The following is a 57,671-nucleotide window of genomic DNA, read 5'->3' on the forward strand; positions in this document are numbered from 1 at the left end:
GACTGGCTGGCCAGCCGGGAAACCAATAAACAGAAACCCATGTCCGTTTATGAACTGCATGCGGGCTCCTGGAAGAAAAACGACCAGGGTGAGTATCTGGGCTATCGGGATCTGGCCGACACGCTGATTCCCTACATCAAAGAGCTTGGCTTTACCCATATTGAACTGCTGCCGGTCTCGGAGCATCCGCTGTTTGAATCCTGGGGCTACCAGCCTGTTGGACTGTTCGCGCCAACCAGCCGCTACGGTTCACCGGATGACTTTAAATATCTGGTCGACCAGTGTCATAAGAACAATATTGGGGTGATTGTGGACTGGGTTCCGGCTCACTTCCCGGCCGACGACCACGGTTTGTATCGTTTCGATGGCACAGCGATTTACGAATATGAAGATACCCGCCGCGGCTGGCATCCGGACTGGAAGTCTTGGGTGTATAACTATGGCTCACCATGGGTGCAGGATTTCCTGATCAGCAGTGCGCTGTTCTGGCTGGATGAATTCCATGTGGACGGTCTGCGGGTCGATGCCGTGGCCTCCATGTTGTATCTGGATTATTCCCGCAAATATGGCGAATGGGCTCCCAACGTTCATGGGGGCAATGAACACCTCGAAGCCGTTGAGCTGCTGAAGCGACTCAACACAGAAGTGCATCATCACTTCCCGGGCTGTATGACCATTGCCGAAGAGTCCACCAGCTGGCCAGGTGTTTCCCGTCCGGTTAACCATCAGGGCCTCGGCTTTGACTACAAGTGGAACATGGGCTGGATGCATGACTCTTTGGCTTATATGAAGCACGACCCAGTGCATCGCAAGTATCACCACAATGAAATCACTTTCAGCATGGTGTACGCCTACAACGAAGATTTCATTCTGCCTCTGTCCCACGATGAAGTAGTACATGGCAAGGGTACGCTACTCACCCGTATGCCGGGTGATGACTGGCAACGGTTTGCCAACCTGCGGGCTTATCTGGGTTTTATGTTCGGCCATCCAGGCAAGAAGCTGCTGTTTATGGGCGCCGAGCTTGGCACTCATAAGGAGTGGAACCTGGCGCAACCGCTGGATTGGGAACTGCTGAATAATCCATTGAACGCCGGTATCCAGACGCTGGTCAAAGATCTGAATGGTATTTATCAGAGCCACCCGGCTCTCTATGAGCTGGAATATGACCGTCAGGGCTTTAAATGGATGATCCTGGATGATCACGACCAGAGCGTGTTGGCATTCTGTCGTATGGATAAAGAAGGCCGTCCGGTTCTGGTGATCAGTAATATGACTCCCGCCGTACGCCATAATTACCATATCGGAGCGCCATGGGCCGGCCAGTGGCAGGAAATTCTCAATACGGATGCCGCAGCCTATAGTGGCAGCAACATCATCAATCCACAGCTGGAAACGCACCCTGAAGAACTGCACGGTGAACAGCAGAGTCTGGTGGTATCTCTGCCACCTCTGGCCACGATTATGCTAACGCCTTCTGTCTGACATTTGTGTTGTCTGTCCAATGCCCGCACCTGCGGGCATTTTTGTATCTGAATGCTGTAATGTTCCGGCAGGCCAATCATTTTGGTCATCCCGGTAAATGATCCGGACACAGGGTTGTGGTTATGCTGTAAACGTTACCCAACTACAGGACATCACCATGCTGACAGAAATGCTGAAGCCATTTGCAGAAGAAAAAATAGCCTTTGTAAAACGCACCGGTCTTCAGCTGGTTCATGCCGAGTCCGGTTATGTGAAGTGCCTGATGCCGGAGCAGGGGAATGAAAACCATATCGGTACCATGTATGCCGGTGCCATGTTCACCCTGGCGGAAATACCCGGTGGCATTATGTGTCTGTCCAGCTTTGAACAGGGGCGTTTCTTTCCTCTGCTGAAAAATATGTCAGTGAAGTTTGTAAAGCTGGCTAAAGGCGATATCACCTTTGAAACCCGTCTTTCTGCGGAAGAGATTGCCAAAGTCTCGGAAGAAGCCGCCAGAGAAGGTAAGGCTGACTTCTTCCTGAAAGGAGAGCTGCTGGATGGAGACGGTGAAGTCGTGGCGGTATCCGAAGGTCATTATCAGATACGCGCCATCGGCAAATAAGTGCAATCGCCTTGAATCAAGGCAACTCAGTACCACGAGCCGTGACATAGAGTTGATACCACTGTTCACGGCTCAGCTGAACCCGGGTTGCCTGAGCACAGGCCTGAATACGCTCCGGGCTGGTAGTACCGATCACCGGTTGAATCCCCGCTGGGTGACGCATCAACCAGGCCAGAACAATCGCCTCCGGAGCCACGGATAACTCTTCAGCCATGGACGACACCAATCGTGCTGTATGCTGAACCGCCTCTGGCTGACCATCAAGGCTACGGCCTGTGAATACGCCCTGACTCAAACATCCCCAGGCCTGCAGCTGCACATGGTTGCTACGGCAATACTCCAACAGCCCACTGGCAAAGTGGTTACCCTCCTGCTGTCCGGTATTTACCTGCACACCGTTATTCAACCAGTCCAATTTGGTCAGGCTCATTTCCATCTGGTTGACGACCAAAGGCTGATCAAGACTCGCCTGCAAAAGAGCAATCTGATGCTGATCCATATTGGAGACTCCGAAGTGCCTTACCATGCCACGGGAGCGCAACACCTCAAAGGCTGCAGCTACCTCATCCGGTTCCATCAGAGGATCCGGGCGATGCAGCAGCAAAATATCTAGGTAGTCGGTCTGTAAACGTTTCAGAGAGTTTTCCACACTGGTCAGAATCCACTCTCGGGAAAAGTCATAACGCTTTGGACCGTGCCCATCGGCAAACCGGATGCCGCATTTACTCTGCAGGATTAACTGTTCACGCAAGCCCGGACGCTCTTGCAAAACCTGCCCAAAAACTTGTTCTGCCTTGCCTAGTGTATAGATATCGGCATGATCAAATAATGTGATACTGTCGTTTAGAGCAGCATCCACAACCGCATGTGCCTGCAATACGTGATCTCGGGTGACGGGAGCATGATCCCAACCACCGCCCAGGCCCATACATCCATAAACAATGGGGCTGATCGCAGGAAAAGTTTGTGACAAGGGGCCGTTCATGGAGAGTTCCCGAATAAAAGCAACTGGATGTGGAGCATTTTAACGATCGCGGGCCATTTTGCTGGTGTAATCGTTTACACGGCCAGTCCCCCTTCTCAGCCGAAAACTTCCGAAGAATAATGCAATCACATTCCACGGTTCGTGATGGTATTGGCGTTTCTCTCCTGACCTACCGCCTGCAGTCATCACGAGTACTGTATTTTCTGAATAGAGATCAGAGATAGTGAGCGAATTAAAACCGACCAAGATCAGCGCGGACCAACTATCCAACAATATCCTCAAACATCTGACCCGCTCCCTGGGCATCACCGAGTCAGAAGCAACCGCCAAGGATTACTGGGAAGCCCTGAACCTGACAGTGCGGGATCTGGGTATGGACCGTATCCGTGCCACCCGTCAGCAAGAGAGAAAAGCCAAAGCCCGTCGTGTTTATTACCTTTCCTTGGAGTTCCTGATCGGCCGCACCCTGGGTAACAACCTGCAGAACATGGATATCTACAGCCAGGCTGAAGATGCTCTGCGCAAGTTTGGTGTCAATCTGGCAGACGTTCTGGAGCAGGAAGTTGACCCGGCTCTGGGCAATGGCGGTCTGGGACGCCTTGCCGCCTGCTTTATGGACTCCCTGGCCACTCTGGACAAACCGGCTATTGGTTACGGCATCAACTACCGTTTCGGTCTGTTCCGTCAGTCCTTCAAGCACGGCCAGCAGATTGAGAAGCCAGACCAGTGGCGTGAAGACAGCAACAGCTGGGGCAAGTGCCGCATCAAGCGCAAAATCCTGATCCGTCTGTACGGTGAAGTGAACAACGTTGATGGCAAAGCGGTCTGGGAAAACACTGAAAATCTGGCCGGTATCCCATGGGATATGCCGGTGACCGGCTATGAGTCCAATACCGTCAACACTCTGCGCCTGTGGGAAAGCCGTGCCGAGGAAGGCTTTGACCTGTCCAACTTTGATAAGGGCCAGTATCTCTCCGCCAGCAAGAGCGAAATCAAGGCTGAGAGCATCAGCCAGGTGCTCTACCCGAATGATGAGCACGAGAAGGGTAAAGAGCTGCGCCTGATTCAGCAGTACTTCTTTGTCGCCTGTTCACTGGCGGATATTATCGATCGCCATAATCGTGAGAATAAAGATGGCTGGGCCAGCTTCGCGGACAAGGTTGCCATTCAGCTGAACGACACCCATCCGGCTATCGCCATTCCAGAGCTGATGCGCATCCTGATGGATGAGCATGACTTCATCTTTGAAGATGCTCTGGCTCTGTGTCGTAAGGTCTTTGCCTATACCAACCACACCCTGCTGCCGGAAGCCCTTGAGCGCTGGCCACAGAGTCTGATTAACCGGGTTCTGCCACGTCACCTGCAGATCATCCATATGATCAACCACCACTTCCTGACCAAAGAGGTCGAGAACAAGTGGCCGGGGGACAACATGATGAAGCGTCGTCTTTCTATTGTTCAGGAGCCGGAAAGTCACGATCAGGAACCGATGATCCGTATGGCCTTCTTGTCAGTGATTGGCAGCCATAAGGTGAACGGTGTTGCCGCCCTGCACTCCCAGCTGGTGAAGAAGAACCTGTTCCCGGGCTTTAACACTCTGTGGCCGGACAAGATTGTCAATGTCACCAACGGGGTGACGCCTCGCCGCTGGCTGGCCTACTGCAACCCGAAACTGGCAGAGTTGATCGACAGCACCATCGGCACCGAATGGCGTAAGGAGCTGAGCCAACTCGACCAACTGCATGCCTATGCTGATGACCCGGCCTTCCAGAAAGCCTTTGCCGACATCAAGCATGAAAACAAGGAAGTGCTGGCGAAAATTATTGAAGAAGAGTGTGGCGTTAAGGTTTCAGCTGACGCACTCTTCGACATTCAGATCAAACGTCTGCATGAGTACAAACGTCAGCAGCTAAACCTGCTTCATATCATGGCATTGTACCGTCGCCTGCTGTCTAATCCTGAGCTGGACGTTCCGCAGAAGGTGTTTATTTTCGGCGCCAAGGCCGCACCGGGATACAAGCTGGCGAAAACAATTATTCATGCCATCAACATGCTGGGTGAGCGCATCAATAACGATCCCCGCATCAAGGACAAGCTGAAAGTTGTTTTCCTGCCGAACTACCGTGTCAGCCTGGCCGAGAAGATTATTCCGGCAGCGGATGTGTCCGAGCAGATTTCTACAGCGGGCTTTGAAGCCTCAGGCACCGGCAATATGAAGCTGGCCCTGAATGGCGCGCTGACCGTCGGCACTCTGGATGGTGCCAACGTGGAGATCGCCGAGGAGGTGGGTGAAGACAATATCTTTATCTTCGGTCTGACCGTGGATGAAGTGGCTGAGCTTCGTCATAAAGGGTATTACCCCCGTGACGTTTACAAAGCCAATGAAGAGCTGCGCAGCGTGATCGACTGGCTGGCCTCCGATGACCTCTGTCCGGAACAGCCTGGCTCCTTCCAGCCACTGGTTAAGGCATTGCTGGATCAGGGGGATTACTTCCTGACCCTGGCCGACTTTGCCGCCTATGCCGAGGCCCATAAGAAGATCGATGAGACCTGGAAGAATCCGGCACTCTGGTGGAAGAAGGCGATTATTAACTGCGCCTCTATGGGTAAGTTCTCCTCTGACCGTTCCATCAGCGATTACTGCCAGGACATCTGGAAAATGTAACTCTGTTTGATTGTCTGGAGCTGCACAAACATCACCGCCGGAGCTCCGCAGGTGATGTTTGTGCATCAGGACTTTGACCGGTGAAGTGCTCCTGATCCCGGTGATAATGAGTTTATGGAAAAGCAATCCTCTTCAGCCGCTGGTTATACTCGTGCCCGGGGGAGCATCAGCCCCCAGGGTGCCACTCTCGTAAACGACCAGCTGCGCCCCTGCTCCATTGCAGAGGCCACCGGCGTGAACTTCGCCGTCTATGCCCCCAAGGCCAAGCAGCTTATTCTGGCGCTGTTTGACCGCTCCGGGGATGAAACCCAACTCAATATGTTCAAGTCGCCACAGGGCATCTGGCACATCTACGTGTCAGGCCTGACTGCCGGACAGCTTTATGGCTTCCGGGCCGACGGGCGCTGGAAGGCACATACGACACCTCGCTTTAATGTTCACAAGCTGTTGATGGATCCCTACGCCCGAGAGATTCAGGGTGAAGTGCAATGGTGTGATCAGCTGTTTGACTACACCGTTGCTGAAGCCGAGGAAAACCAGACCTACTGGGTTCAGAACACCAGCGACAGTGCCCCGTTTATGCCCCGCAGTGTGGTGCGGGCCTCCGAGTTTGACTGGCAGGGAACAGAGAAGCCGGCCATCTCTGATCAGAACAGTGTTATCTATGAAACTCATCTGAAAGGTTTTACTCGCAATCATCCAGATATTCCTGAACAGCTACGCGGTACCTACCTTGGCATGTGTCATCCGGTGGCCATTGCTTATCTGAAAGAGTTGGGTATTACCGCAGTTGAGCTGATGCCGGTGACCTCTAAGGTCAGTGAACAGCGTCTGGCCGATCTGGGGCTGAGCAATTACTGGGGTTACAACCCGCTCTGCCTGATGGCACCGGAACCCAGTCTGGCGGTTTCCGATCCCGTCACCGAACTGAAGACACTGGTTAGAGAACTGCACCGGGCCGGTATTGAAGTGATTCTTGATGTTGTCTTTAACCACAGCTGTGAAGCCGGCCATGGTGGTCCTATTCTCAGCATGCGCGGGCTGGCAGAAAACGAGTACTACCATATCGATATTCACGATGGTCAGACCTATGCACTGAATTACAGCGGCTGCGGCAACACCATGAACTTCGACAGCCCGCAAACCTTGAAACTGACCATGGATGCCTTGCGCAGCTGGGCGGATGAGTATCAGGTGGATGGTTTCCGCTTTGATCTGGCACCGATTATGGCCCGCCAACATCGGATGTTTAATCGTCACAGCCCCTTCTTCTTTGCTATCACCCAGGACCCAGTACTTAGCCAATTGAAGATGATTGCCGAGCCCTGGGATATCGGCCCTGACGGCTACCAGCTTACTGGCTTCCCGGGAGACTGGCAGTCCTGGAATGACCGTTACCGGGATGGCTGCCGCAAGTTCTGGAATGGCTCCCCTTATCAGGAATCAGAAATGGCTGCCCGCTTCTGCGGCTCTGAAGACCTGTTCCATGAGCAGACTTATCTGGCCACGGTCAACTATATCTGCAGCCATGATGGCTTTACCCTGATGGATCTGGTGTCTTATAACGAACGCCACAATCTGGATAACCGCGAGCACAACCGGGATGGGGATTCCCATAACAACTCTTGGAACCATGGCGTTGAGGGAGAGACCAGCAATCGCAAGGTTCGGGATGCACGACTGCGTTCCCGTAAAAACCTGCTCGCGACACTGATGCTGGCCAAGGGCACACCAATGCTGATGGCCGGTGACGAGTTCAGCAACACTCAGCATGGCAATAACAATGCCTACTGCCAGGACTCTTCCTGCATTACCTGGCAGGACTGGCACTGGCAGACCGATGCAGCCAGTGACGGTGCCCGTATGCAGGCCTTTACCCGGGATATGATTGCCTTGCGTCGAAGCCGACCGCTGCTGACTGACCACAACCATCAGGCCTGCTATGAATTTTTCTCACCGGAAGGGCATTGGCTGCGTCCGGATGAGCTCTCCCATTACGGATACCCCGGCCTGCTGGTACGCATCCACAGTGATGAGGGGGACGACAGTGAAGAGCTATATGTTTTAATGAACCGCAGCTCTCAACCGATTAAAGTGCAACTTCCCAGGCACTCAAAGCCGCACCGGCGCTGGTTTGTCATGATGCGAACAGACAAGGAGCCATCCTTTGTGAATGAACCGCTTCTGCTGAATGGCTGGTACGAGGTTCCGGCCAACAGCCTGACCCTGATCCGGGAAGTTGATTGATATGAAAAGGGATTTTGAGCAAGAGATGAACAAGACCATTCCTAACGATTCAGGCAATCAGCAGAAGCTGTTTCTGGTCAGCGATATCGGCGGCACCAATGCCCGCTTCGGGCTTGTTGATGCCGAGAGTAACACCCTGCACCACATCGCTACCTACAGCGTGAAAAACTATCCGATCTTTGAAGACGCGGTGGATGCCTATCTTCAGGATCACGCTATCTCCAGTATTGCCGGTGCCTGTCTGGCGGTTGCCGGACCAGTGGCAAACAACGAAGTCAAGATGACCAACAGCAGCTGGCATATCAAAGCTTCCACCTTCTGTGAGCACTTCAACTGTGAGCATTTCTGGCTGATCAATGATTTTGTTGCCCAGTCCATGGCAGTGCCTTGCCTGGAAGAGCAGGAAATCATTGCCCTGGATGATCGTAAGAAAGACGACAATGCCCCGCTTCTTGTCCTCGGCCCAGGTACCGGTCTGGGTGCAGGCCTGCTGGTGAAAACCCCGGTTGGCTGGCAGCCTTGCCCTGGGGAAGGTGGCCATATGGACTTTGGCCCGGTTTCTGAAACGGATTTGATGGTCTGGAAATATATTAAACAGGAACATGGTCGCCTGCCATGCTGGGAAGATGTTCTCTCCGGCTATGGTCTGGAAAGCCTCTATGCAGCCCATGCGGCAGAAGCCGGCACACATGAAAAACTGGCAGCCAGTGAAGTGACGGCTAAGGCTTTGGCAGACCAGGACTCTCTGGCCTTTACCGTTGTTCAATACTTCCTGAGACAGCTAGCACGCTTTTCCAGCAATCTGGCGGCCATCACTGGTGCCAAAGGCGGGGTTTATATTGCTGGCGGTATCGTTCCGCGGGTTATTACTCTGCTGGACAGAGATGCGTTCCGCAGCATCTTTGAGCAACGCGAGAAGATTCCTGGCTATATGGAAAGCATTCCGGTATCACTTGTTGTGGCAGCTAACCCGGGCCTGACCGGTTCTGCGGCTTATCTTCACCAGCAACTCGCGCTGGCAGAAAGAGTCTGAAACGAAAATGCCCCAGGCTGTTGATAACAGTATCAACAGCCTGGGGCATTTTTATCTGGCGATTCTGGCTCAGGTCATCTTCGACAGTTCGCTAAAGTCCCGTGCGGTTTTCAAGTGCCCGGAGGCAATACAACCTTCCAGTTTACCGACCCGGCCTTCCAGCCGGTCCATGCTTCGGCTTAACTGTTTGACCGTGTGACGGGAAACCTCTTTCACTTCCGGTTCTTCAATCTCAGTCACCGTTGATTCTTCAACCTTTTTGGAGACATTGGTATCAGCATCGGTTTCAACCGTAACCTTTACCTTTTTCAGCTTCTTCTTTTTTTTCTTTTTAGAAGAGCCTTCCGTCATGCTGAGAATCACGCCAACGGCAATATAAACCACAATAAACCGAGACATGGAGAACATATAAGCGCCGGCTGCGGTAAAAATCCTCACCAGCAGAACATCAACATTCAACTTCCAGGCGATATAACTGCACACGCCCATGATGGCCGATTTTGGACGCTCCTTTTCATCCGGACGTAACGCTTCCTTTAATGCGCCCATTAAACCCGCTCCCTCCAACCTGGAACTTCAGCATCCAGAATACGTTCCAGTGTATGAACACGTTCCTGAACATGCTCAACCCGATGAACGGTTTCTTCAAACAGAACCCTGGATTCTTCATCAAGACGGCGTGAATCTCTTACTTTCATTACGTAATGAAAAATCAACCAGGGCAGAAAAAGAAACAGTGTAAGAATCGTGCTCAATGGAACTATGTCATGCAGTACCGATTCCATTTATTCCCCCCGAAACAGAAGCTGTTGCCTTTCTACTCTCTAGCTACAAACAGAACAACAGCTTTCATAATTATTATTCAATTCAGAATCCTAAACTGCACAGCTTTTTTTATCCAGCTCAGTCTAAATCCAGTTTCAGGCTTTTTCCTTCTCAGACTGTTCCTGAGCAATACCCGCTTTTAATGCTTCCAGTTCAGCATCAACAGAGGCGGTAATTTCCAGAGCGGCCAGTTCATCATTTAATGAAGCCAGACCCAGACCATCCGCTTCCAGCTTGCTGTCGAGAGCATCCAGATCCCGTTCCATCTGCTCAAACCGGGCTTCGTGACGAATCCGCTTGTCTTCACGGGTCTGCTCATGAACCTTGAGGCGGTTCTGGCTCACCTGCTTGCGCAACCGGATGGAATCCAGACGCTTGCGGGCTTCCTTCATGGTGCTCTGCAGGCGGGCGATGTCTTCATCATACTTGCCCAGCTGCGCTTCCATCTCTTCCTGGAACGCCTGCTTTTCTTCAAGGTGGGTCAGCAGCTTTTGCTTCTCGGCCAGAGCCTGACGGGCCAGATCTTCACGGTTATGCTTGAGCGCCAGAGTGGCTTTGTTGGTCCAGTCCTTGATCTGGTCTTCCAGATTCTCAATCCGGCGCTCGGACTCTTTCTTGTCTGCAATCAGCCGGGCTGCGTCGGAACGAACCTCTACCAGCGTTTCTTCCATTTCCTGCAGCATCAGCCTCGCCATCTTTTCCGGATCCTCTGCCTTATCCAGAATCGAGGTAATGTTGGCATTCAAAATATCACTCAGACGAGAAAAGATTCCCATAACACATCTCCCAGCTTTTTATTAACAGCGCTTAAATCAGTTTGTCTTCTTCGTTATTATCACCTGATTGCTCGACATACTCCCCTTCCTCCTTCTGGGGCAGCGCGTCGATAATCATGCGGAACTGCTTCGCCATTTCAGCTGGCAGCTGATCACGCACCTCTTGCTCAATGGCGGCCATTGCCTCAATTTCCATGGCGGTCAGATCCTCATCACAAGGAGATGCAGACGCGCTCATAATGCCGAAACCTAGAACTGCTGCAACTACCTTCAGAGAAATACCCATTTTCATAACCTTCCTTGTTTCACTAACCGTTGAATTTAAAGTTGGTAAATAATTTTTGTTGTTGATTAATACATATCAGCATTCGTGCCAACATTTCTGAATATAGCTAACTTTATGTTTATTAAAGATTTATTTTGAATTACTGAATAATTGATGACTGCACGCGACTGGTAAAAGAAACCAATTAGTGGTTTTATTAACCAAAACACAAGAAAACCAACCACAATGCCTACCGGTAAAAAAAACCTCATTGGTTCTTCCCCCGCTTTTCTGGAGATGCAGGAAGCGGTTTCCCAGTATGCCAGGCACCAGCGGCCGGTTTTGATTATTGGTGAACGAGGTACCGGTAAGGAAGAAATCGCCAACCGTCTGCATTTTCTCTCCCCACGCTGGCAACAGAATCTGATTAAGCTCAATTGCGCAGCCTTTAATGATGAGTTACTTGATTCGGAATTATTCGGCCATGAATCCGGTGCCTTTACCGGCGCGAGACAGACGCGCACAGGCCTGTTTGAAGAAGCCGATGGCGGCACCCTGTTTCTGGATGAGCTGGCAACTATGGGCGCACGGCTGCAGGAGAAACTGCTGCGGGTGATTGAATACGGTGAGTTCTACCGGGTCGGCAGTTCCAAGCCGATCAATGTCGATGTGCGGGTAGTCGCCGCGACCAACGAACATCTGCCTACCCTCGCCGCTCAGGGCAAGTTTCGCCATGATCTTCTGGACCGGCTGGCCTTTGATGTGATCGCTGTACCGCCTCTCAGGGCGCGCCGTGACGATATCCTTCCTCTGGCCCACCACTTTGCCATGGGCATGATCCATGAGCTGACCGATGGTTATGGGCTGGAAGATTTTGAAGGCTTTACCGATGAGGTGATTGAAACCCTCTACAGCTATCGCTGGCCGGGTAATATCCGTGAGCTGAAAAACGCGGTGGAACGGAGTGTTTGTCGCTCGGCACCGGGCGTACCTGTGGACACTCTGGTTCTCGATCCTTTCCATTCACCATGGCTGGAAGCTTTGGATCAATCTCCAACACCTGCAGCAACAGAGCAGCCTCAGGAGCCCACACAGAGCACTGCGGAAGAGATACGCATTGAGACCGTTCAGAAAGGTATCTTTGAACAGGCCATAAGCCAACTGCAGCGACAGAAAGCGGTCAGTATGAAAAAGATTCTAAAGCAGGTGGAAGAAGACCTGCTCAAAAGCGCACTGCAGGCCAGCCAGTACAATCAGAAGCGGACAGCGGATATGCTGGGGCTTAGCTACGACCAGATTCGCAGCCTGATTCGCAAGTATGCCCCGAAAAAAGAGCGCAGTGCTTAACAGAGACTCTTTCGGTAACGCAGCTCGGTCAGGCCGGAGTCTCGATAGGTTTTCTCACCACCATCACAGGCAAACCCGGCTCGCTCATAAAACCTGCGAGCCTGATGATTATCTGCCAGAACCCAGAGCGTCAGTTCGGTAAAACCCTGCGTGGCCAGCTTCTGTTCAGCCAGTGCCATAAGCCTTTGTCCAACACCTCGCCCTATGGCTTCGGGCAAAACGTAAATCGCCCAGACTTCACCGACCGTATCCTCAACATCGTCATCTCGGCTTTTGGCGAAATCAACAAAACCAACAACCTGCTCACCCTGTTCACAGACATAAGCCTCAAGGTGAGCGGTTTTCAGAAAAGCGGTTCGCCCGGCTGCACGCTTCTCAACATCGAGATTATCCAGAACCTCATCCGCCATAATGCCGCGATAGGCAAAGCGCCAGCCAGCAACCGAGATTTCAGAGATAACAAAATTATCTTCTTTGATGGCCGGGCGCAGAAACAGCTGAGTCATAACGCGTGTCAGTCCTTAACGTCGGTATAAACAACGGCTTCGATATTATTACCGTCCGGATCCAACAGGAAAGCCGCATAGTAGTTTGGGGCATAGTCTTTGCGGAACCCGGGTTTACCATTGCAGGTATACTGTCCGGCTATGCCTTGCTGATGAAAAGCATCAACCGCTGCAGGATTCTCAGCCGAGAAGGCAATATGAGCAGGGCTTGGAAGTGAGGCCTGACTATCTGGTTGTTTCTCAATCAGGAAACGCACCTTGGAATCATTAATAACCCCAAAGCCGGCAGCAAAATCATCCGACCACTTCAGCTCAATATTCAATGGAAGCAAAACCCTGGAATAGAACTGCTGACAGGCTTCGAGGTTGGTAACCTTGATTTCAAAATGATCGATCATAATTATTCTTTACTCAGGTTCTTCTTCATCAATTGACCACGTTCTTCTGTCGGCTCACCTTCCTTGTACCAGCCATTTTTCAGATAAAAGCGTTCCGCACGATCATTACCAGGTATATAGCGCAGAGAGGCATCACGGCATCCCCAACGTTTCAAGGCCTCAATCACATAGTCATGCAGCAATTGCCCAAAACCATTGCCACGGTATTCCGGAATCAGATAGAACAAATTGATATGGGCAAAAGACTCTCCTTCTGCTGTTTTTAAATCCGGCATAAATTCCAACTGCCCAATACATCTATCGCCATGCCAGACCAAAAGAAAACTCTCCGGGTTGTGCTTGGCGATCCGTTGAAACCATTTAATAGTGGCCGCCGCTGAGAAAGTTTCATCGGAACCATAACTGGCCTTCCAGGCATCACGCCGAAAAGCCAGACAGGTCTGTAGATCGGTCTCCAGATTTACGGAGCGGTAATCCAACTCATCATCTACAACATCCACGGTACATCCTTTTATTTCTGAAGCGTTATATCCTGCTTATCCCGCAGACGGTTACTGCCACGCACAACAACATCATCACCAATCGCCAGTTCACCGGTAACAATGGCAGTATTTTTATCGCCATAAACTACATTGACCGGAGTCTTCAGCACGGAAAGCTTGCCTTCATCGCCATCAACAACCCGGAACACCACATGGCCGGTTTCCCGCAAGACCAGCGCATCACGGGGCAGAACTTTTACATCATTGGGCAGAGGAACAGGAATCGCGACCTGAACCGGTGTTCCCGGCAGCCAGCTGTCGGATTCCAGATCAAGGCGAACCTCCACCAGCCGTGATTGCTTGTCCGCGCCTGCGGCCATCTGGCTGATGCTGGCAACAGCCTGCTCGTTATCATCCTTCTTAATGGTCAGGGACTGTTCGGCTTTCAAGCGGTCGGCAACATCCAGTGGTACCTGCATCCTGACTTCCAGCTCGGTGGTATTCACCAGCTGCAGCAATCGATCACCGGTGGACACATACTGCCCCGGCTGCTGATAGCGAGTGTTTACCCGACCATCAAAAGGTGCCGTTAGCCGTGTACGCTGAATACGGTCTTCCAGTCGTTCAATCTGGGTACGGGAGAAGTCCACATCAATTTCAGCCATTGCCAGATCATGGGCAGCCCGATCCAGATCAACCCGGGAGACGCTGGACTTTTTAGCCAGTGAGGAAAGACGTTTATATTCCGCAGCCAAGTAACGCTGGCTCTGTTCCGCCTTTTTCAATTCCAGCCGGCTAACCTTCAGCTCCAGCTGCAATTGCTTATCATCCTGACGAAGAATCCCATCGCCAGCCTGAACCTGCTCGCCAAAAGCTGCCAGCGAGACAATACGACCACTGGCCTCCGCGCTGATATCCACAGTCTCGCTGCTGGACACCGAGCCATTAATCCAGCTGACCGGATGCTCACTGACCGCTGAGACTTCCGTTGTGGTCACAGAGGCCGCACTGGCTGACAGACTAAAACCGGAAAGAGCCAGAAGCGTGCCGGCCAATAGTTTGAAAGATGCTCTCATTATTATTCTCTTCCCTTTATTCCTTCACTGCTGCTTTCATAGACGATGCCTCTGAGGCATTCTCAGCAGCGACGGCATAGTGTTCATAGACCCGCGCTTCAACACTCTTTGCTTTACCTAGCTGCAGCAACGCAGGTAGCAGTACCAGAGTAAACAGACTGCTTACCGTCATGCCGCCGACAATCACAGCCGCCAGTCCTCGGTAGATTTCACTACCGGTGGTCGGGCTGAGCAACAAAGGCAGCATGCCGAAAATACTGGTCAGCGTGGTCATAAAAATAGGGCGCATCCGGGTCAGCAAAGCCTCCCGCACAGCCGCACTGCGCTGCAAACCTTCACGCTCACCGACCCGGGCCTGATGCACCAACAGAATGGCGTTGTTAACCACCAGACCCAGCAAAATCACAAAGCCGATCATGGTCAACAGATCGACCGATTGTTCGCTGACCATATTAAGCAGATGGATAGCCATCAAACCGCCAACAGTCGCAAGTGGCAGAGTCAGAATAACCAGCGCTGCATCCTTGAAGGACTTAAACAGTCCCCAAAGCAGAATCAGCAGGATAAACAGCGCAAAGGCAAAGATACTCACCAGATTGGTGATCGCCTGCTTCAGACTGTCCGCATTACCGGATACACGAATCTGACCATCATCCGGCAAGAAACCACGCACACCCGGAATAATATCCTGCTCTACTTTCTCCAAAGCTGACTGCAGAGTCATATCATCCGGCAGGCTGATACTCAGAGTCAGCGTACGACGCTGGTCTACACGACGAATACTGCCTGGCCCCAGCTTTGGCTCAACCGACACCAGTTCACCCAGTGGAATCACGCCACCGGCTGGTGTCATCAAAGGAGTAGCTTCCAGCTGCTCCGGTGAGCCCAGCTCTTCGCCCTTGAGGATAATGCGCATCCGCTCATCACCATCAAAGTACTCACCCAGCTGAGTGCCTTCCCCCAAAACCCGAACCACCTGTGGCAGATCGGTCCGATACCAGCCAGCTTCTGCCAGACGGGTATCGTTAGGAATCAGCTGCAACTCTGGTGCGGTAAAGTCGAGCCCGGGACGAGGACGCACCCTTGCCCCCGGAATCTGTTCCTGGATATAGGCCATGGCCTGACCGGCAGCGGCATAGAGTTCACGCAGGTCGCCGGCCTGCAGATCCAGATCAACACCATTGTCATTGCCAAAGCCACCGAACAGGTTGCCCTGCCCGCCGAAGGCCTGCATATCCGGAATACCCTGGACAATCTCATCCATCACCAGGGATTCCAGCTCTTTTATACGACTTTGGTCAGCGGCACGAATCCCCATCGAGGCACCGCCCGGCCAGAGAATAAAATAATAATTTCTCAGCGCCGGTTCCTGCTCACCACTCATATACGGCGCCAGACGATCCACCAGTACCGGCATGATTTCTGTTTTCACAGACTCAACACTGGTTCCCGGCGTAAACCGTACCCACACATCCACAGCATCACGCTTCACCTGCGGAAGGTAATCCATCTGAGGAATAGCCGACCGGGTCAGGATAATGGGAATCCCCATAAACAGCAGAATCACCAACCAGCGGCGGCGGGTGGTTCTGGTGACGCCCATAATCAGATTGGTCAGCTTGTTCCAGGTATTCTGGTAATGATCCACAAACTGCTGATCCGGCAGCCACTTGGCAGCTGCAGTTGGCAACACCGTCATGGCGACCATCAGCGACATCGCTACCGAGGCGGCAATAGTCAAAGCCAGATCGGAGAACAGCTGCCCTTCGATATCATTCAGCAGCATGATCGGCAGGAAGATGGCGACCGTCGTTAACGTCGATGCCAGCAATGCGCTCCAGACTTTATTGGAGGCGATAACCGCGCTCTCGGCTTTGGTTTTGCTGACATCCCTTTCCCGCTGCCGCACCATACTTTCCAGCACAACAATGGCCGCATCCAGCACCATCCCCACCGAGAAGGCCAGACCGGCCAGAGAAACCAGATTCAGTGTACGTCCGGTCAGCTTGACCATACAGATAGTCAGCATCAGACAGACTGGAATCGCCATGGCAATCAACAGAGTCGCCCGCCAGCGGCGTAGGAAGAACCAGAGCACACCAATCGCCAGCAAAATACCAAAGATCAGGCTGGAGCTGACCATATTGATCGCCCGCTTGATAAAGATGGACGCATCGAACGACTGAACCAGCTTCACCCCTTCCGGAACCAGTACCGTGTCGTTAAGAATGGCGACCTGCTCTTTCACATTCAGCAGGGCTTCCAAAGCATTGGCTCCAGACTCCCGTCGCACTTCCATACCGATAGCCGGGTTGCCATTCTGGATACGCAGGGTGCGTTCCTTACCCCGGGTGATTTCAATGGAGGCAATATCCTTCAGATAAACCGGCTTGCCATCCCGCCAGGCAACCACCAACTCACCCAGCTCACTGATCTCGTACTTGCCAGCTAAACGCAGCTTGTACTCTTTACGCCCGATATTGATACTGCCGCCGGAGATATCAAATCCGGTGCTGACTCTGCGGGCCAGTTCCGGAATAGTGATTTCAAGCTCGGCGGCACGGGCCGGGTCAAAGATAATTTCCAGCTGTCGCTGACCTTCACCACGAACATCAACACCGGACACCCCCTTCACACTTTCCAGCACCGGCTTGACCCGGGTATCAATCAGCGACTGATAGTTTTTGATCGGTCGTTCATTACCAGGTAACTGTTGCAGGAAGAGGAAGGTCAGACTGTCATTGGAACCACCGCTCTCAATAAACGGACCATTAATATTATCGGGAAGACCGGACACCTGATTCATCCGGTTAATCACCTCCAACATGGTCTTTTCCATATCGGTATTGAGAGCAAACTCCATCTCAACTTCTGTCCGCCCGTTTCCGGAGCTGCTGTTCATATGTTTCAGGCCCGGCAGGCCCTTCAGTACATCTTCCAGCGGCTCGGTAATCTCCGACTCCATCTCTTCAGGCGCAGCGGCACGCCAGAACACTTCAACGGACAGGCCCGGACGATCAATATCAGGGAATAACTGTACCGGCAGCAGGCGGATACTGATCAGGCCCAGCAGAAAGACCAGAGCCAGACCAATACCTACCAACGCCGGATGATTCACAGCACTGCGGGTTAAATTCATAGTGGTGTTATCACTCCCAGTGCCCCGCAGAACGGGGCTTTATTATTCTTTGTTCTTATCTGGTTCCCACGCTCCAGCGTGGGAACCAGTTGTGTCGTCAGGAAGCCAGCTGCTCCTGTATTTCCAGCTGGTTATGCTGGGCTTCGTGCATATCCCGATACAGACCAGGCTGATTAACCAGCTGGGTATGGGTACCCCGCTGCACAATCTTGCCTTTATCCATCACCATAATCAGGTCAGCGTCTTCTATGGTGGTCAGACGGTGGGCAATAGCCAGTGTCGTCCGTCCCTGACGAAGAGAGAACAAAGCTTCCTTGATGGCCTGCTCGGTTTCACTGTCGATATTGGCTGTGGCTTCATCCAGCAGCAGGATACGTGGGTCTTGTGCCATGGTCCGGGCAAAGGAGAGCAGTTGTTTCTCGCCGGTTGACAGAGACTGACCACGCTCCCCCAGAACCTCGTCGTAGGTATCTGGCAGCTGTTCGATAAAGCGATCCGCCTGCACGCATTCTGCGGCCTGCTGAATATCGGTCTTGCACTGGCTGCTCTGGTAGAGATGAATATTCTCTGCCACCGAGCCATGGAAGATAAACGGCTCCTGGAAGACCAGCCCCAATTGCTGACGTAACTGGCTTTCACTGATGCTTGCCAGCGGCTGGCCATCAATCAGGATCTCGCCCTTCTGGTGCTGATAAAAACGCATCAGCAGATTCATCACCGAGCTCTTGCCACTGCCGGTATGTCCGACCAGGGCAATAAACTGTCCGGGTTCGGCTTTAAAGCTGATGCCATCCAGCGCCTTGTTTTTACCGTCGTACGACAGCTCAACATCACGGAACTCAATACTGCCTTCTTTAAATGGCTTGTGTTCCAGATGTTCGTAAGCCGGTTCAGGTTCTTCATCCAGAAGCTCAAACACTCGCTCGGAAGACACCACCGCCTGCTGCCAAACCTGCATCTGCATGCTGACCTGCGTCAGCGGCTCAAACATCCGGTCCAGATAGTTGATAAAGGCATAGAGCAGGCCGACTTCAACCGGTCCGACCAGTGCCGGCCCTGCAAACCCTTGAACCATGAAAGCCAGAGCGAAGGCGGAGGACATATGCACAGTCGGGCGCAGCAGCGCGTTGATCATCACCAGTCGGGTCTGTACCCGCTTGTACTTCAGATTCAGATCCTCGAACTGCTCGCTCACCCGTTTCTGCTGACGCAGAGCCTGAACAACGGCCATCCCCTGAATAGATTCATTAATTCGGGTATTGATATCACTCAACACCGCCCGCGAGGTATGGAACACCGGCTTACTGAATCGGCGATACAAATAGATGCTCAGGAACACCAGCGGCATGATCGCAACACAATACAGCGCCAGCGTCTGATCCAGCAGGAACATCGCAATCACAACACCGGTCAATGTCACCACACTACTCAGGGTTTGCGGTAAAGCCTGAACGAACAGATCACGAATGGTCTCGGTATCATTGGTCACACGCGATACCAGCCGACCGACCGGCTCACGGTCAAAGTAAGCCATAGGCAGGCGGAACAGATGATTGAACACCTGTCGGCGGATGTCGTGCACAACCGCCAGTGCCACCTTCTGGAAGGTCATGGTCTGGAACCAGGACAGCACCGCATCGATGATATACATCGTGATAAAGATACAGCCCAGAATCATCATGGCCTTATGGTCCCAATTGCCGGGCACCACATGATCATCAATAAAGGTTTTCATCACCACCGGTGCATAAAGGCCGGCACCTGTCGCCAGAAGCATCATTACCATACTGATAATGAATAGCCCCTTGTACGGCAGCCCATAACGGAGCAGACGCATAAAGCGCTGCTTTTGAGTCACTTGATTGGTCATATCATTATTTTGCATCGGAAGCCGCCCCATTAATGTGAGCGACCTGCTTCATGCCTTCCAAATCAGCCGCTTCCGGATCCAGCCCTGCGGCAATGGCATTGGCCTGCCGTTTGAAGATATTGGCGTACCATCCCTGCTGGGCGAGCAGTGCCTTATGGCTGCCCTGCTCGGTAATCTCCCCTTTATCCATAACCACAACCTGATCGGCCAGTTGTAAGTTGGTCAGACGCTGGGTAATCAGAATCAGCGTACGCGGGCGATTGCTGTTCAATAGCTGGTCGAGGATAAACGCCTCGGTTTTCATATCCAGTGAACAGAACGCGTCGTCCAGCAGCAGATAATCGGCATCGATTAACAAAGCCCGGGCAATGGTGATCCGTTGTTTCTGGCCACCAGAGAGGTTCACACCTTTTTCACCGAGCTGGGTTTCATAACCATCCTTGAAGTTCAGAATATCGTCATGAATACAGGCCAGCCTTGCAACCTCTTCGATCTCTTCCTGGGTAGCACCGGGCTTGCCGAAGGCAATATTCTCGGAAATTGAAGCCGAGAACAGGAACGGCTCCTGCGCCACCAAAGCAAAGCGGCTATGTAATGCATCCAGGCTGACACTGTCATTCCGCTGACCGCCAATCGTCACTTCCACACCTTTGGCATCGTGTTGTCTCAACAACAGACGCAGTAGCGAGGTTTTGCCGCCACCGGTACGACCACTGATACCGACAAAGCTGCCCTTGCGAATAGTGAGATCAAACTCCTTAAGTGCTGCCGTGCCACTGCCGGGATATTCAAACCCCTGGCTGACAAAACGGATATCACCATCGAGGCGCTCCTGATTATCAGCCGCGTTGTCTTTAACATCCGGCTGTTCAGCCAGCAGTTTGTTAATACGCTTCAGAGACGCACTGCCACGCTCGACAATATTGAACAGCCAGCCAAAGGCGAACATCGGCCAGATCATCATACTGAGATAAACAACAAAGGTTGTCAGTTCACCCACACTCATCGCACCGTGCTGAATACGCCAGGCCCCAAAGCCAAGGCTGCCCAACATGGAAAAGGCAACGGTCATGGAGATGGTCGGATCAAACAGAGCATCAACCCGCGCCACCTTCATATTGGTTTCGGTGACCACATTGGACTGTTTGGCAAACCTGTCCATCTGTGCCGAACCCAGATAGTGAGCCCTTACCGCACGAATGCCCGAAACCGATTCCTGCACCCTGTTGTTCAGGTTGGAAAAGGCTTCCTGGGATTCCCGAAAGCGTTTGTGCAACTGCGCCGAGTAACGGGAAATCAGAAAGGCCATCACCGGGAACGGCAACAGAGCGACAACCGTCATCTCCCAACCACACACCCAGATCATTGCCCCCACAACAGCCGTACCGGCAACCACAGAGTCCACCAGCGTCAACACGCCTTCCGCCGCACTGGCTTCCACTGAGCGAATATCATTGGTGGCATGGGCCATCAGATCACCGGTTTTATGGCGCTGGTAAAACCCGGGTGACATACGAGTCAGGTGGTGGAACAGACGCAGGCGAATCACCCGACCCAGCTCTAGCGCACCTCCAAACAACAGCAGACGCCAGCCATTACGAAGGATAAAGACCGCGACACCAACAGCCACAATCAAACCCACAGTTTCTGCCAGAATATCGCTGGTAAATGAGCCGGACTGGATAGCGTCCACCAGCTCACCGACCAGACGTGGCGGATACAGCTCGACCAGAGCGATCATCACCAGACAGACGACACAGCCAAGATAACGAAGCCAGTGCCGTTTAAAGAACCATCCCAGGTTCCAAAAGATATCCATACTCCCCCCAATTTCTGCCGCGAAAGAAAAATGACCGGCAGAAAAAACATTGAATAAAGGTTTTTTCAGAGTTCTATTGAAAGCGGTGACAGCAACCTATGGTGGGGTGCCCTTCACACAGGCTTTGTTATCAGTGAAGCTGTTCATCAGGGTTTTATCCTTCCCATCTGGTAAACACTGGCATATTCGCCATCGCGATAGGCAAAGCAGGGAATCTCACCCTCGATCTGAAAGCCAAAACGCTGATAAAGGCGAATGCCGGCTTCATTGTCGGTAAACACCGTGAGAGAAATACGTTTCAGGTTCAGCCAGTTATCCGCCAGATTAACGATTTCTGCGAGCAGCTGTTTGCCAATGCCCTGCCCCTGATAATCATCGTGAACCGCAATCATAAAATCAGCGCTGTGCTTGCGGCGGTGGCTGCCATGGACATTCAGGGCCGTTTGCCCGATGACGACACCATCACTGTTTTCAGCGACCAGCTCGATAAAGTTATCCGAGGTTCTGGAAAGTTTGGCTTCCCACTGGGCCAGCGACATTTTCGGAACAACAATGGTGCCGCTGTAAACGTTTTTACAGGAAAAGAGTTTGTGGAGGTGTGCAGCATCCCCGGGTTCACTATGCCGGATTGTAATAGTGTTTCTGGACAACCCAGTGCACACAGAGATTTCATCGTGTTGAGTGGTATTCATTATTATCGCTCACTCATCCTTCACAGAGATAAGGGTGAATATCTCTATGGGTACATCATTCTGAGAGGCAGCTTCCTGTTGGCTTGTGACCAAAACAGGAAAGACTGTGTTGTTCTTGTATCTGCTTTTTATTTTTACCAACCAAAGCAGGACTAAGTATTATTCCTTACGCGCATTACACAAACAACCGCCGCATCGGCTTTTCCTGAACATTTAAACATGTAGTCAACCTGTTCAAAGAGAAAGCTACAACCTGATACAGGTTGCCCCTGTACCCCAGCTGCCAAAACAAGATACTATCCTTGACAATGCCAAAAATGCCTTGGGGGCTTTTAAGGTCAAGGGAGATCCCCTGCCACCTTAAATAGCTCTATTAACAAATAGAAAACGAATATAAGAATGGCTATGAAAAAGGGATTGCGTCAGGTCATCGTATCCACGGTGCTGCTGGGGAGTTGTGCGGGTATTGCTATCGGTCTGGCCGGAATGTCCAAGCCCCCCGAAAAAGAGGAAGAGCCGGATAACGCGCTCTCCGTTCGCTCCGGACTCCTCACTCCGGAAAGTGTCAGCTTCTCCATCCAGAGCCAGGGCACGGTTCGACCAGCGGTTGAAACAGCCATGGTCGCCGAGGTGTCTGGTGTTGTTACCTGGATATCTCCGGTCTTTGCCAGCGGCGGTCTCTTTGATAAAAACGACATTCTCGCAACAATTGATGACAGCGATTACAAAGTTGCCCTGATCCAGGCTGAAGCGTCACTGGCTGCCAGTCAGGCCCGACTGCAAGAAGAGCGGGCTCGCTCGGAAGCAGAAGAGCAGATCTGGGTACGCAGTGGCAAGAAACTCGCAGACGCCCCCGCCCTTCTTCTCCGTAAGCCCTATATAAAGGAAGCGCAGGCCAGTATTAAAGCGGCAGAGGCTCAGCTAGCCAAAGCCCGTCGTGATCTGGAACGCACCCAGATCAAAGCGCCTTATTCCGGCATGGTTCGTGAACGCACCATCAACCCCGGTCAGTTTGTGTCCCGTGGTACTGGTGTGGGTTCCATCTTCTCGGTGACCAATGCCGAGATTCGTTTGCCATTCAAAGCGTCCGACCTCGCCCTGTTCAAATTCCCCCGCCCGGGTGAAGCCTTCGACAATGACCTGACCATCGAACTCAGCCAGAGCATTGGTGGCCAAACCATCTCCTGGTCTGCCTCTCTGAGCCGGGTAGAAGGCGTGGTGAGCGAACAAAGTCGTATGCACTATGTGATTGCAACGGTTGCCGACCCTTATGGCCTGGCCGATAACGCCGCAACTGACGAGCAGAATCTTCCCGCATTGAAGATGGGCAGTTTTGTGCAGGCCAGCCTGCAGGCCGCGCCTATGGATCAGCTGTTTAGCCTGCCCCGTGGCGTAATTTACGGCGATGGCAAGATACTGCTGATTGATGAAAACAACACGCTGCGCTTCCAGAAGATCCTGCCGCTGCATGCCAATGGCGATAATATTTACTTCCGCTTCCCACCAGCGGCAGATATCAATACTGGTGGCACCAAGGTTTCCCTGACTCCGCTTTCCAACCCTATTGAAGGAACAGAAGTCAAAGCCCTGCCATCACAGAACGCTGAAGAGGTGGCCGGAGAGCCTGTCACGGTTAACACCGCTGAAGCCGGTCAACAGGAGACGGAGGCTGTACTGTGAGTCACTCCCAACCTGAATCCGGCAGTAGCCCATCACCAACCAAACAGACAGGCATGATAGCCTGGTTTGCCAACAACTCAGTGGCAGCCAACCTGCTGATGATCCTGATCCTGTGTGCAGGGATCTTTTCTGCCTTCACCATTAAGAAGCGGATGTTCCCAGATTTTGCAGTAAACTCGGTGGTGGTATCCGTCCCTTACCCTGGCGCATCACCGGGGGATGTGGAACAGAGTGTTCTGATCAAGATTGAAGAGTCCCTTCGGGATATCACCGGTATTGAACAGGTCGTATCCCGTGCCTGGGAAGGCTATGGCCAGGTGACCGTAGAGATGGAGTCCGGTAATGATATCGACACCCTCTACGACGATGTCAAAACCAATGTTGAAGGTATCACCAACCTTCCAGACAAAGCCGAAGATCCCAAAATCTCCCGCCCCAAAAACTATCAGCAGGTGTTGTTTATCTCGCTGTTCGGGGATATCGACAATCTCTCCCTGCAACGTCAGGCACAACAGTTACAAACGGAACTGTTGACGCTGCCAGAGGTTTTGAAAACAGAGCTCATTGGCGAGAACGATTTTGAAATCTCCATTCTTGTTTCAGAGTTCGCCCTGCGGGAATACGGCCTTACCTTTGATGAAGTAGCGACCGCCCTGCGTCGCTCTTCCGTCGATATTGCAGCCGGATCCCTCAAAACCAGTGATGGTGATATCTCCGTTACCACCCGAGGTCAGGCCTACAGCGGGATCGACTTTGCCAACTTTGTGATCCGTACCCATGCCGACGGCAGTCGTCTTTTGCTTTCCGATATCGCCACCATCAAGGATGGCTTTGAGGAAAGTAACCACCTGATCCGCTTTAACGGCAAACCTTCCGTTGCAGTGAAGATTGTTTCCGAAACCGCTGGCAACGATCTGGAAACATCAGCGGCCGTTCGCAAATATCTGGAGACTTATAAAGACACCCTGCCTCAAGGGGTTGAGGCCAAAGCCTGGGCCGATGTCTCCTACTATCTGCAGGGTCGGGTCGATATGATGATGGAGAATATGTTCTACGGCGCCTTGCTGGTATTTATTCTTCTTACCCTGTTCCTGCGTATACGTGTGGCTATGTGGGTTATGGTCGGCATACCGGTGTGCTTCCTTGGGGCGCTGGCAGTTATGCCCAATGACTTTATGCCGGTCTCCATCAATATGCTCAGCCTGTTCGCCTTTATTATGGTGCTGGGGATCGTGGTGGATGATGCCATTATTATTGGCGAAAGTGTTTATACCCAGATATCCCGCCACGGCCATACTACCGAGAATGTTGTAGCCGGGGTTAAGCGAGTCGTTGTGCCTGCCACCTTCGGAGTACTCACGACCATGGCCGCGTTTATGCCGCTGCTATTAGTCGATGGGCGTGTTGAGCCGTTCTTTAACGCAATATCTCTGGTGGTTATCTTCTGCCTGATCTTCTCACTGGTGGAATCCAAGCTGATCCTTCCAGCTCACCTGGCCCATATGAAAACCCTTCCTCAGGATGATGCTTCCAAGAACTGGCTGCATCGTATTCAGGATAAGGTATCCGCCGGGCTCGAATGGTTTGTGCTGGAAGTCTATAAGCCCCTGATTCATGTCGGGCTGCGCAATCGCTACATCACCCTGAGTGCCTTCCTCGGCATCATGGTCTTGCTGTTTGGCATATTGAAAAGCCCACTCATTAACTTCTCGTTCTTTCCCGATGTCCCCAGCGATTACACCGAAGTGGAAATCGTGATGGAAGCAGGAAGCTCTATCCAGGCCCGGGATGATGCCCTGACCCGCCTTGAGCAAAGCCTGATGCGCGTGGATGCACGACACCGTGCCGAAAGTCCGGACAACGGCGGCGTCTATGAAAGCACCATGCTCTGGTCCCGGGGAGATACCGAAGGCGCTGTGATGGTTGAACTTCGCAAGGATGCCATTGATGCTCCAACCGCAGTCGAGCTGACCAAACTCTGGCGTGACGAAACCGGCATTATCCCCGGCGTAAAAGAAATCTCTTTCTCCGCCGCAGAAAATACCGGTGGCAGTAAGCCTGTGTTCTTCCGTCTCTACAGTGATAACTCGGAACAGCTGCAGATGGCTGCGGCCGATCTTGAGAAGCACCTGAACAACTATGGTGGTCTGTTTGATATTGAAAGCTCTGCCGACGACCCAACGGAAGAGCTGGTGATTGATATTCTGCCAACCGCACAGGCGCTCGGTCTGAACCTTGCCCAACTGGGCAGCCAGATTCGCCAGGGCCTGCATGGTGAAGAAGTTCAGCGTATTCAGCGCGGGCAGGAAGAAGTAAAGGTTATGCTGCGTTATCCGGAAGATGAACGCGATGACCTGACCGACCTCCAGCGTGTGCGCATCAGAACCGCCGATGGTCACGAAGTGCCATTCAGTCAGGTAGCGACCGTTGAAGAGAAACTGGGAACCAGCTACATCCGTCGTAAGGATGGCAAACGTTCACTGTCGGTCAGTGCCGATATGGACACCAAGACGATGGAAGCCTCTGCCGTTATCAAGGATGTGCGTAAGGAGTTTGGCCCGATACTGTCTGCCCGCTACCCTGCAGTCAGTTTTGATATTGGTGGTGCCAGCAAAGCGGAACAAGATTCAATCGGTCAGCTGATGTCATTGGCGGCGCTGGCTCTGCTGCTTATTTATGGCCTGATTGCGATTCCGCTGAAGTCCTATCTGCAGCCACTGGTCATTATGGGCATTATCCCGTTCGGACTGGTCGGTGCGGTGATTGGTCACCTGCTGCTGGGTCTGCAGATGAATATGATGTCGATCTTCGGACTGATTGCCCTCGCCGGGGTACTGGTGAACGACAGTCTGATTCTGATGGACTTTATCAACCAAGGGCGCAAGCAGGGAATGAGCTCGATTGAGGCATGCGCACTGGCCGGTCAGGAACGTTTCCGCGCGATTATCCTGACTTCCCTGACCACCTTCCTTGGTGTTGTTCCCATTGCAATGGAAACCAGCCTGCAGGCCGCCTTTGTTATCCCAATGGCGGTCTCTCTGGGCTTCGGCATTCTGTTTGCGACGTTTATCACCCTGATCCTGACACCAACCCTCTATCTGGTTGGTCAGGATATCAAAGCAGGTTTCCGCTGGATCTGGACGGGGAGTACCCGTAAGGCCGTTAGCGTTTAAACCTTCAAACTCTTAACCAAAAAGGCTCGGAGTCATTTTTATACAATGACTCCGACCCCTTTATTTTTGTCCAGCATATATATCCCTCAGTTCTCACCAAAATCTTTTTCGAGAGTAAATGGTACGGTTTCACACTGAGGAATGGTCACAATGTAATGGGCCTCTGGATTTGTTTCATCAGGATAGAGTCGCCCATCCACATCCAGTATGTCGGACATGGTGATAGAGATCAGAGCTTCGTTTTCCTTTTTATCACAGTAGCGCTCGGCAGAATCACGGGATTTAGACACATTGAGACTGGCCGGCAAAGTCGAGGCTTCAATGCGCTTTGCAAAGGGAGCGTACATTCGAGGTGATCTGAATATTTCTCGATACTTCTGTTCCGGCATATAGCTCTTATGTCTTGTGTAATAGGCCTCCGGATTAGCAGGCTTTCTGTACTCTGAATACCGGTCATAGACTGTCGCACAACTGTCAGGATTACCTGACACAGTGCGTTGCTCCATATTGAGGTATTTTTCTTACAGGATCTATAAAGTTTTGTGTCGTCAGTGATATTGTTATCAGACATAATTTTGCGGGTGAGCTGTTCATTACCAACAACCTGCCGTGCCAGCCACCTCAGGCTTTTCACCGGGCATTCTGGCGCGGCATCGGCTTTATGGGCGATTGGTTCTGCCGTGGCCGAGGCCGGTTTCCTAATTTGTAACTGGTACATAAATCCTTCCCCTAGCGTTAGGCCATTGTTTGTTATGAACTCTGACAGTCAGCAAAGGAATTCATTCACCGTAAAGGACCCGTCTAAGACTATTTGATCATGGGTTGTGGGCGATTAAGCTTTCGAGATAGTTTGGCGGGTAGACTTTTGTCTTATTGCGATAAAAGCAGTAGAAGACCGAAAAGGTGGCGGAATCATTTTTATATAATGACTCCGTCCACTTTATTTTCATTTAGAAGATCACTCTCTCAAACAATCCTCACCGATTTTGAAATTATTCCCAAGCGCCAACTGCTGAACAAAACTCTCATCATGTGAAATGACAATCATTGCTCCCGGATAAGCCTTAAGCACATCGACCACATGACTCTTGGTTTCCAGATCAAGATTATTGGTGATCTCATCCAATATCAGCAGTCTAGGTGTTTGCGCTGCAATCAAAGCCAGTGACAGTCGGACCCGCTCACCACCTGATAACTGTGAAACTGGTTTATTGACCTGTTCATTACTACGAAACAGAAAATCATTGAGATGCTTCCTCACATCCACATGCTGCCATTCAGGCACCCTCCCGCTAACTGCTCCCAACACAGATTCATCATCCGGTAAATTGCTGTAGTGCTGATCCAGATAACCAATATGACGTGCATCAGGCACCAGCCACTCCCCCGTTCACCAAACGCTGGAGCGATCCATCAACGCTTTTATTAATGTAGATTTACCACTGCCATTATCTCCGGCAATGAGCAGTGACTCCTTGGAAGAAAGGGAGAAATTAATATTGCTAAGTAGTGGCTCTCGTTCATTATTACCACCCGTGCACTTAGTAGAGGCAATATAACCAAGAGCCCCATCACGAATATTTATGAGTATTCGGTCACCAACCCCCTCAGCAGGCAATGAAAATGTAGGGATCACCTTATCCGGAAGCTGCAGTGTCTGAAGCTGATCAACAAGCTCCTGCTTTTGCTCTCGAATCACTCGCTTCCTGTCATGCGTGACGCCAACATTATTGGTTCTTTTGACAAGGGGCCACTTTCCCTGCCGGATACTTTTTTGCCCTCGGGCCTTACTGCTTGCGGCACGCTTTTGTTCTTTCATTAGCGCGTTATGCATATCCCTTTTCTGCCGCCCTAAGCCTTCTACGGCTTGCTCTATCTCAGCGTGCCTACGCTCCCTATCCATAACAAAGTCACGATAAGATCCGTTAAATTTCATGATCTCGCCATTATCAATATGCCAAAGGGTATTAATGCAACGGTTTAAAAGTTGCTCATCATGGGAAACCACAATCACTGTACCGTAAAAGCCATCAAGCATGCGTATTAAATTGCGCCGATTCCTTTTATCCAGATGATTGGTTGGTTCATCCAGAAGAAGCACATTGGGATTACACGCCAAAGCTTCGGTTAAGTATTTATGAAACCGCTGACTGCCACTCAGGGAGTCGAAAGAAGATAGCAGCTGAGGAACATACCCGATGGTGACATCTTCAGGTATTTCCACCCTCCCAGAAGAGACAGGCTGCTGGCCACGAATCACATCCAACAGCTTCGATTTACCAGCACCATTACGACCGACAATACCAATACGCGACCCGAAACAGACTTCGGAGGTAAAGTTCTCAAAGCAGGTACGATTGGGAAAATAAAGACACAGGTCTTGAATAGATAAAGGCTTATGCAAAGTATCAATCTCTTAAGTCGAAAAAGACCAGATACACAAAACATCAGCCTTAATACATACGACTGAGTATCCTGCTTAATTATCTGGCAAGTAAGAACTTAAGAGTTATTGTTCACGATACCTTTAACCTTCTATAAAGAGCTTCCTCGAAGCTTGCGACCATCCTACCCAGAGGACTCCTATTAATCAAACCGGATGGAAGTCTTCTTTAACGGACTTATATCCATCACTCCCCATACTTACGGCGTCAATTTACAAAAACAGAACCATTAATTGTGAGTAAGCTGACTCATAAAATAACTGATCAACTGTTGTTTCAATAACGAGCATTAGACAGTTAGCTTCGATCTTTCTACACCAAGACAGTGCACCATTGGCTATCCGATCACTGTATTTATCAGGATTTAACAGCTTTTCTAACTTGGCTTGATGATTGCTCTATCTAAATCAGTGGGGATGCTCCCCATCATTAGGTTTACATGGAGAACTGTCGATATGGCCTACCTCGAGCCTTCGGAATTTGTCACCAAGCTGGTCGATTCCGGCGAACAGAAAGTATACATGTCCACACGAGATACACTTATCCGTGCCTTTATGGCTGGAGCTATCCTGGCACTGGCGGCGGTATTTGCTATTACCGTGGCGACCAAAACAGGAAGCCTTCTGGTTGGCTCTATCCTGTTTCCCGTCGGCTTTATCATGCTGTACCTGATGAAGTTCGATCTTCTGACCGGGGTTTTTACGCTGGTTCCCCTTGCTTATCTCGATAAACGACCCGGTGTTACGGCCAGTCAGGTTTTCCGTAACTGGGGTCTGGTGTTTATGGGCAACCTTGGCGGAGCTTTGAGCGTAGCTATTATGGTGTCGTTTATTCTCACTTACGGCTACCAGACCGATGGCGGCGTGATTGCTCAGAAGGTAAGCACTATCGGTGAGTCCAGAACGGTGGGTTACAGTGAACACGGCCTGGGTGGCTGGATGACGATTTTCATCCGGGGCATGTTGTGCAACTGGATGGTCTCCATGGGCGTTGTTGGAGCGATGATCTCGACTCAGGCAGCCAGCAAAATGCTGGCTATGTGGATGCCTATCATGCTGTTCTTCTTTATGGGCTTTGAACACTCCATCGTAAACATGTTCCTGTTCCCGTTCTCCATGATTATGGGCGGTGACTTTACCGTGATTGATTACATCATCTGGAATGAACTGCCGACTGTGCTGGGTAACCTGGTGGGTGGTCTGGTTCTGGTAGGACTGCCACTTTATTACACGCATGTAAGAACCAGCCCGGCCAGAAAAATCAAAACAACAGCAGCCCAGCAACTGGCCTGATCACAGCTTTAAATCTGGAGGGAAACAACACCCCGGCTTTGGCCGGGGTGTTGCTGTTATGGATAGCCTGCAAATTGAATCCGCCAGTGTCTCGGAGAGAGGCCCTAAAGCCATCAATCAGGATGCCATAGGCGCCTATCATCCCGAACCCGGCTTAATGAACAGCAAAGGTGCCGCCTATGTTATCTGTGACGGTATCAGCAGTAGTGACGTTAGCGGAGAAGCTGCACATATCGCCGTCAACAGTTTCCTGTCCGATTATTACTCAACGCCGGAATCCTGGACTGTGCGAACCAGTCTGTGGCGGGTGGCATCGGCGTTAAATCACTGGCTCTACACCTTCAGCCGCAACAGCGAGCACCGGAGTAACCGCGATAAAGGTTACGTCTGTACGTTCGCAGCTCTGGTCATCAAGGGTAACCAGGCCCATATTGCCCATGCCGGTGACTCACGGGTCTATCGAATCGATGACTCAGGTATAGAGCTGCTGACCCGTGACCATACCATCCGTATTTCCGATGAGGAGCAATATCTTGGCCGTGCATTGGGAGCCAGTGAACGGTTGGATCTCGATTACCGTTCGGTAGCGGTGCACAGAGGGGATACCTTTTTACTGACCACGGACGGTGTGCACGATGTCATTGATGATGGTGCGATGAGGGCGCTGGCCATGGCTAGGCGTGATCATTTGTCCGAACGGGTTCAGGCACTGGTTTCAGCGGCACTCGCAGCTGGCACCAAGGATAATGCGAGTGCCCAGATTGTCAGTATCCAAAGCCTGCCTGAAAAGCAGCCGGATGAGGTTGGCCGTGATCTTGTCGATTTACCCCTGCCTTACGGCCTGGCAGTGAACCAGAATTTTGAAGGTTACCGAATTTTACGACAGCTACATGCCAACGACCGAAGCCGGGTATTTTTGGCGGCTGATGAAGTCGGGCAGAAACTGGTGATCAAGCTTCCTGCATCCGATCAGAGACACAACGACACATTTGTTCAGCAAATGGCTGTTGAGGAATGGGTGGCTCGCAGGATGCATCACCCTTGTCTTATGGCGGCTTACCCGGCTGCCCAAATCAAGAAAAGCCTCTATACCTGCTTTGAATATATTGATGGGCAAACACTCAAACAGTGGCTTCTTGATAATCCGGAACCTTCACTCACTAAAGTGCGGGATCTGGTCAGGCAGATAGCCAGAGGCCTGCAGGCCTTCCATCGCATGGAGATGGTGCATCAGGATTTGCGGCCGGAGAATGTGATGGTCACCGAAGAGGGCAATATAAAAATTATCGATTTCGGTTCGACCTGGGTGCAGGGGCTGGATGAACAGAGAGCACACCCCCTTCATGCACTGCCACCAGGTTCTATGGAGTTTATGGCGCCAGAGTATCTCAGTGATGCACCGATTGAACAAACAGCCGATCTTTACTCTCTGGGTGCCATGACCTATTACCTGTTAACACACAGGCTCCCTTATGGCACAGATGTTATCAGGATGGCTCAGGAAGGTAAGGCCAATAAGCTGGTGTACCGTTCCATACGACAATTTCGACAGGATATACCTGAGTGGGTTGATGCCAGCCTCAGGAAATGCGTTCATCCCAACCCGCAGAAGCGATACAGCGAACTGTCGGAGTTTATCTTTGCATTAAACCAACCGGACAGTGGTGCCCTGAATGGTGGACATATGCCGCTTATTGAACGTGATCCCGTTCGTTTCTGGCAATCAATATCGGCGATACTATTGCTAACCCTGTTTGGAATGGTTGCGTATCTTCATTAGGCCTTCATCCCAACAGAATAATTAGAATAAAGCCGAATGGAAGCAATATTAATAAGCTTCCACCCGGGCAACATCACACTTATGAAGATTGCTTATCAACCAACCCTTCAAAGCGACTTACAAGCCCCTCAACAATCTCCAGGCTATCCAGCCAGAACTCCGGCTTACGGATATCCTTGCCAAGGTGCTTTTCCACCAGCTCTTCGGCTGTCATACGGCCAGTGTCGCGTAGCAGCTCACGGTAGGCCATGCGGAAACTATCGCCCTGCTTATCCTTCTGGGCATAAACGCCGAGACTGAAGAGATAGCCGAAAAGGTATGGGTAGTTATAGAAGCTGACATTCGCCAGCGAGAAGTGGATCTTGGCGGCCCAATACATTGAGTCATAGCCAGTGAGACTGTTCTGGTACCATTTCCTCCAACTCTGCTCCATCAGTTCACAGAGTTCACTGGCCGGTACATAACTTTGCTGCCGCTGCTCAGCCAGTCCCTTCTCAAACTCAAAGCGGGAGGGAATATTAAGCAAGAAAGCTTCTATTCGGCCTGCATCTTCCCAAGCGATAGACAATCGCGCTTCATCGTTATCCGCCTCAGTGAATAAGGCATCCCGCACCAGAGTCTCTGCAAAGATACTGGCTGTTTCACCCAGCGTAAATGGATAGGACGCCTGAATGCGCGGCAGGTCTCTCATCACCCAGTTATGCCAGGCATGACCAAGCTCATGGGCCAGTGTGATAATACTGGTGAGAGAACCGCCCCAGGTCATGAACACTCTGGGCTCGTTCACCCTCTGAAACTTTCCACAGTAGGCACCCGATCTGCGGTTACCTTCTGCACCAGCCTCAATCCAGCCTTTGCGGTACATCATTCGGACAAACTCACCCATTTCAGGATCGAAGCGGTCAAATGCACAGGCAACCAGCTCAAGCCCTTCCTCGAAGGAGTAATAACGCTGCTCAGGAAGTGCATAAACAGCACGGCAATCCTGCGGCCCTAGCTTTTCCACACCAAGCACTTTAGCCATACCGTTCAGAGCGCGATAAGCGATATCGCGCTTCTCATAAACGGTATCCATCAGAGTCGTTAATGTTTTTCTTTCAATCTGCTGCCGATGACAGGTGACGTCCAGAAAATGAATCGGCTTCTTTGTGGAACGCAGTTTGTTTTCCTGATGACGCCAGCCATTGATCGCATTAATTATGGCCGCCGCTGTTATCTCATTCTCTTTCCAGGCCTTCTGAATCCCTTGCCAGGCTTCAAGCCGTATGTGTGCATCCGGGTTATCCAGAAGATTATTAGCAGCTGCCAAACCAACCTCTTTTCCATTCACAACACACTTCAGACTTCCGGCCAGATCACTGTAGAGCTTTTGCCAGCCACTTAATCCAACGGGCTGCACAGCCGACAACGCCTCCTCAGCGGCTACCGGCAATCTCTGTTCGCCCATGATCCGCCGACGATCCAAAGCAAAGCGATAGACAGCCACCTGCTCTCTTGTCATTAAGGCATCGTAGGTTTCAGTATCCGCCTCAATAACCAGCTGCATCACAATGGCATACACCTGATCAATCTCAGCTTTCAGGGTATCGGTTTTGGCATCGAGCTTGGCAGCGTCCTTATTGGTGATATCAACACTGCTTCCACTCATCGCAAAGAAACCCATGGTAAAAATGGATTTCACCACACGATCACAAATCAATATGCACTGCTCAATCGCATCAAACTGATCTGACGTGAGTGGAGACGACAATGTTTTGGTGATCGAGGCCAGCTCAGCGGTATCGGCCTGAGCCGTTTTGATATCAGCTTCTATAGCAGGATCATCAAAGCCAGTGTAAATATGAGTGTTATTCCAGGATGGGATGGTGGTGTCAGTGACGGTAGTCATTAATTATTATTTTCTCTTACGACGGGGGAGAACTACATAGGCAGCCCGATCACTATTAAGTGACCGGACCGACTATAAAAAACAACTCAGATGAGATGCTCGTTATTTAGTAGAGCTACAAAGACCAGTGCTGGCCAGATTCAACTTGGAAACCTCGGCCATACCTTCACCCTTTTCAACCAGTTTCAAGTCGGCACCGCCTACAAACAGTCCCATTTTGATGTACTGCTCAACAAAGTAGAGTTCACCGGCCTGTGCCTGAACCTGAATGGTATTCGGAGAGAATTCAGATTCTGTTGAAACGGTGTACTCGGTATTGGCAGGAACTTCCTGATAGAAGAAGGTTCCTTTCGCAGACTCACCAATGCACAGATCGTTCAGCCAGATATCTTTCTTCAGTGCAGCACCAGCAATGGTGTCCTTTCTGAAGATATAGAATCCGGCATTTTCACCTGCGGGCTTGGTGAACTGCTTAGCCGACTCTGAAAGAGCGGAAGACTCCATCTTTACAGTGGCACAACCTGTCAGAAACGACGCCGCAATAACAACGGATACAGCTAACTTTTTCATTAATATTCCTTTACTGTTTTTATAGTTTTACTGCTTGTTACGTATCCACGTAACAACTCTCCATCTCACTTACGAGATAGCCTCCTGCTCAGCGGAAATCGCCGAGCAGGAGACTTGGAGTCTTACTGATCTTCTACCAGCGTTTCAAAGCGGCTAACCAGACCTTCAACAATCGCGATGCTGTCCAGCCAGAACTCCGGCTGACGAATATCTTTGCCGAGATGCTTCTCAACCAGCTCTTCTGCAGTCATGCGACCAGTGTCGCGCAATAGCTCACGGTAGGCACCACGGAAGTTTTCACCCAGCTTATCCTTCTGAGCGTAGATACCCAGACTGAACAGATAGCCGAACAGGTACGGGTAGTTATAGAAACCCAGTCCGGCAATAGAGAAGTGCAGCTTGGAGGCCCAGAACATTGGGTCATAACCGGTCAGGCTGTCTTCGTACCACTTCTCCCAGCTCTGCTCCATCATTGTGGAGAGTTCATCCGCCGGAATATAAGTATCACGACGCTGCTCAACCATCCGCTGCTCAAACTCAAAACGGGACGGGATATTGATCAGGAAGGCTGCAGCACCTTCCGCATCCTGCCAGGCGATATCGTAACGATCCTGATCCGACTTGGCCTTGGCAAACAGGGCATCACGCACCAGGGTTTCCGCGAAGATACTCGCAGTTTCTGCCAACGTCATCGGATAGTGAGTATTGGGTTCAGGCATATCCCGCATCACCCAGTTATGCCATGCGTGGCCCAGCTCATGGGCGAGGGTAATAACATTGCCGATGGAGCCATCCCAGGTCATAAACACCCTTGGCTCGCGCACGTTGGCAAACTCTGTACAGTAAGCGCCGGTGGAACGGCTCTCGGAAGGCAGCGCATCAATCCAGTTGTTCTTGTACATCATCTGGGCAAACTCACCCATTTCCGGATCGAACTCACTGAACGCTTCAGCGACAATCTCAATCGCCTGGTCAAACGGGTAATAGGCAGGTTCAGAACCTTCCGCCACCGGGCAAGGGGCCAGAATATCCTGCGGACCAAGACGCTCTACGCCCATACCTTTGGCCATGGTGACCAGTGCCTTCTGACCTATAGCACGCTTTTCATAGACTGTGGTCATCAGGCTGTTCAGCGTCTCCCGCTCAATACGGGACTGACGACAGCTTACATCCAGATAATGGAGATCCTGCACCTTGGAACGCAGCTTGTTCTCCTGATGACGCCAGCCATTAATCGCATTCAGGATCGCAGCCGCCGGAATTTCACCGCCCTTCCAAGCAGCCTGAATGCCTTCCCAGGCACTTAAGCGCGTTGCCGCATCAGCACCACGAACAAGATTGCTGGCTTCTGCCAGCCCCACCTCTTTACCATTCACAGTGCAACGCAAACTACCGGCCAGTTCACTGTAGAGACGACCCCAGGCTTCAAGACCATCGGGCTTAACAGCGGCCAGTACGACTTCTTCATCTGCAGAAAGGTAATGAACCCGGAACTTGCGCATGTAGGCGAAACCAAACTTCTGAGCTTCAATAGAAGAGCGGGTAAAAAGCGCATCAAAGATTTTTTCATCCGCTTGAATCAGCAGCTGATCGACCACAGTAAAGGCCTGCTCCAGTTCTGCATCAACAGAGCCCATACGTACACACAGTTTGGAAGCAGCTGCGTCCTTTACATCAACACTGGTACCACTGCTGCCATAGGTGTAAAGAGTTGCCAGCAGAATCAGGGTTTGATCATAAACAGTCAGAATCTTTTCAATCTGATCAAACTGACTTTCCTGCAAGGGCTGCTGCAAGCTTTCTGCAAGCTCAGCAATGGTTTTGGTATTGGTTTGAATTCGGGAAATATCCGCCTCAATGGCCGGATCATCAAAGTCAGAGTAAATCTTGCTGTTATCCCAGGATGGGATGCTTTTGTCGTTGGCAATACTCATAAAATCAGTCCTGTTTATAGTTATTCTCTATATGGTCCCTGCACTGCTACCTTGTTGGCTTATTGCTTTGGCAGAGCCTGACGTATCAGAAGTTCCAGCTGGTCAAAACGCTCATTAGTATTTTTTTCTAAACGGTCAAAGCGATCATCCATCTTGTCTAAACGTTTATCTATCTGGTCAAAGCGGTCATCCATTTTATCTAGACGCTGATTCATCTGGTCAAAGCGGTTATCCATCCCGTCCAGACGCTTATCCATCTGGTCAAAGCGCGCCCTGTTCTCACACTGATAATCATCAACCTTCTTATCCAATCGCCCAACAATACGCACAAGGTCTGTAACTGTAGAAGCCAATGCATCCCTCTCGGGATCAATAGGGGTAATCTTGGAAGACATTATTGCACCCTGACGTTATTGTTAAGGGCGATCAGTCTAGCAGGACTCAGGGTTGAGAGTAGAAGCACGTTATGGCGTTTCACTCCGGTCTGAAGGAGCCGATTTTGCAAACAGATTCTGCGTGGAGGCCTGTTCCAGGATCTCTTTTACAGCCTCCCAGAGCGATTCGCTGCCTGCTGAAATACGTGCCCCATTCAAGGCGAGCACTTTCTCTTCGGGAATATTGTATTTCTTCCAGGTATAACCATTGTCATTAACGTTATGGAGCAGAGGTGGAACCCGGTCTATGGCTTTGGCAAAACGGGCATCAGCGGTTTCACCTTGCTCAAATTCTTTCCAGAGAGTGAGTAATTCCTCGCCCTGCGTACCCGGAAGCAGCGCAAATAAACGCTGAATGCCTTTTAATTCAGCATCTTTAATATCTTGGGTATCGGAGTCATAAACAATCGTATCGCCGGCATCTATTTCGCCAAGATCATGAATCAGCATCATCTTCATAACCCGATGAATATCTACGGGCTCATTGGCGTAATCTTTTAATAGCAGGGCTGACAGGCACACATGCCAGCTATGTTCCGCGGAGTTTTCGTGACGTTGCAGACCAACAGGCCGGGTTTTTCTTACAACAGCTTTGAGTTGTTCGATCTCAACCATGAAATCAAGAATGGCTTTGATCTCTTGCATAAGGGCTCCAGTGAATTGAAGGGATGAAGCACACAGTTCTTGAAAACAGCAATGAGAACAGCTTTGGGGGTAAACCGCCTGCTTTGACTTAAATAGTCAAAGCAGACGGCCAGCGGCAATTAACTGCCGATATGCTTATCCAGGAAGGTCAGCATAGTGTTATAAAACTCAACAATATTTTCTTCTTTATAGAAGCCGTGAGCTTCCTTGTCTTTTACCAGCCACTCATACGGATGCCCTTTCTTATCCAGAGCATCACGTAGTGCATAGGCATGCTCGATATGGGCACGCTCATCATCCTTACCATGTACAATCAGAACAGGTGCTTTCAGCTTATCCACATGGCGAGCTGGTGACTGGGAGATCTGGCGGCTCTCGTCATTACCCAGAGTGGTATCCAGGTAAGCACCGCCCCACTTGTTCTCCTTGATATCACCTTCGTTGTAAAGCATCGGCAGGTCGTAAACACCTACGTAGCCAATGGCACACTTATAAAGGCCAGGCTCACGAATGGCACTCTGCAGGGCACTGTAGCCACCAAAGCTGGCACCGTAGATACACACACGATCTTTATCAGCTACGCCGGTCTGGATCGCATAATTAGCCGCCAAGGTAATATCGTCCTGAATGCTGGTACCCCAGTTAGTCCAACCGGCTTCTTCAAAGGATTTACCGTAGCCGGTAGAGCCTCGGAAGTTGACCTGCACAACGGCATAACCTTTACTTGCCAACATCTGCGCATCCCGGTTGTAGCCCCAGTAATCACGGGCATGGGGACCACCATGAGGCATAACCACAAGGGGCAGATTTTCAGACTTACCGTTTGGCAGGGTCAGGTATCCATTGATGGTCATGCCATCAGGAGATTTAAGACGGAAAGGTTCGCTCAGCGCAAGCTCACTGGACTTAAGCCATGGTCGTGATGACAACAAATGCTGCGCGCTCATTTTTGCGGTATCAATCAGATAGTATTCACCAGGATTTCTATCCCCTGATACGTAGGCTACAACCTGCTTACCATCTTCTGTACTGCTGGTAATCGTAACCTTGTCACCATTGAAGGAGCCAGCCAGCGCCTTATGAACCTTGGCTACGACTTTTTCATTATTAAGGAAAACATAGGTTGGGTAGTCTTCATCCATGCGTACCCCGTAGGTACCACTATCACCGGATGAAAGTACATCTGTTGGGTCAGCAATATCACTGCGATACAGTAATTCCGATTCCCCACTGGCGATGTTGTATTCATAAACGCCGCGGGTTGTGTTTTCTTCGCCCTTCAGGATGTAAACGCTTTTGCCATCATCACTAAAAGCCACAGGCTCAAATTTACCGGTTGTGTCTTCGGCAAACAGCTCCCAATCGGATTTATCATCTTTGCGGTAATATAATTTGGTTTTGTAGTCGTCCGTTAACCCTCCATAGAAACGAGGAACCCCTTCGTTATCCAGAAGAAATCCACCAGTGGCCATAGGCGCACGCTTGATACGCTTTTCTTTCCCACTAAAGACATTCAGCTTAACAATTTCAGGGAGAGCACTCCCATCACGTTCCCAGCGTTTCTTAAAAGCCAGCACATGACGATCATCATCTTTTAAGCGATCAACAAGGGAGTAAGAATAACCCGTTAAGGCTATACCACTTTTGGATCGGCTACCGGCAATGATTCGGGATTTGCTGCCATCAAAATTAATGCCATAAAGCTCACCTGTACCGACAGGCATTTCCAGAGCACCGATATCACGACCGACACTAAACAGCACGCGCTCGTTACTGATCCAATCGTAGCTCGTCGGGATACTCTTTTTAGTTGCCTTCAATATAAAGACAGGCTTTTTATCTTCAGTGCGCAAAAAGGCCAGCTTGGGAAGGCCTTCATCATTCATCAAAACAGCAAGGTGCTTGCCATCAGGAGAGATTTTAACGTTGTAGAATTCGCTGTGCTTGGCAAAGTCTTCAACACTCACCGCCATAGCGGAATTAGCCAGTAAAACCCCTGCTGAGAGAGACAGAAGTTTATTCAGGTGTCCCATTCATAATCTCCTTAATGGAATGATTACTTCCTTATTTTCTGCCATAAAAAAATTCCCCCCCCCACCCAGGTTAAACCTGATGGCAGTAGTGAGAGAGGGAATCCGGTTTGGCAGCAATTACATGAATCCAGAACGACTACTTGCTGTTAAGATCCTGCTCCAAAAAACCTATCCAGGTATTCGCCTGTCCTTTACTGCTGTCGATCTGGGCCGCCTTGCGCATAAAATTGAGAGACTTCTGTTTTTCTCCCAACTGATACCAGGCAAGACCTTCCATCACCAACATGCTGCCCTTTTGCTTGCTGGAAATATCAGCCGCAGGCTCACTGACCAGTTTGATCAGATCATCGTAGCGCTCTGCCTGAGCCAGCAAACGGGCCAGACGGACCTGAAGATCTGCAGACTCATCCATGGCCAATGCCTTGTAGAACATTTCAATGGCGCGGTCTGTTTCCCGGGCGTGTGACCAGTAGTTGGCCAGACGCTTTATATTGTCGTAGCTCGCTTCAACCACACCGCGATCCATTCCTTCCTTGTAGGCGACACCCGCCATATACGGGATACCACGGAAGGTCAGGAAGTTGGCCAGCTGGGAGTAGTCAGACTCCTTATCGAATACGCCATGGCGATAAGCGGCACGCAGCGCAGAGAGTGCGGCGGCATCTTTCTTCATGGACATATTCATGCCAGACAACTGCAGCCAGTACATCTTCTTGGCCGGATTGATCACTACCAGGGTTTCCAGCACGTCTACAGCAGAGGGATAGTCCTTCAGCTCGTAGTGTGCGGCCAGCAGCAATGAGTACCAGGCTTCAGGTGGCTTCTCGGTAGCAGCTACGGCCTTCTTGGCAGGCTCAACAACATTCTTCCACTCTTTCAAACGGGAGTAGTTGTTAGCGAGCATGATCCAGGCGCGGGCCGGAACCTCTACACCGTCATCAAGATTGGACATCCAGGTTTTGAGCGTGGAAATACTTTCTTTGTATTCCCCCTGCATCATCAGCAGCTGAGCGAGGTTGTAACGCACCTGCTGGGCAGCCGGACGATGCAATGCATCGTCCTTCAGCGCGGCCCGGAAATATTCCAGAGCCTTGCCAAACTGCTCCTGGTTGGCAAACACCACCCCGAGCATCTGGTTAACAGCTGCGCTGTCCGCCTTTCTACGTTGCACCTTGGACAGAACATGCTCAAGGCTTTCCTGAGCGGCAGAGTAGTTATCCTCTGCCATCTGCTCCTGCGCTTTCTGGATGTACTTGTAGGTTATTTTGCTCAGCTCCGGCGCCTTTTCAGGCGCGGCGCTGGCCGGTTGCATCAGTGCCATCGTCAAGCCAAAGGCCAGTAACGACAGCTTGAGTGGCTGTTGTATTCTGTTCATGGCTTACTCCAGTACGAATTCATATTCCTGCTGCTGGGTGACAGCAACAGCAACACCGTCTTCTTGGGCCGGCTTGAACTTCCACTTCAGGGCCGCTTTCTTGATCGCTTTGGCAAAGCCCTTACCACGCGGCTTCTCCTTAACGATCTTCACGTCCATAACCTTGCCTTGGGGGGTGACCGTGTACTGGAAGATAACCGTACCGCCAACACCACTCTGCAAAGCCTTACGTGGGTACATCGGGCTGAATTTGTTCAGCGGAATCGCACCACCGTTGCCGGCCATGCCGCTGGACGCGTACATACCTGCACCGTCGCCTACGGCCAGATCAAGATCGAGGTCCACTTTTGGAACATCCATCTTCACCTGCTCGATCACCGGCTTATCCACCTGCTGGGAGATTTTCATCTCTGGCGGTGGGGGTGGCTTCTTCGGCTGTGGCTTTGGAATCTCACGCTTCTTCTCTTTGACCGTCTCATCCTGCTGCAGACGGATAAACTCAAGAATCCGGGTGTCATCCGCATTCGCCAGCTCCCGGTTGTTGTTATTGACCAGGGAGTCCATGATCCAGAACAACCCAAGGGCAACAACAACAGCGAGACCTAAAGCTATCAGATATCGCTTCATAATCTGGCGCCTCCTTTATTAAGGCGCCTTGGCGGCGATAGAGATACTGTAAACACCTGCCAGACGAACCTGATCCATAACCTCGACCACGACACCGGACTTGGATTCAACATCAGCCTGAATCACCACGGAGCCTTCCGGGTTTTCGGCTTTCAGTCGTTCCACGTTGGCTCGTACCGCACCCACTTCTACACGGCGCTTGTCGATCCAGACCGCGCCGGTGTCACTCACGGCAATCATGATGTTGCCTTTCTTGACCACCTGGGCGGAGTTGGCTGTTGGACGGTTAACGTCTATACCGGCTTCCTTGATAAAGGAGGTCGTTACGATGAAGAAGATCAGCATGATAAACACGATGTCGAGCATCGGTGTCATATCTATCCCGGCTTCTTCCTGTGCTCCATTGCTGTAGCGTTTTCTCATTTTATTCTCCCCCAGCCGCTCGGCGGCTGAGCTCTATTCTTTTTATCAGTGCTTCAGCGAATCAGCGATTGCATGAGTGGCGCGGTCGGCACGCTTCTCCAGCAGAGCGCTGAAGTAGAGTCCGGACAAGGCTGCCACCATTCCCGCCATCGTCGGGATAGTCGCCTTGGAGATACCGGATGCCATGGCACGGGGGCTGCCCGTACCAGTGACCGCGAGCACATCAAACACCTGCACCATACCGACCACGGTTCCCAACAGTCCCAGCAAAGGGCAGAGGGCGATCAGGGTCTTGATCATGGGCAGATTGCGCTGCGCACTGAGTGTTACCTCGGAAATCATCGCCTGACGGATACGGGTTGAATGGATAGACGTTTTATTATCACGACTGCTCCACTTACCCTGCGTCAACTTGACGAGCTTGGGATGATCCAGAAAGAAATAGAGGTAACGTTCTATCACCAGCAGCCAGAGCAGGAAGGTGAGGATAAAGAGTACAAAAAGTACCTCACCACCCATGCCCAGAAAGCGGCGAATCGATTCAAGCTCTTCCATTAACCAGAGCATAAACGACTCCTTCAGGCCGTTTCGGCAGCTGAAACAGAACCTACGGTGTTGCGCGCACCAGTGTTAAGGTCTTTTTCCTGGTGCAGGGCAACAAAGCCTGCACTCTGCTCTTCCAGAACCTGAATCATACGACGGCTGCGGCTTTGAACCAGGCTGTGCGCGAACAGGGTAGGAACAGCAACAACCAGACCCAGCATGGTGGTTACCAGAGCTTCGGAGATACCGCCGGCCATCAGTTTCGGATCACCGGTACCGAACAAGGTAATGGCCTGGAAGGTCGCGATCATACCAACAACGGTACCCAGCAGACCCAGCAGAGGTGCAACAGCGGCGATCAGCTTGATGGAACCCACACCACGCTCAATGCCCGGTACAGCTTTCATCACGATTTCATCCAGCTTCAGCTCCAGGGTTTCGAGGTCAGCACCACGGTTGTCCTGGTAAGCCTGCATGATGTCGCCCAGCGGGTTGCCTTTAATAACCTGCTCGGACTTCTGCTGCTTGCGGATACCGGAACCGATACGGGCCAGGTTCAGCATGCAGATCAGAGCCAGCAACAGACCAACAGCACCCAGACCGAGGATCACGTAACCCACAGGGCCACCCTGATCAACACGCTCTTTCAGGCTTGGGCTCTGGACCAGCAGGGACAGGATCTGACCACGGGATGGATCCAGGTAGAAAGGTACATAACCGGCGTTGGCGGCTTCGATCGCTTCAGCAGATTCCAGAACAGCGGCATCCGGCTGACGGGACAACTGCTCGAACTTGCCTACGGATGGGGAGTAGTTCAGGTACTTGCCATCGGATACGGCGTTAAAGGTACCGATACGGGTTACAGTCTTCTGCTCTTCGTTACCTTCACCGTATACGACAGTGCCTGGCACTTCGATAACACGACCGGACTCGGTCATTTCCTGCATGATTTCCAGCCAGAAGCGCTCAAGGCTAACCGTGGTTGGCAGCTCTTTGCTTTCCGCCATCTGGGCCATAAATGCAGTCCGCTCAGGGTGCTGAACGGTAATCATGGAGGCCTGGAAGATACCCTGATTGTCGCCGGCAAACTGGCGAACCACACCAAACAGCTCTTTCAGTTCGCCGGAGCGAATATCCAGAGTATTCTTGGTTTCCGTCAGAGTCTTCTCATTGATATCGGATTGTTTGAGCAACTTGTCACTCAGTACTTCCTGTGCCTTCAGCTCGGCTTTGGCTTCCGCCAGCAGACGACGCTGCTCGTTGCGGTCTTTCAGGAACACAGCTTCACGCTGCTTGTTAGCCTGACTTTCCGTCACGCTGTCATTTTTGATTTTATTCAGCAGGCCCTGAAGGGTGTTTTCTTCAGCAACCGCTGCATTGGCTGACAAGCCAAGACCCAGCGCAAGAACCAGCGGGGTCGCAGTCTTAAGGAAAGACGGTTTAATAAATTTCATTATGCGCCCTCCGCAGCGTGAACAGGCAATTTAATCAGGTTGGGCGGAGCCTGCTTCAGGGCGATCTTCAGACCCTGAGCAACACCGGAGCGATAGGTTTCAGGCAGCACTTCAAATTGACGAGTCTGCTTGTTCCAGTGGCCGGTCTCTTCTCCGTCCAGGGACTGATACATCAGCGCCAGACGACCAATGCGGAGGAATTGATAAGTTCGGGTATCTTCGCCTTCACCCAGACTCGCTTTGTAGGCCTCGATGTTACGGCCAAAGTCGTTTTCAATCTGGTAGGCTTCAAGAATCTTGCGGTACTTTTCTGACGTGGTTACGTCAGCACGATCCATGGTCTTGCGCAGCAGGGCCACACGATCGCGACGCTCATCAATCTGGAATGGAACATCCAGCTCAATGAACTCTTCCAGAGAATCAATCATCTTGAGCATCAGTGGAGTGATTTCCACGTTGGTCTGATCAAGAGTTTCCAGCTGAGCGAGCATGGAATCGATATCGGCCTGCTGGCTGTTCACAACACGCTGCAGCTGACGGTTATAGATTCGCATCGCTTCAACCTGACGGATCACTGCCTTGTATTCACCAAGGAGTTCCTGAGTTTGAGCGGAGAGGTTATCGATTTTGTTTTGGGACTTCTGGGAAGCTACGTCAATTTTTTTCTGGGTTGACATTACGCTGGAGAGAGTTTCTTCCGCGTAACTACTTCCTGCCATGCTCATTGTAAGAGCTGCGGAGCTGAGTGCCAGCATACCGCACAGGCTTTTCACCTTGTGGGTTTTTATTTTCATTACATGCACTGCCATTTACATGATTGTTGTTATTGTAAGTACACCAGTTGGGTGCAGGTCATCCTACACCCAACCAGACCTTTTTAGAACGTGTACTCAACCTTACCGTAAACAAAACGTCCACGGTTGTCGTGAGCAGTCATATCGTAACCTTCGGAATCAAGATCAGAGAAAGGCGCTTCTTTGTTAGTCGCGTTATCCAGACCAAAGGTCAGCTTAGTGTTTTCCAAACCACTGTAAACATACTGAATATCAATGGTATTCAGACGCTCAACCTTCGTATGGACAAGAGCACGCGGCTGCTTATAGGAGCTGGTGTAATTATTAGCAACAGTTACACCATGGTCACCACGATCCCAGCTAAGAGTAGTCTTACTCTTCAAATGAGGGCCGGAGCCACCTACACCACCTGCATCGCCACGATAGTCAGTCAGCTCACCTACACTATTGGACTTCTTGAACGAGTGAATATAGCTGGTCTTGTAAGTCAGACCAAACTCACCACTATCCATTTCCCAGCTATAGCCGGCTTCAAAATCAGCACCCTCAACAACCTGCATGGCGACATTAATATAGCGGTTGTTAATGTAGTCAATACGACCATCTTCACGACGCTCTACCAACTCAGGGTTCTCATTAACAATTCGCTGAGCACTGATCTGCTCAATAACATTGGTATTACGAATCTTATACAGATCCAGTTTCAGCTCCAGATCATCGACTGGCTCGTAAACTACACCAAAGTTGAAGCTTTCAGCCTCTTCAGCTTTCAGATCTTTATTACCAGAAGAGCGCTGACGATACTGGTTCGCACCACAGAAATTAGGATCACCCGGATTAGCTTCACAACCGACATCATCAGTCACACGTACATAACTGATGCTTTCACCCAGGAAAACCTCAGGCAGAGTCGGAGCCTTGAAGCCTGTACTGTAGGATGCACGAAACATCAGATTATCAGCCGGCTGCCAGCGAACACCGACCTTAGGATCCAGAGTTGTACCGAAATCACTGTACTTCTCGAATCGAGCAGCCAGCTGCATTTCTACATTTTCCACTACAGGGATCGACAGCTCACCATACATGGCCTTGGAGTTACGAGAACCTTTGGAAGATGTACCACCGGAGCCAAGAATGCCACCTTGGGCGCCGACCGGATCCGGCTTATCATTAATAGATTCTTCACGATATTCTGCACCAAGGGCCAGATAAACTTCACCTGCAGGCAGCTCCATAACCGGCATGGAAGCATTACCGGAAACAAAACTCATTTCAGAGGTTGATTCGCGCTTGGTTGTCACACGGAAGCTATCGATTGCCGCCTGAGAGTTAGTGGTCGGAGCAAAAGGATTGTATTGTTCAGCCTCTACCGCGTCATAAAACTTCTCTATATCGATATAGTTACTACCATCGGAGGTCACCTTACTCTGGCTAAAGCCGGCAGCCGTCTCCCAGTCCACATCACGGCCAGAGAATTCAAAAGCGCCATTCAAACCAGTTACAACACGAATAGAGTCATTGGTTACATCATTCAGGCGAGGGCCAACATCCAGATAACGGGCACGCACCTGTACAGGTTGACCAAAGGTGTTGAACTTGTTGTCTGCTGCAATTGTTCTGTTTTCAAAATCAGGCGTTGCCGCAGCACGGTTATTAGTTTCCACCCGAGTGAAAGAGAGCTCGGCAAATGCAGAAACATTTTCATTAAAATCATGATTCAACATAGTCAGCGCACCGAAGCGCTCAGTAGCCGGCATCAAATCCAGCACCTGGTTGTAATCATAACGGCAATCATTGCCGGTTGGATCATTACAAACATTTACAGGATCCTTACCCGGCTCCTGCACGACAACCAGTGGATATGGAGACCGGCTACTACGCCAATCATAACCACCCTTATCAGAGTGATTGGCTGAAGCAACATTATCACGATTAGACTTAAGCGACGCTTCGCGATTGAAGTAATCAAAAGAGAAAAGAATATTACTATTCTCAAGCTCTTTACCCGCGATCACGCCAACCTGACCTTCTTCACCATCACCCTCACTGGTCTGACCGACAGTAGAGGTCACAACCACCCCGTCAAAATCCTTACGCAGGATAATATTGATTACACCAGCAATCGCGTCTGAACCATAGATAGCAGAAGCACCATCTTTCAGAACTTCAATACGCTCTACAGCACTCAGCGGAATAGAGTTCAGGTCAACGCCCGTATCGTTAACATTCTGGGCAAAACCGTAGTTTGCAATACGACGACCATTCAGCAGGGTCAGTGTACGGCTAGAACCAAGACCACGCAGAGAGGTCATAGCAGAACCGGCAGCAAAGCCATTGGTAAAGGCTTCATTGTAGTTACCACCACCATTCTCTGTCATATTCCGCAAAACATCAGAAACAGTGGTTGAGCCAAGCTTTTCGATATCTTCACGGGTAATAACAGTTACTGGCGCAACGCCTTCCGCATCCACACGGGAAATACGGGAACCAGTTACCTGGATTTTCTCCAGCTTCTCAACAGACTCTTCAGCGTAAGCAACGCTGGTGAGTGCACCCCCACTGATAGCAGCCGCAACCGCGGTGCTCAAAATTGCTCTTTTATACATATTGTTGTTTGGCCTTTTTGTATTTTTTATGTCAGTACCTTTTAAGTACCGCTGTCGTGTCCGATTGGAATCGTGTTCCCTCAGTCACCCTAGGACACTTGTCGTTTAGCAAACCCTGTGCCAGAACCCCTTATCCGACACCGAACTGCTAAAGCCGGCTTATTATTGCTTTTGTTACCGGCCTGTTTACTACAGGTTGCCCCATCTACAACCGCATAATTCCTAACGAAAATGCGACACCTGTAGCCAACCGTAACCAGACTGTAATGATTCTTGGCATAAAAAATCAATTCCCCTGCACCAAAAAAAGACAAAAAAGACCAAAAAGGTGCACGCTAGAGCCTCCCAATAGTGGGATATTTTTTTGTTTTTGGAGTCAACTATAGTTTTTTAACCCAAAATCAGGACAATAAGCGGGGATTACCTCAAAAACCTCGATAGGTACTTAGCCGTATTGACTAAATTACCAAAAAGCTATGTAGCCCCATTTTGGTTCACAGGGTAAAATTAGGAACGTGAGAAATTACCCGTAGCCGTTGTATAAACAGGTAAGCCAGACGGCATTCGTTGTTTGTTGTAACGATTTTCAAAGCGTGCCCGGGATGTGGTATCAGTTTTGCCTAACAAACATAACTAGGGTCTGTTGACGCTTGATGATGCGACTCAGTGAGACTGTAAACGGCTTATCGTTAGAAAGGTTTGTGAGAATCGTAGCTTCCCTACATTGAACAAGCCTGACGCAGCGAGAAGCCGTTTACAGCCTCACCCGAAGGGCTTTTCCGAGAGTCCCCATGGCGTTGTTGCAGTGATTTGAAAGAGAACCACTATTCCTTCATCACTGCGCCTAGCCCTGAAAACTCTCGGAAAAGCTGAGTGCGATCAGCAAACGTCAACAGCCCCTCAATAACGACAATAAGATAGAAGGCATCCATGAAGTGCAGAAACCTTGGCCGTAGCAGCTTGCTGGGAGCGACCCTCCTCCTGCTGTCGGCGTGCTCAGATGACCCCTGGAACCGACCATTGCCACCTGATGAGTCCGGTCAAAAGGTTTATTACTCCAGCTACACTGGCCAACCCAAACACCTTGACCCGGTTCGGGCCTACAGCTCCGATGAAGGCGCTATCATCGACCAGATTTATGATACGCCTCTCCAGTATCACTTCCTGAAGCGCCCTTACGAGCTGGAACCTTCTGTCGCTACATCCATGCCACTGGTTGAGATGCTGGATGAAAACCTTCAGCCGCTCCCGGAAGGCAGTGATGCAAAACCTGCCTTCAGCCGTTACACCATTACCATCAAGTCCGGCATTAAATATCAGCCGCATCCGGCCTTTGCCAAAGCAGACAACGGCCAACCTCTCTACTTCTTCAATACCGTTGAACAGGGCAGCACTTATAAAGAGCTGAAAGACTTCGAGGTTCACGGCACTGATGTACTGACCTCCGATGACTTTATCTACACCCTCAAGCGGATGTCCGACCCGGCCAACAAAGCTCCCCTCATCGGCCTGATGAGCGGTTACATCGTTGGTATGACTGAGCTGACCGAGAAGCTGAAGGCAGATCGGAAAGAAGATCAGTGGCTCGACTTGCGTCAATACGAGCTGGAAGGTGTGCAAAAAGTTGATGACCACACTTATAGCATCCTGCTGAAAGGCACCTATCCACAGTTTAAATACTGGCTGGCCTTCCGCTTCTTTGCGCCTGTGCCATGGGAAGCCGATCGCTTCTACCACAATCCGGGATTCAAGGATAAAAACCTGACCCTGGACTGGAACCCGATTGGTACCGGCCCATTCATGATGACCAGCAATAAGCCCAAGCGGGAAATTATTCTGGAGCGCAACCCGAACTATCGTGAAGACTTCTACCCATCCGAAGGTATGCCTGACGACGTAGAACGTGGTTATCTGGCCGATGCTGGTAAACGTTTGCCGTTTATCGACAAGGCGATTTTCTCTAATGAGAGTTCTTCTACTTCTCAGTGGTCCAAATTTATGCAGGGCTACTATGATCGTTCCGGTGAAACCTCAGCTAACGTAACCACCTCCACCTTTGACCAGGCTTTCTCCATGGGACCGGACGGTCTTGAGCTGACTCCTGCCATGGCAAATAAAAACATCAAAGCTGATGAAGAGTTGCGCCCATCTATTAATTACCTTGGCTTTAACATGATGGATCCCGTGGTTGGTGGCTATACGGAAGAAAAGCGTAAGCTGCGCCACGCCATCAGCATTGCCTGGGATTCTGAAGAGCTTATCCAGATATTCCTGAACGGTATGGGTCAACAGGCCCACAGCCCAGTTCCACCAGGCTTGTTCGGTTATCGCGATGGCAAAGAGGGGATGAACCCTTACATCTTTAACTGGAACGAAGCGACCCAGGCGGCCGAACGGAAGTCTCTGGAAGAAGCCAAGCAACTGCTGGCTGAAGCGGGCTACCCGAATGGCCGCGACAAGGACACCGGTAAGCCTCTTATCCTTTATATGGACTACGCAGCATCAGACAGCGGTCCGGTTCCTGACTGGTATCGTCAGCAACTCAAGAAACTGGGTATACAGCTGGAATTCCGTACCAGTGATTACCCTCGCTTTAAAGAGAAGATGCGTCAGGGCAATACCCAGATCTTCCCCTGGGGCTGGCTGGCTGACTACCCTGATCCGGAGAACTTCCTGTTCCTGCTGGATAGCCGTCAGGGTTCCCTTAAATGTGAGTGCGATGGCTCTAACTCTTCCAACTACGACAACCCCCGTTTCGACGCGCTGTATGATCGGATGAAGGAGATTGAGAACGGCCCTGAGCGTCAGGCTCTGATCGATGAAATGATCGCCATCGCCCAGAAGGACAGCCCATGGATTTACCGCTACCACCGTGGTGAGGTTTATCTCTCTAATGAGTGGACCAACAACACCAAAAAGCACGGTATCTCCATGGCAACTCTGAAGTATGTCAACGTTGACCCGGAGCAGCGCGCCGCACAACAAATGGCCTGGAACAAGCCAAATCTTGTACCTCTGGTTGCCGGCGTATTTGGTCTGATTGCACTGGTTATTCCAGCGCTGCGCGCCTTCCGTCGCCGCCAGCGCCTGACCATTGAGACTGATAGTTAAAAGTTAATACCAACAAGCAGAGCGGGCCTGTATGCCTGCTCTGCAGGAAACAAACAGAAGCTGTACCTGATAAAAGCTATAAGAACGACAACTACAGGATATTAATGTGTTTGCATATATTGTTCGGCGTCTCCTTTACGCCATCCCGATTCTGATCGGGGTCAACCTGCTGACCTTTGTACTCTTCTTTATCGTCAATACGCCTGACAACATGGCACGTGCACACCTCGGGGATAAATATGTCACCCAGGATGCCATCGACAACTGGATTGAAGAGAAAGGCTACCACGGCCCTATGTTTATCAATGCTGAAGCGGAAGGCATTGAGACACTGACCGACACTGTTTTCTTCCGTCAGTCTATCCCACTGTTTGCTTTCGACTTTGGTCAGGCAGATAACGGTCGGGATATCAGTACCGATATTGTTGAGCGGATGGGGCCAAGTCTCACCCTGGCTCTGCCAACATTTATTATCGGTATCTGGGTGAATATCTGCGTCGCTCTGATGGTGCTGATGTTCCGTGGCACATCGCTGGATCGGTTCACTGTTATCTCCTTTGTCACCCTGATGTCGATTTCTTATATGTTCTACATCATTGGTGGACAGTATTTGATCTCCAAAGAGTGGCAGCTACTGCCGGTTTCCGGATTCCATGAAGACGATGCCTGGCGTTTCCTGCTCTTGCCTGTGGTTATTGGCGTGATTGCAGGTCTCGGCTCCGGCGCCCGTCTCTACCGTGCACTGTTTATTGAATCCTCCGGACAGGACTTTGCCCGTACCGCTCGCGCCAAAGGCGTGACCGAAACCGGCGTTCTGTTCCGTCATATTCTGCCAAACACCATGATCCCGATTCTGACCGGTATCGTTGTGGTTATCCCGATGCTGTTTATGGGCGCTCTGGTTATGGAGTCCTTCTTCAGTATTCCTGGCCTTGGCAGCTTTATGCTGGACGCGATTCAGGAACAGGACTTCTCTAAGATCCGCGCCATGGTTTACCTCGGTGCCGTTCTTTACATCATCGGTCTGATTCTGACCGATATCTCATACACCTGGGCTGACCCTCGCGTTCGCCTGAGCTAACCGGATAAGGAGAATTTGATAATGGATTTAGCCATCAAACCTGTCCTGTTAGGGACGGACCTTCTGGTTTATCTGCTGATAGCAATGATCGTGATGTTCCTGCTGTCACTGAAGAAGAACCCACAGAACCGTGACCGCTGGCGTCAGGTTTTCTCAACCCGTACCGGCATGGTGACCTTTGTCATTATATTGTCGTACATTTCTATCGCCCTTCTGGATTCCCTGCACTTCCGCAAGCAGATGGAGCCTGTTGCCGGTCAGGAAACCACCGAGGTTTACTACAGCAACACTATCAACAGCGTGCTGGATGTTATGCTGGGCGAAATGGGTGAGAACACTGAGCGTACCTACTCAGCACCACTCTCCCTGAAGTCCTGGGTTAACGAGAATGTCATCGCTGAAGATGGCAGCATCACCCGTGCACAGCCAGCACTGGTTCATGCCGGCCAGCACCTTGAATCTCCTGATGACAAAGTTGCTGATATTATCTGGCAATCTCTGGTTGGTGCCGCCAAGGGTCTTGCTCTGGCAGCTGTATTGATTGTTCTGCACAAGCAGATGATTGCTCGTGGTGAACGTGCCACTGGCATTCGCTCCACGCTGCCATGGCGCTCCGCATGGATCACCCTCGCAATTGTGCTTGGCCTGTTGGGTTTGCTCATCCATCTCGGCAACCTCTACCACGTTCTGGGAACCGATCAGGCTGGTAACGATACCCTCTACGACAGTCTGAAAGGGATTCGTACCGCTGTACTGATTGGTACCCTGACGACACTGATCGCAATGCCAATTGCCATTGTCTTCGGTATCAGTGCCGGTTACTTCAAAGGTTGGGTTGATGATGTTGTTCAGTATATCTATACGACACTGAGCTCTATTCCCGGCCTGCTGCTGATCGCCGCATCCGTGCTGATGTTCCAGGTCTGGATTGATAACAACCCGCAGTTCTTTGAAGTGGCTCTGGAAAAAGCCGATGCCAAGTTCCTGGCTCTCTGCTTTATTCTGGGTATCACCAGCTGGGCAACCCTGTGTCGTCTGCTACGTGCAGAAACCCTGAAGATCAGCCAGCTGGACTATGTGGAAGCGGCCCATGCCTTTGGTATTGGTCATGCCCAGATTCTGAAGCGGCATATCCTGCCGAACCTGAGCCACATCATCATGATTACCTTTGTACTGGACTTCAGCGGTATGGTGCTGGCAGAAGCGGTACTGTCGTATATCGGTGTCGGTATCGATCCAACCATGGCCAGCTGGGGCAATATGATTAACCTGGCCCGTGCCGAACTGGCCCGTGAGCCAATGGTGTGGTGGAACCTGTCCGGTGCCTTCTTCCTGATGTTTACTCTTGTCCTTTCCGCCAACCTGTTCTCGGATCTGGTGCGGGATGCGTTTGATCCTAAAACCCGGGTGGAGGCCGCTAAAGCATGAGCCAAAACATGAATAATCAAACGGCACTCACCGTTTCCGGCCTCGAAGTCGTTCTTCACGACAAGCCGGACACCAAGATTCTCGATAATATTAATTTCGAGCTGAGAAAAGGTGAGGTTTTCGCTCTTGTGGGCGAGTCCGGCAGTGGTAAGTCGATGACGTCTATGTCCATTATGCGACTGCTGCCTGACGCCCTGAAGATCACCAAAGGTAAGGTGATGCTGGGTGAAACCAATCTGTTCCGCCTGCCAGAAATGGAGATGAGCACCATCCGTGGTTCCAAGGTCGCCATGATCTTCCAGGATGCCCTCACCTCCCTGAACCCGGTACAGAAGATCAGTGACCAGATTGCTGAAACCCTGAAAATCCACACCGACCTGAAAGGTCAGGCTCTGCGTGACCGGACCCGTTCTCTGCTGGAAGAAGTGGGTATCCCGGAAGCGGACAAGCGTATGGACTGGTATCCGCACCAGATGTCCGGCGGCCAGCAGCAGCGTGTGATGATCGCTATGGCACTGGCCTGCGAGCCTGACGTGCTTCTTGCTGACGAACCTACTACCGCTCTGGACGTAACCATCCAGAAGCAGGTGCTGGAGCTGATCAAGTCCCTGACTATCAGCCATAACCTAGCTGTACTGCTGATCACCCACGATATGGGCGTTGTGCGTCAGACCGCCCACCGCGTCGGCGTGATGTACAAAGGCGAGATTATTGAAGAGAACGATTGCGATGCCTTCTTCAAAAATCCGCAGGAAGAGTACAGCCGTCGTCTGATCAACAGCCTGCCGGATACCACTGAGTTCCGTGATCTGAGCACAGAAGACAATGTGCTTGAGGTGAAAGATCTGCAGGTTCACTTCCCGGTACGCAAAGGTATTCTGCAGCGCATTCAGGGTTACACCAAGGCCGTGGATGGCATCAGCTTTACCATTCGCAAGGGTGAAACTCTGGCTCTGGTAGGCGAATCCGGTTGTGGCAAATCAACAACTGGCCGTGCGCTACTGAATTTGATCGAACCAACCGGTGGCGAAGTCAGCTTCCACGGTGATCGTATCGACGGTCTGAGCCGCAAGGATATGCTGCCATTGCGTCGTAAGATTCAGGTTATCTTCCAGAACCCTTATTCCTCCATGAACCCGCGGATGACTGTGGGCGATATTATCGAGGAAGGTATGGAGCGCCTGCGCCCGGATATGTCCGCAGAACAGAGGGAGCAGAAGATCATTGAGCTGCTCACCCGAGTTCACCTGGAGCCGGATCACCGCTTCCGTTACCCTCACGAGTTCTCTGGTGGTCAGAGACAGCGTATCGCTATTGCCCGGGCACTGGCGGTGGAGCCGGAGCTGATTATCTGTGACGAACCCACCAGCGCTCTGGACGTATCCGTTCGTGCCGACGTAATGGATCTGCTGCTGGAACTTCAGCGTGATCTGCAGGTGTCCTACCTGTTTATTACGCACGATCTGTCGATCATTCCGCACCTGGCTCATCAGGTTGCGGTAATGAATGGCGGCAAGATTGTGGAGTACGGCAATACCGAAGACGTGCTGAACAACCCTCAGAATGAATACACCCGCACCCTGCTGGCCGCTGTGCCAAAGGTTGACGGTTCTTCTGAGACGGCTGGGGAGGCACAGCTGGCGACCGCCTGATAACCCCAACAACCCGGCCGGTAAAATACCGGCCAGGTTTTCCTTTTAAGTCTCGTTCCTACGGTCCTCCGTAGGAATGCATACCCATTAAAATCAAGTTATTAGTGGTATGGGTTACCACGCAGAGCGTGGGAACCAGAGCTAACCCCACAACCCGGCCGGAAGAGCTCCGGTCGGGTTTTCACAATTCGTAAACTGCGCAGTAAAGGAATACCGACAAGAATGAACCTTCTGCATTTCAAGGTTGATAGTGAACTCTCACTGATCTTTGAACACCCCTCTCTGGCTGAAGCCTACCTCGCCCTTCGCAACGACAATCTCGAATACCTGAAACGGTGGATTCCCTGGGCGGAACGCAGTGATACCCTTGATGACTTTGAAGCGTTTATCAAACGCTCCCTGCATAACTATGCAGAGGGAAAAGGGATGAGTTTTGGCATTGCCTACCAAGGCGAGATTGTTGGCAATATTGCCCTGCAGGGAATTTCTGAAAAGCGCCGCAAGGCTTCCCTGGGGTACTGGCTTGCCGAGGACGCACAGGGACAAGGCATTGTCAGCCGTGCCTGCTGCTTTCTGATTGATTATGCCTTTACCCAGCTTAACTTGACCAAGATCCAGATTGAGGTCGCCAGCGATAACCAGGCCAGCCGTAAGGTGTGTGAGCGATTGGGGATGAAGCTGGAAGGAATTATCACTCAGGCTGGCAATGTGGGAGACAGGATAGAAGACCATGCTATCTATGGTCTGCACCGGGAGCCTTCAGAGATACGCCATGGATAATATCATTATCAGGCCACTGGAGTCGGGTGATAGGGATCGCCTCCCGCCCTTGCTGAAAGCGCTGGATGAGTTTCACCATGATCGACAACCCGATCTCTTCCGCACGCCGGAAGAGATGCACCAAAAGCGTTTGGAGAAAGATATCTTCTCCCGCTACAGCAATGGCTCGATTCAGGGCTTTATCGCATTGGATGGTGAGCAGGCGGTTGGATTGGTGACGGGTGTTATACGACCGATGGATTCCATTATCACCAAAACCCGCACAGTAGGCTTTGTGAATGAGCTGATTGTTCTCGAACCCCATCGCGGAACACCATTGGCCACCCGACTAATGGAACAGATCGAAAAGCATCTGGTCGAACAGGGTGCCGAGGAGCTTGGGCTATCTGTTGTCTCTATTAATCACCGCGCCCTGAGCTTTTACAAAAGGCTGGGCTATAACCCCCAGACCTTCCAGATGAGTAAACCCGTTGCTCATCTGAATACAGAAATAACCAAGGATAAAAGTTGTGAATAAGCCTAGAAATACAACCGGTGTAGTGGCCTCCACTCTGCTGGCCTCAACCATTCTTACCGGCTGTGCCAGCCAGCAAACGGCTCAGATCATCTACCCGGAAACCAAAAAGGTCAGTGTCGTCGACAACTACTTCGGTACTGAAGTCGCCGATCCTTATCGTTGGCTTGAAGATGATATGAGCGAAGAGACCGCTGCCTGGGTGACAGCCCAGAATCTGGTGACCAACAAGTTTCTGGATCAGATCCCTTATCGGGACGCCATCAAGGCACGGCTGACCACACTGCTGGATTATGAAAAGGTCGGAATGCCATTTATTGAAGGCGACTACACCTACTTCTATAAAAATGACGGCCTGCAAAACCAGTCTGTTCTCTATCGCCAGAAAGGCGAAGGCGAGCCGGAAGTCTTCCTTGATCCGAATACGTTTAGCGCCGACGGCACCATCTCGCTTGCAGGTGTGTTCTTTACTGAAGATGCGTCCAAAGCCGTTTATACTGTTTCCGAAGGTGGCAGTGACTGGCGCAAAGCGTTTGTGATTGATGTGAAAACCAAGGAGCAACTGGAAACACCCTTGGTTGATCTGAAGTTTACCGGCGCTTCCTGGCTCGGCAATGAAGGCTTCTATTACTCCACCTATGACAAGCCGGAAGGCAGTGAGCTCTCCGCCAAGACCGATCAACATAAGGTTTACTTCCATAAGCTGGGTACTGCCCAGAGTGAAGACAAGGTGATCTTTGGTGCGACTCCTGAGCAGAAGAATCGTTATATCGGCGGCTACACCTCTGACGATGACCGGTTCCTGTTTATCAGTGCTGCGAAATCAACCACCGGCAACAAATTCTTTATTAAGGATTTGAGCAAAACGGACTCCGGTTTTATCACCATCACCAATGACTATGACTCTGATGATTACGTTGTTAAAACCAAAGACGACACCCTTTATATTTTGACCAATCGCAATGCACCGAATAAGCGACTGGTGAAGGTGAATGCCGCCAACCCTCAGCCTGAACACTGGGTGGATGTCATTCCTGAAACCAAAGATGTGCTTTCAGTCACCGCTGCCGGCAATTACCTGATTGCTGAATACACCAAGGATGCCGTATCCATGGTTCAGCAGTTTGATCTGGAAGGTAACAAGGTGCGCGATATCGCACTGCCGGAAGTCGGATCCGCCGGCGGCTTTAGCGGCAAGG

General features: G+C 51.1%; 46 protein-coding genes (2 of these 46 running past the window's edge). 17 read left to right on the forward strand and 29 right to left on the reverse strand.

The genetic code is table 11. The annotated features are described in order from the left end of the window. Positions 1-1,485, forward strand: the 3' portion of a protein-coding gene (gene glgB, locus EHSB41UT_RS08760) for a 1,4-alpha-glucan branching protein GlgB (protein ID WP_087108820.1). 702 nt of this gene lie to the left of the window's left edge; 1,485 of the gene's 2,187 nt are visible here — the last part of the coding sequence; the start codon falls outside the window, past its left edge; it ends in the stop codon at positions 1,483-1,485. A gap of 157 nt (positions 1,486-1,642) precedes the next feature. Continuing rightward, complete coding sequence (locus EHSB41UT_RS08765) at positions 1,643-2,086, forward strand: PaaI family thioesterase (RefSeq protein ID WP_087108822.1); 444 nt, start codon at positions 1,643-1,645, stop codon at positions 2,084-2,086. A gap of 16 nt (positions 2,087-2,102) precedes the next feature. On the opposite strand, the gene EHSB41UT_RS08770 is transcribed toward EHSB41UT_RS08765, so the two are convergent. Continuing rightward, positions 2,103-3,071 carry an aldo/keto reductase gene (locus EHSB41UT_RS08770; protein WP_087108824.1) on the reverse strand — a complete coding sequence of 323 codons (969 nt, stop codon included), beginning with the start codon at positions 3,069-3,071 and terminating at the stop codon, positions 2,103-2,105. 223 nt (positions 3,072-3,294) lie between these two features. Here EHSB41UT_RS08770 and EHSB41UT_RS08775 point away from each other — a divergent pair, with 223 nt between their 5' ends. The 3 genes from EHSB41UT_RS08775 to glk all read left to right on the forward strand — a co-directional run bounded on the left by EHSB41UT_RS08775 (position 3,295) and on the right by glk (position 9,016). Further along, on the forward strand, positions 3,295-5,736 hold the full coding sequence (locus EHSB41UT_RS08775; RefSeq protein ID WP_242667266.1) for a glycogen/starch/alpha-glucan phosphorylase: 2,442 nt from the start codon (positions 3,295-3,297) through the stop codon (positions 5,734-5,736). A gap of 114 nt (positions 5,737-5,850) precedes the next feature. Beyond that, positions 5,851-7,983 (forward strand): glycogen debranching protein GlgX, encoded by a 2,133-nt coding sequence (glgX, locus tag EHSB41UT_RS08780; protein WP_087108828.1) that lies wholly within the window; start codon positions 5,851-5,853, stop codon positions 7,981-7,983. 1 nt (position 7,984) lies between these two features. After that, positions 7,985-9,016 carry a glucokinase gene (glk, locus tag EHSB41UT_RS08785; RefSeq protein ID WP_087108830.1) on the forward strand — a complete coding sequence of 344 codons (1,032 nt, stop codon included), beginning with the start codon at positions 7,985-7,987 and terminating at the stop codon, positions 9,014-9,016. A 69-nt stretch (positions 9,017-9,085) separates the two neighbouring features. On the opposite strand, the gene EHSB41UT_RS08790 is transcribed toward glk, so the two are convergent. The 4 genes from EHSB41UT_RS08790 to EHSB41UT_RS08805 all read right to left on the reverse strand — a co-directional run bounded on the left by EHSB41UT_RS08790 (position 9,086) and on the right by EHSB41UT_RS08805 (position 10,909). Next, entirely contained in the window at positions 9,086-9,565 is a 480-nt protein-coding gene (locus EHSB41UT_RS08790) for a PspC domain-containing protein (RefSeq protein WP_087108832.1), read from the reverse strand. Beyond that, positions 9,565-9,801, reverse strand: a complete 237-nt coding sequence (gene pspB, locus EHSB41UT_RS08795; RefSeq protein ID WP_087108834.1) for an envelope stress response membrane protein PspB — start codon at positions 9,799-9,801, stop codon at positions 9,565-9,567. Before pspB ends, EHSB41UT_RS08790 begins: the two co-directional genes overlap by 1 nt. 135 nt (positions 9,802-9,936) lie before the next feature. After that, positions 9,937-10,617, reverse strand: a complete 681-nt coding sequence (locus EHSB41UT_RS08800; protein WP_087108836.1) for a PspA/IM30 family protein — start codon at positions 10,615-10,617, stop codon at positions 9,937-9,939. Between the two features lie 31 nt (positions 10,618-10,648). Continuing rightward, the gene (locus EHSB41UT_RS08805; protein WP_087108838.1) at positions 10,649-10,909 is read right to left on the reverse strand and encodes a hypothetical protein; all 261 of its coding nucleotides are present in this window, start codon (positions 10,907-10,909) and stop codon (positions 10,649-10,651) included. A gap of 219 nt (positions 10,910-11,128) precedes the next feature. On the opposite strand from EHSB41UT_RS08805, the gene pspF reads away from it, so the two are divergent. After that, on the forward strand, positions 11,129-12,229 hold the full coding sequence (gene pspF / locus EHSB41UT_RS08810; protein ID WP_087108840.1) for a phage shock protein operon transcriptional activator: 1,101 nt from the start codon (positions 11,129-11,131) through the stop codon (positions 12,227-12,229). On the opposite strand, the gene EHSB41UT_RS08815 is transcribed toward pspF, so the two are convergent. The 8 genes from EHSB41UT_RS08815 to EHSB41UT_RS08850 all read right to left on the reverse strand — a co-directional run bounded on the left by EHSB41UT_RS08815 (position 12,226) and on the right by EHSB41UT_RS08850 (position 22,211). Next, complete coding sequence (locus EHSB41UT_RS08815; RefSeq protein ID WP_087108842.1) at positions 12,226-12,735, reverse strand: GNAT family N-acetyltransferase; 510 nt, start codon at positions 12,733-12,735, stop codon at positions 12,226-12,228. The genes pspF and EHSB41UT_RS08815 overlap by 4 nt on opposite strands. Positions 12,736-12,743: 8 nt before the next feature. Continuing rightward, positions 12,744-13,133 carry a VOC family protein gene (locus tag EHSB41UT_RS08820; RefSeq protein WP_087108844.1) on the reverse strand — a complete coding sequence of 130 codons (390 nt, stop codon included), beginning with the start codon at positions 13,131-13,133 and terminating at the stop codon, positions 12,744-12,746. Positions 13,134-13,135: 2 nt separating this feature from the next. Next, on the reverse strand, positions 13,136-13,633 hold the full coding sequence (locus EHSB41UT_RS08825) for a GNAT family N-acetyltransferase (RefSeq protein WP_207626597.1): 498 nt from the start codon (positions 13,631-13,633) through the stop codon (positions 13,136-13,138). Positions 13,634-13,644: 11 nt separating this feature from the next. Beyond that, positions 13,645-14,691 carry an efflux RND transporter periplasmic adaptor subunit gene (locus EHSB41UT_RS08830; RefSeq protein ID WP_087108846.1) on the reverse strand — a complete coding sequence of 349 codons (1,047 nt, stop codon included), beginning with the start codon at positions 14,689-14,691 and terminating at the stop codon, positions 13,645-13,647. A gap of 16 nt (positions 14,692-14,707) precedes the next feature. Next, positions 14,708-17,830, reverse strand: a complete 3,123-nt coding sequence (locus EHSB41UT_RS08835; RefSeq protein WP_087108848.1) for an efflux RND transporter permease subunit — start codon at positions 17,828-17,830, stop codon at positions 14,708-14,710. Between the two features lie 97 nt (positions 17,831-17,927). Then, positions 17,928-19,715, reverse strand: coding sequence for an ABC transporter ATP-binding protein (locus tag EHSB41UT_RS08840; RefSeq protein WP_242667267.1), 1,788 nt, complete (start codon positions 19,713-19,715; stop codon positions 17,928-17,930). Further along, positions 19,705-21,519, reverse strand: coding sequence for an ABC transporter transmembrane domain-containing protein (locus EHSB41UT_RS08845; RefSeq protein WP_087108850.1), 1,815 nt, complete (start codon positions 21,517-21,519; stop codon positions 19,705-19,707). Before EHSB41UT_RS08845 ends, EHSB41UT_RS08840 begins: the two co-directional genes overlap by 11 nt. 146 nt (positions 21,520-21,665) lie before the next feature. Next, positions 21,666-22,211, reverse strand: coding sequence for a GNAT family N-acetyltransferase (locus tag EHSB41UT_RS08850; protein WP_087108852.1), 546 nt, complete (start codon positions 22,209-22,211; stop codon positions 21,666-21,668). A 405-nt stretch (positions 22,212-22,616) separates the two neighbouring features. On the opposite strand from EHSB41UT_RS08850, the gene EHSB41UT_RS08855 reads away from it, so the two are divergent. Beyond that, entirely contained in the window at positions 22,617-23,891 is a 1,275-nt protein-coding gene (locus EHSB41UT_RS08855) for an efflux RND transporter periplasmic adaptor subunit (RefSeq protein ID WP_165767190.1), read from the forward strand. Beyond that, the gene (locus tag EHSB41UT_RS08860) at positions 23,888-27,064 is read left to right on the forward strand and encodes an efflux RND transporter permease subunit (RefSeq protein WP_087108856.1); all 3,177 of its coding nucleotides are present in this window, start codon (positions 23,888-23,890) and stop codon (positions 27,062-27,064) included. Before EHSB41UT_RS08855 ends, EHSB41UT_RS08860 begins: the two co-directional genes overlap by 4 nt. 86 nt (positions 27,065-27,150) lie before the next feature. On the opposite strand, the gene EHSB41UT_RS24465 is transcribed toward EHSB41UT_RS08860, so the two are convergent. The 3 genes from EHSB41UT_RS24465 to EHSB41UT_RS08875 all read right to left on the reverse strand — a co-directional run bounded on the left by EHSB41UT_RS24465 (position 27,151) and on the right by EHSB41UT_RS08875 (position 29,468). Then, entirely contained in the window at positions 27,151-27,570 is a 420-nt protein-coding gene (locus tag EHSB41UT_RS24465; protein WP_133060453.1) for an AvrPphF family type III effector, read from the reverse strand. A gap of 452 nt (positions 27,571-28,022) precedes the next feature. Then, complete coding sequence (locus tag EHSB41UT_RS08870) at positions 28,023-28,439, reverse strand: ATP-binding cassette domain-containing protein (RefSeq protein ID WP_165767192.1); 417 nt, start codon at positions 28,437-28,439, stop codon at positions 28,023-28,025. Between the two features lie 15 nt (positions 28,440-28,454). Beyond that, a complete protein-coding gene (locus EHSB41UT_RS08875) occupies positions 28,455-29,468 on the reverse strand; it encodes an ATP-binding cassette domain-containing protein (protein WP_087108862.1) in 1,014 nt (337 codons plus the stop codon). A gap of 495 nt (positions 29,469-29,963) precedes the next feature. Here EHSB41UT_RS08875 and EHSB41UT_RS08880 point away from each other — a divergent pair, with 495 nt between their 5' ends. Together EHSB41UT_RS08880 and EHSB41UT_RS08885 are read left to right on the forward strand one after the other, a co-directional pair. After that, positions 29,964-30,800 carry a formate/nitrite transporter family protein gene (locus tag EHSB41UT_RS08880; protein ID WP_087108863.1) on the forward strand — a complete coding sequence of 279 codons (837 nt, stop codon included), beginning with the start codon at positions 29,964-29,966 and terminating at the stop codon, positions 30,798-30,800. 58 nt (positions 30,801-30,858) lie between these two features. Beyond that, a complete protein-coding gene (locus EHSB41UT_RS08885; RefSeq protein ID WP_087108865.1) occupies positions 30,859-32,580 on the forward strand; it encodes a bifunctional protein-serine/threonine kinase/phosphatase in 1,722 nt (573 codons plus the stop codon). A gap of 79 nt (positions 32,581-32,659) precedes the next feature. Here EHSB41UT_RS08885 and EHSB41UT_RS08890 read toward each other — a convergent pair whose 3' ends face one another. From EHSB41UT_RS08890 to EHSB41UT_RS08950, 13 genes are all read right to left on the reverse strand, one after another. After that, positions 32,660-34,468 carry a M3 family oligoendopeptidase gene (locus tag EHSB41UT_RS08890; RefSeq protein WP_087108867.1) on the reverse strand — a complete coding sequence of 603 codons (1,809 nt, stop codon included), beginning with the start codon at positions 34,466-34,468 and terminating at the stop codon, positions 32,660-32,662. Between the two features lie 102 nt (positions 34,469-34,570). Beyond that, positions 34,571-35,038 carry a DUF2846 domain-containing protein gene (locus EHSB41UT_RS08895; protein WP_087108869.1) on the reverse strand — a complete coding sequence of 156 codons (468 nt, stop codon included), beginning with the start codon at positions 35,036-35,038 and terminating at the stop codon, positions 34,571-34,573. A gap of 122 nt (positions 35,039-35,160) precedes the next feature. After that, positions 35,161-36,972 (reverse strand): M3 family oligoendopeptidase, encoded by a 1,812-nt coding sequence (locus EHSB41UT_RS08900; protein WP_087108871.1) that lies wholly within the window; start codon positions 36,970-36,972, stop codon positions 35,161-35,163. A gap of 59 nt (positions 36,973-37,031) precedes the next feature. Continuing rightward, positions 37,032-37,367, reverse strand: a complete 336-nt coding sequence (locus tag EHSB41UT_RS08905; protein ID WP_087108873.1) for a hypothetical protein — start codon at positions 37,365-37,367, stop codon at positions 37,032-37,034. Positions 37,368-37,436: 69 nt separating this feature from the next. Beyond that, positions 37,437-38,051, reverse strand: coding sequence for an HD domain-containing protein (locus EHSB41UT_RS08910; protein WP_087108875.1), 615 nt, complete (start codon positions 38,049-38,051; stop codon positions 37,437-37,439). A gap of 119 nt (positions 38,052-38,170) precedes the next feature. Then, a complete protein-coding gene (locus EHSB41UT_RS08915; RefSeq protein ID WP_087108877.1) occupies positions 38,171-40,084 on the reverse strand; it encodes an alpha/beta hydrolase family protein in 1,914 nt (637 codons plus the stop codon). 136 nt (positions 40,085-40,220) lie between these two features. After that, entirely contained in the window at positions 40,221-41,459 is a 1,239-nt protein-coding gene (locus EHSB41UT_RS08920; protein WP_087108879.1) for a tetratricopeptide repeat protein, read from the reverse strand. Positions 41,460-41,462: 3 nt separating this feature from the next. Continuing rightward, on the reverse strand, positions 41,463-42,086 hold the full coding sequence (locus EHSB41UT_RS08925) for a TonB family protein (RefSeq protein WP_106408276.1): 624 nt from the start codon (positions 42,084-42,086) through the stop codon (positions 41,463-41,465). 18 nt (positions 42,087-42,104) lie between these two features. After that, entirely contained in the window at positions 42,105-42,509 is a 405-nt protein-coding gene (locus EHSB41UT_RS08930) for an ExbD/TolR family protein (protein ID WP_087108881.1), read from the reverse strand. A 45-nt stretch (positions 42,510-42,554) separates the two neighbouring features. Further along, complete coding sequence (locus EHSB41UT_RS08935; protein WP_087108883.1) at positions 42,555-43,076, reverse strand: MotA/TolQ/ExbB proton channel family protein; 522 nt, start codon at positions 43,074-43,076, stop codon at positions 42,555-42,557. Between the two features lie 11 nt (positions 43,077-43,087). Beyond that, a complete protein-coding gene (locus EHSB41UT_RS08940) occupies positions 43,088-44,506 on the reverse strand; it encodes a MotA/TolQ/ExbB proton channel family protein (protein ID WP_087108885.1) in 1,419 nt (472 codons plus the stop codon). Next, positions 44,506-45,300 (reverse strand): DUF3450 domain-containing protein, encoded by a 795-nt coding sequence (locus tag EHSB41UT_RS08945; RefSeq protein WP_087108887.1) that lies wholly within the window; start codon positions 45,298-45,300, stop codon positions 44,506-44,508. Before EHSB41UT_RS08945 ends, EHSB41UT_RS08940 begins: the two co-directional genes overlap by 1 nt. A gap of 83 nt (positions 45,301-45,383) precedes the next feature. Beyond that, on the reverse strand, positions 45,384-47,888 hold the full coding sequence (locus tag EHSB41UT_RS08950) for a TonB-dependent receptor (protein ID WP_165767193.1): 2,505 nt from the start codon (positions 47,886-47,888) through the stop codon (positions 45,384-45,386). A 948-nt stretch (positions 47,889-48,836) separates the two neighbouring features. Here EHSB41UT_RS08950 and EHSB41UT_RS08955 point away from each other — a divergent pair. The 7 genes from EHSB41UT_RS08955 to EHSB41UT_RS08985 form a co-directional block, all read left to right on the forward strand. Further along, positions 48,837-51,017: an ABC transporter substrate-binding protein gene (locus tag EHSB41UT_RS08955; RefSeq protein WP_087108891.1), complete on the forward strand. Its 2,181-nt coding sequence runs from the start codon at positions 48,837-48,839 to the stop codon at positions 51,015-51,017. Positions 51,018-51,123: 106 nt separating this feature from the next. Next, positions 51,124-52,098, forward strand: a complete 975-nt coding sequence (locus EHSB41UT_RS08960) for an ABC transporter permease (RefSeq protein ID WP_087108893.1) — start codon at positions 51,124-51,126, stop codon at positions 52,096-52,098. A gap of 21 nt (positions 52,099-52,119) precedes the next feature. After that, positions 52,120-53,526, forward strand: a complete 1,407-nt coding sequence (locus EHSB41UT_RS08965) for an ABC transporter permease (protein ID WP_087108895.1) — start codon at positions 52,120-52,122, stop codon at positions 53,524-53,526. Positions 53,527-53,534: 8 nt separating this feature from the next. Beyond that, complete coding sequence (locus EHSB41UT_RS08970; protein WP_087109025.1) at positions 53,535-55,178, forward strand: ABC transporter ATP-binding protein; 1,644 nt, start codon at positions 53,535-53,537, stop codon at positions 55,176-55,178. A 222-nt stretch (positions 55,179-55,400) separates the two neighbouring features. Next, positions 55,401-55,958, forward strand: coding sequence for a GNAT family N-acetyltransferase (locus EHSB41UT_RS08975; RefSeq protein ID WP_087108897.1), 558 nt, complete (start codon positions 55,401-55,403; stop codon positions 55,956-55,958). Next, complete coding sequence (locus EHSB41UT_RS08980; protein ID WP_165767194.1) at positions 55,951-56,475, forward strand: GNAT family N-acetyltransferase; 525 nt, start codon at positions 55,951-55,953, stop codon at positions 56,473-56,475. Before EHSB41UT_RS08975 ends, EHSB41UT_RS08980 begins: the two co-directional genes overlap by 8 nt. Continuing rightward, a protein-coding gene (locus EHSB41UT_RS08985; RefSeq protein ID WP_242667268.1) for a prolyl oligopeptidase family serine peptidase crosses the window boundary here: on the forward strand, positions 56,468-57,671 show its 5' portion. The gene runs 941 nt beyond the window's last position; 1,204 of the gene's 2,145 nt are visible here — the first part of the coding sequence; the start codon lies at positions 56,468-56,470; the stop codon falls past the right edge of the window. The genes EHSB41UT_RS08980 and EHSB41UT_RS08985 overlap by 8 nt, the downstream gene beginning before the upstream one ends.

Origin of the sequence: Parendozoicomonas haliclonae (assembly GCF_900174585.1) — a bacterium.
Classification (GTDB): Bacteria; Pseudomonadota; Gammaproteobacteria; order Pseudomonadales; family Endozoicomonadaceae; genus Sansalvadorimonas; species Sansalvadorimonas haliclonae.

What these genes read in the sequence shown, in the direction of transcription:
- EHSB41UT_RS08765 (WP_087108822.1), top strand. Translation starts at nt 1,643, where the DNA reads ATGCTGACAGAAATGCTGAAGCCATTTGCAGAAGAAAAAATAGCCTTT.
- EHSB41UT_RS08770 (WP_087108824.1), bottom strand. Translation starts at nt 3,071, where the DNA reads ATGAACGGCCCCTTGTCACAAACTTTTCCTGCGATCAGCCCCATTGTT.
- glgX (WP_087108828.1), top strand. Translation starts at nt 5,851, where the DNA reads ATGGAAAAGCAATCCTCTTCAGCCGCTGGTTATACTCGTGCCCGGGGG.
- glk (WP_087108830.1), top strand. Translation starts at nt 7,985, where the DNA reads ATGAAAAGGGATTTTGAGCAAGAGATGAACAAGACCATTCCTAACGAT.
- EHSB41UT_RS08790 (WP_087108832.1), bottom strand. Translation starts at nt 9,565, where the DNA reads ATGGGCGCATTAAAGGAAGCGTTACGTCCGGATGAAAAGGAGCGTCCA.
- pspB (WP_087108834.1), bottom strand. Translation starts at nt 9,801, where the DNA reads ATGGAATCGGTACTGCATGACATAGTTCCATTGAGCACGATTCTTACA.
- EHSB41UT_RS08800 (WP_087108836.1), bottom strand. Translation starts at nt 10,617, where the DNA reads ATGGGAATCTTTTCTCGTCTGAGTGATATTTTGAATGCCAACATTACC.
- EHSB41UT_RS08805 (WP_087108838.1), bottom strand. Translation starts at nt 10,909, where the DNA reads ATGAAAATGGGTATTTCTCTGAAGGTAGTTGCAGCAGTTCTAGGTTTC.
- pspF (WP_087108840.1), top strand. Translation starts at nt 11,129, where the DNA reads ATGCCTACCGGTAAAAAAAACCTCATTGGTTCTTCCCCCGCTTTTCTG.
- EHSB41UT_RS08815 (WP_087108842.1), bottom strand. Translation starts at nt 12,735, where the DNA reads ATGACTCAGCTGTTTCTGCGCCCGGCCATCAAAGAAGATAATTTTGTT.
- EHSB41UT_RS08820 (WP_087108844.1), bottom strand. Translation starts at nt 13,133, where the DNA reads ATGATCGATCATTTTGAAATCAAGGTTACCAACCTCGAAGCCTGTCAG.
- EHSB41UT_RS08830 (WP_087108846.1), bottom strand. Translation starts at nt 14,691, where the DNA reads ATGAGAGCATCTTTCAAACTATTGGCCGGCACGCTTCTGGCTCTTTCC.
- EHSB41UT_RS08835 (WP_087108848.1), bottom strand. Translation starts at nt 17,830, where the DNA reads ATGAATTTAACCCGCAGTGCTGTGAATCATCCGGCGTTGGTAGGTATT.
- EHSB41UT_RS08840 (WP_242667267.1), bottom strand. Translation starts at nt 19,715, where the DNA reads ATGCAAAATAATGATATGACCAATCAAGTGACTCAAAAGCAGCGCTTT.
- EHSB41UT_RS08845 (WP_087108850.1), bottom strand. Translation starts at nt 21,519, where the DNA reads ATGGATATCTTTTGGAACCTGGGATGGTTCTTTAAACGGCACTGGCTT.
- EHSB41UT_RS08850 (WP_087108852.1), bottom strand. Translation starts at nt 22,211, where the DNA reads ATGAATACCACTCAACACGATGAAATCTCTGTGTGCACTGGGTTGTCC.
- EHSB41UT_RS08855 (WP_165767190.1), top strand. Translation starts at nt 22,617, where the DNA reads ATGAAAAAGGGATTGCGTCAGGTCATCGTATCCACGGTGCTGCTGGGG.
- EHSB41UT_RS24465 (WP_133060453.1), bottom strand. Translation starts at nt 27,570, where the DNA reads ATGGAGCAACGCACTGTGTCAGGTAATCCTGACAGTTGTGCGACAGTC.
- EHSB41UT_RS08880 (WP_087108863.1), top strand. Translation starts at nt 29,964, where the DNA reads ATGGCCTACCTCGAGCCTTCGGAATTTGTCACCAAGCTGGTCGATTCC.
- EHSB41UT_RS08885 (WP_087108865.1), top strand. Translation starts at nt 30,859, where the DNA reads ATGGATAGCCTGCAAATTGAATCCGCCAGTGTCTCGGAGAGAGGCCCT.
- EHSB41UT_RS08890 (WP_087108867.1), bottom strand. Translation starts at nt 34,468, where the DNA reads ATGACTACCGTCACTGACACCACCATCCCATCCTGGAATAACACTCAT.
- EHSB41UT_RS08895 (WP_087108869.1), bottom strand. Translation starts at nt 35,038, where the DNA reads ATGAAAAAGTTAGCTGTATCCGTTGTTATTGCGGCGTCGTTTCTGACA.
- EHSB41UT_RS08900 (WP_087108871.1), bottom strand. Translation starts at nt 36,972, where the DNA reads ATGAGTATTGCCAACGACAAAAGCATCCCATCCTGGGATAACAGCAAG.
- EHSB41UT_RS08905 (WP_087108873.1), bottom strand. Translation starts at nt 37,367, where the DNA reads ATGTCTTCCAAGATTACCCCTATTGATCCCGAGAGGGATGCATTGGCT.
- EHSB41UT_RS08910 (WP_087108875.1), bottom strand. Translation starts at nt 38,051, where the DNA reads ATGCAAGAGATCAAAGCCATTCTTGATTTCATGGTTGAGATCGAACAA.
- EHSB41UT_RS08915 (WP_087108877.1), bottom strand. Translation starts at nt 40,084, where the DNA reads ATGGGACACCTGAATAAACTTCTGTCTCTCTCAGCAGGGGTTTTACTG.
- EHSB41UT_RS08920 (WP_087108879.1), bottom strand. Translation starts at nt 41,459, where the DNA reads ATGAACAGAATACAACAGCCACTCAAGCTGTCGTTACTGGCCTTTGGC.
- EHSB41UT_RS08925 (WP_106408276.1), bottom strand. Translation starts at nt 42,086, where the DNA reads ATGAAGCGATATCTGATAGCTTTAGGTCTCGCTGTTGTTGTTGCCCTT.
- EHSB41UT_RS08930 (WP_087108881.1), bottom strand. Translation starts at nt 42,509, where the DNA reads ATGAGAAAACGCTACAGCAATGGAGCACAGGAAGAAGCCGGGATAGAT.
- EHSB41UT_RS08935 (WP_087108883.1), bottom strand. Translation starts at nt 43,076, where the DNA reads ATGCTCTGGTTAATGGAAGAGCTTGAATCGATTCGCCGCTTTCTGGGC.
- EHSB41UT_RS08940 (WP_087108885.1), bottom strand. Translation starts at nt 44,506, where the DNA reads ATGAAATTTATTAAACCGTCTTTCCTTAAGACTGCGACCCCGCTGGTT.
- EHSB41UT_RS08945 (WP_087108887.1), bottom strand. Translation starts at nt 45,300, where the DNA reads ATGAAAATAAAAACCCACAAGGTGAAAAGCCTGTGCGGTATGCTGGCA.
- EHSB41UT_RS08955 (WP_087108891.1), top strand. Translation starts at nt 48,837, where the DNA reads ATGAAGTGCAGAAACCTTGGCCGTAGCAGCTTGCTGGGAGCGACCCTC.
- EHSB41UT_RS08965 (WP_087108895.1), top strand. Translation starts at nt 52,120, where the DNA reads ATGGATTTAGCCATCAAACCTGTCCTGTTAGGGACGGACCTTCTGGTT.
- EHSB41UT_RS08970 (WP_087109025.1), top strand. Translation starts at nt 53,535, where the DNA reads ATGAATAATCAAACGGCACTCACCGTTTCCGGCCTCGAAGTCGTTCTT.
- EHSB41UT_RS08975 (WP_087108897.1), top strand. Translation starts at nt 55,401, where the DNA reads ATGAACCTTCTGCATTTCAAGGTTGATAGTGAACTCTCACTGATCTTT.
- EHSB41UT_RS08980 (WP_165767194.1), top strand. Translation starts at nt 55,951, where the DNA reads ATGGATAATATCATTATCAGGCCACTGGAGTCGGGTGATAGGGATCGC.